General features: G+C 74.9%; 41 protein-coding genes and 1 CRISPR repeat array (1 of these 42 only partly in view). Of the genes, 26 read left to right on the plus strand and 15 right to left on the minus strand.

Annotated elements, in window-relative coordinates:
- The first annotated feature begins 54 nt into the window (after positions 1–54).
- The 5 genes from ACYVGT_RS08010 to ACYVGT_RS08030 all read left to right on the plus strand — a co-directional run bounded on the left by ACYVGT_RS08010 (position 55) and on the right by ACYVGT_RS08030 (position 6,229).
- Complete coding sequence (locus ACYVGT_RS08010) at positions 55–651, plus strand: TetR/AcrR family transcriptional regulator (protein ID WP_460855805.1); 597 nt, start codon at positions 55–57, stop codon at positions 649–651.
- Positions 652–888: 237 nt separating this feature from the next.
- A complete protein-coding gene (locus tag ACYVGT_RS08015; RefSeq protein WP_460855806.1) occupies positions 889–1,875 on the plus strand; it encodes an ATP-binding cassette domain-containing protein in 987 nt (328 codons plus the stop codon).
- A gap of 4 nt (positions 1,876–1,879) precedes the next feature.
- Complete coding sequence (locus tag ACYVGT_RS08020) at positions 1,880–4,405, plus strand: YhgE/Pip family protein (RefSeq protein ID WP_460855807.1); 2,526 nt, start codon at positions 1,880–1,882, stop codon at positions 4,403–4,405.
- Between the two features lie 170 nt (positions 4,406–4,575).
- A complete protein-coding gene (locus ACYVGT_RS08025; protein ID WP_460855808.1) occupies positions 4,576–5,289 on the plus strand; it encodes a PadR family transcriptional regulator in 714 nt (237 codons plus the stop codon).
- 541 nt (positions 5,290–5,830) lie between these two features.
- A complete protein-coding gene (locus tag ACYVGT_RS08030; protein ID WP_460855809.1) occupies positions 5,831–6,229 on the plus strand; it encodes a DUF3592 domain-containing protein in 399 nt (132 codons plus the stop codon).
- A 920-nt stretch (positions 6,230–7,149) separates the two neighbouring features.
- Here ACYVGT_RS08030 and ACYVGT_RS08035 read toward each other — a convergent pair.
- On the minus strand, positions 7,150–8,292 hold the full coding sequence (locus ACYVGT_RS08035; protein WP_460855810.1) for a VanZ family protein: 1,143 nt from the start codon (positions 8,290–8,292) through the stop codon (positions 7,150–7,152).
- Positions 8,293–8,754: 462 nt separating this feature from the next.
- On the opposite strand from ACYVGT_RS08035, the gene ACYVGT_RS08040 reads away from it, so the two are divergent.
- From ACYVGT_RS08040 to ACYVGT_RS08060, 5 genes are all read left to right on the plus strand, one after another.
- The gene (locus ACYVGT_RS08040; RefSeq protein ID WP_460855811.1) at positions 8,755–11,484 is read left to right on the plus strand and encodes a sensor histidine kinase; all 2,730 of its coding nucleotides are present in this window, start codon (positions 8,755–8,757) and stop codon (positions 11,482–11,484) included.
- Between the two features lie 2 nt (positions 11,485–11,486).
- A complete protein-coding gene (locus tag ACYVGT_RS08045) occupies positions 11,487–11,906 on the plus strand; it encodes a roadblock/LC7 domain-containing protein (protein WP_460855812.1) in 420 nt (139 codons plus the stop codon).
- A gap of 10 nt (positions 11,907–11,916) precedes the next feature.
- Positions 11,917–12,294 (plus strand): DUF742 domain-containing protein, encoded by a 378-nt coding sequence (locus tag ACYVGT_RS08050; RefSeq protein ID WP_460855813.1) that lies wholly within the window; start codon positions 11,917–11,919, stop codon positions 12,292–12,294.
- Complete coding sequence (locus ACYVGT_RS08055; RefSeq protein WP_460855814.1) at positions 12,275–12,865, plus strand: GTP-binding protein; 591 nt, start codon at positions 12,275–12,277, stop codon at positions 12,863–12,865. Before ACYVGT_RS08050 ends, ACYVGT_RS08055 begins: the two co-directional genes overlap by 20 nt.
- Positions 12,866–13,049: 184 nt before the next feature.
- Positions 13,050–14,030, plus strand: a complete 981-nt coding sequence (locus ACYVGT_RS08060) for an oxygenase MpaB family protein (protein WP_460855815.1) — start codon at positions 13,050–13,052, stop codon at positions 14,028–14,030.
- Positions 14,031–14,259: 229 nt separating this feature from the next.
- Here the strand turns inward: ACYVGT_RS08060 and ACYVGT_RS08065 are convergent, their stop codons facing one another.
- The 4 genes from ACYVGT_RS08065 to ACYVGT_RS08080 all read right to left on the minus strand — a co-directional run bounded on the left by ACYVGT_RS08065 (position 14,260) and on the right by ACYVGT_RS08080 (position 18,468).
- Positions 14,260–15,045, minus strand: coding sequence for a decaprenylphospho-beta-D-erythro-pentofuranosid-2-ulose 2-reductase (locus ACYVGT_RS08065; RefSeq protein ID WP_460855816.1), 786 nt, complete (start codon positions 15,043–15,045; stop codon positions 14,260–14,262).
- A gap of 115 nt (positions 15,046–15,160) precedes the next feature.
- Positions 15,161–16,522, minus strand: a complete 1,362-nt coding sequence (locus ACYVGT_RS08070) for an FAD-binding protein (RefSeq protein ID WP_460855817.1) — start codon at positions 16,520–16,522, stop codon at positions 15,161–15,163.
- An 80-nt stretch (positions 16,523–16,602) separates the two neighbouring features.
- Entirely contained in the window at positions 16,603–17,547 is a 945-nt protein-coding gene (locus ACYVGT_RS08075) for a decaprenyl-phosphate phosphoribosyltransferase (RefSeq protein ID WP_460855818.1), read from the minus strand.
- A gap of 9 nt (positions 17,548–17,556) precedes the next feature.
- Positions 17,557–18,468 (minus strand): PorA family protein, encoded by a 912-nt coding sequence (locus ACYVGT_RS08080; protein ID WP_460855819.1) that lies wholly within the window; start codon positions 18,466–18,468, stop codon positions 17,557–17,559.
- Positions 18,469–18,607: 139 nt separating this feature from the next.
- On the opposite strand from ACYVGT_RS08080, the gene ACYVGT_RS08085 reads away from it, so the two are divergent.
- Positions 18,608–19,966 carry an acyltransferase family protein gene (locus ACYVGT_RS08085; protein WP_460855820.1) on the plus strand — a complete coding sequence of 453 codons (1,359 nt, stop codon included), beginning with the start codon at positions 18,608–18,610 and terminating at the stop codon, positions 19,964–19,966.
- 43 nt (positions 19,967–20,009) lie between these two features.
- Here the strand turns inward: ACYVGT_RS08085 and ACYVGT_RS08090 are convergent, their stop codons facing one another.
- Positions 20,010–22,379, minus strand: a complete 2,370-nt coding sequence (locus tag ACYVGT_RS08090; RefSeq protein WP_460855821.1) for a hypothetical protein — start codon at positions 22,377–22,379, stop codon at positions 20,010–20,012.
- Between the two features lie 133 nt (positions 22,380–22,512).
- On the opposite strand from ACYVGT_RS08090, the gene ACYVGT_RS08095 reads away from it, so the two are divergent.
- The gene (locus ACYVGT_RS08095; protein ID WP_460855822.1) at positions 22,513–23,328 is read left to right on the plus strand and encodes a class I SAM-dependent methyltransferase; all 816 of its coding nucleotides are present in this window, start codon (positions 22,513–22,515) and stop codon (positions 23,326–23,328) included.
- A complete protein-coding gene (locus ACYVGT_RS08100) occupies positions 23,325–24,092 on the plus strand; it encodes a class I SAM-dependent methyltransferase (RefSeq protein ID WP_460855823.1) in 768 nt (255 codons plus the stop codon). The genes ACYVGT_RS08095 and ACYVGT_RS08100 overlap by 4 nt, the downstream gene beginning before the upstream one ends.
- A gap of 766 nt (positions 24,093–24,858) precedes the next feature.
- Here the strand turns inward: ACYVGT_RS08100 and ACYVGT_RS08105 are convergent.
- The 5 genes from ACYVGT_RS08105 to ACYVGT_RS08125 form a co-directional block, all read right to left on the minus strand.
- Positions 24,859–26,160: a PorA family protein gene (locus ACYVGT_RS08105; protein WP_460855824.1), complete on the minus strand. Its 1,302-nt coding sequence runs from the start codon at positions 26,158–26,160 to the stop codon at positions 24,859–24,861.
- The gene (locus ACYVGT_RS08110) at positions 26,157–30,671 is read right to left on the minus strand and encodes an alpha-(1->3)-arabinofuranosyltransferase (RefSeq protein WP_460855825.1); all 4,515 of its coding nucleotides are present in this window, start codon (positions 30,669–30,671) and stop codon (positions 26,157–26,159) included. Before ACYVGT_RS08110 ends, ACYVGT_RS08105 begins: the two co-directional genes overlap by 4 nt.
- Before the next feature lie 127 nt (positions 30,672–30,798).
- The gene (locus ACYVGT_RS08115) at positions 30,799–32,097 is read right to left on the minus strand and encodes a glycosyltransferase family 4 protein (protein ID WP_460855826.1); all 1,299 of its coding nucleotides are present in this window, start codon (positions 32,095–32,097) and stop codon (positions 30,799–30,801) included.
- 240 nt (positions 32,098–32,337) lie between these two features.
- Positions 32,338–32,478, minus strand: a complete 141-nt coding sequence (locus ACYVGT_RS08120) for a hypothetical protein (protein WP_460855827.1) — start codon at positions 32,476–32,478, stop codon at positions 32,338–32,340.
- 30 nt (positions 32,479–32,508) lie between these two features.
- On the minus strand, positions 32,509–34,401 hold the full coding sequence (locus ACYVGT_RS08125; protein WP_460855828.1) for a hypothetical protein: 1,893 nt from the start codon (positions 34,399–34,401) through the stop codon (positions 32,509–32,511).
- Positions 34,402–34,995: 594 nt separating this feature from the next.
- Here ACYVGT_RS08125 and ACYVGT_RS08130 point away from each other — a divergent pair.
- Entirely contained in the window at positions 34,996–36,357 is a 1,362-nt protein-coding gene (locus ACYVGT_RS08130) for an MFS transporter (protein ID WP_460855829.1), read from the plus strand.
- Positions 36,358–36,469: 112 nt separating this feature from the next.
- Positions 36,470–36,982: a flavoprotein gene (locus ACYVGT_RS08135; RefSeq protein ID WP_460855830.1), complete on the plus strand. Its 513-nt coding sequence runs from the start codon at positions 36,470–36,472 to the stop codon at positions 36,980–36,982.
- Between the two features lie 55 nt (positions 36,983–37,037).
- Here the strand turns inward: ACYVGT_RS08135 and ACYVGT_RS08140 are convergent, their stop codons facing one another.
- Positions 37,038–37,715, minus strand: coding sequence for a hypothetical protein (locus ACYVGT_RS08140; protein ID WP_460855831.1), 678 nt, complete (start codon positions 37,713–37,715; stop codon positions 37,038–37,040).
- A 98-nt stretch (positions 37,716–37,813) separates the two neighbouring features.
- On the opposite strand from ACYVGT_RS08140, the gene ACYVGT_RS08145 reads away from it, so the two are divergent.
- From ACYVGT_RS08145 to ACYVGT_RS08170, 6 genes are all read left to right on the plus strand, one after another.
- Positions 37,814–38,458, plus strand: coding sequence for a TetR/AcrR family transcriptional regulator (locus ACYVGT_RS08145; RefSeq protein ID WP_460855832.1), 645 nt, complete (start codon positions 37,814–37,816; stop codon positions 38,456–38,458).
- Between the two features lie 184 nt (positions 38,459–38,642).
- Entirely contained in the window at positions 38,643–39,185 is a 543-nt protein-coding gene (locus tag ACYVGT_RS08150) for a hypothetical protein (RefSeq protein WP_460855833.1), read from the plus strand.
- 157 nt (positions 39,186–39,342) lie between these two features.
- Complete coding sequence (locus ACYVGT_RS08155; RefSeq protein WP_460855834.1) at positions 39,343–40,278, plus strand: ABC transporter ATP-binding protein; 936 nt, start codon at positions 39,343–39,345, stop codon at positions 40,276–40,278.
- Complete coding sequence (locus ACYVGT_RS08160) at positions 40,275–41,108, plus strand: ABC transporter permease (protein ID WP_460855835.1); 834 nt, start codon at positions 40,275–40,277, stop codon at positions 41,106–41,108. The genes ACYVGT_RS08155 and ACYVGT_RS08160 overlap by 4 nt, the downstream gene beginning before the upstream one ends.
- Complete coding sequence (locus tag ACYVGT_RS08165) at positions 41,066–42,430, plus strand: sensor histidine kinase (protein WP_460855836.1); 1,365 nt, start codon at positions 41,066–41,068, stop codon at positions 42,428–42,430. The genes ACYVGT_RS08160 and ACYVGT_RS08165 overlap by 43 nt, the downstream gene beginning before the upstream one ends.
- Positions 42,427–43,053, plus strand: coding sequence for a response regulator transcription factor (locus ACYVGT_RS08170; protein WP_460855837.1), 627 nt, complete (start codon positions 42,427–42,429; stop codon positions 43,051–43,053). The genes ACYVGT_RS08165 and ACYVGT_RS08170 overlap by 4 nt, the downstream gene beginning before the upstream one ends.
- Positions 43,054–44,201: 1,148 nt before the next feature.
- Here ACYVGT_RS08170 and ACYVGT_RS08175 read toward each other — a convergent pair.
- Both ACYVGT_RS08175 and ACYVGT_RS08180 read right to left on the minus strand, forming a co-directional pair.
- Positions 44,202–45,233 carry a GNAT family N-acetyltransferase gene (locus ACYVGT_RS08175; protein WP_460855838.1) on the minus strand — a complete coding sequence of 344 codons (1,032 nt, stop codon included), beginning with the start codon at positions 45,231–45,233 and terminating at the stop codon, positions 44,202–44,204.
- A gap of 1,135 nt (positions 45,234–46,368) precedes the next feature.
- Complete coding sequence (locus ACYVGT_RS08180) at positions 46,369–47,931, minus strand: GDSL-type esterase/lipase family protein (RefSeq protein WP_460855839.1); 1,563 nt, start codon at positions 47,929–47,931, stop codon at positions 46,369–46,371.
- A gap of 100 nt (positions 47,932–48,031) precedes the next feature.
- On the opposite strand from ACYVGT_RS08180, the gene ACYVGT_RS08185 reads away from it, so the two are divergent.
- Both ACYVGT_RS08185 and ACYVGT_RS08190 read left to right on the plus strand, forming a co-directional pair.
- The gene (locus tag ACYVGT_RS08185; protein WP_460855840.1) at positions 48,032–48,937 is read left to right on the plus strand and encodes a hypothetical protein; all 906 of its coding nucleotides are present in this window, start codon (positions 48,032–48,034) and stop codon (positions 48,935–48,937) included.
- Between the two features lie 212 nt (positions 48,938–49,149).
- Entirely contained in the window at positions 49,150–51,849 is a 2,700-nt protein-coding gene (locus ACYVGT_RS08190; protein ID WP_460855841.1) for a glycosyltransferase family 4 protein, read from the plus strand.
- Between the two features lie 69 nt (positions 51,850–51,918).
- Here the strand turns inward: ACYVGT_RS08190 and ACYVGT_RS08195 are convergent, their stop codons facing one another.
- Entirely contained in the window at positions 51,919–52,437 is a 519-nt protein-coding gene (locus ACYVGT_RS08195; RefSeq protein WP_460855842.1) for an NADPH-dependent FMN reductase, read from the minus strand.
- 625 nt (positions 52,438–53,062) lie between these two features.
- Here ACYVGT_RS08195 and nagA point away from each other — a divergent pair.
- The 3 genes from nagA to ACYVGT_RS08210 form a co-directional block, all read left to right on the plus strand.
- A complete protein-coding gene (gene nagA / locus ACYVGT_RS08200) occupies positions 53,063–54,223 on the plus strand; it encodes an N-acetylglucosamine-6-phosphate deacetylase (protein WP_460855843.1) in 1,161 nt (386 codons plus the stop codon).
- A gap of 342 nt (positions 54,224–54,565) precedes the next feature.
- A CRISPR array of direct repeats spans positions 54,566–54,835; the repeat unit is 25 nt; unit sequence GCAGCTCCCGCGCATGCGGGAATGG.
- 824 nt (positions 54,836–55,659) lie between these two features.
- Positions 55,660–57,060, plus strand: coding sequence for an MFS transporter (locus ACYVGT_RS08205; protein WP_460855844.1), 1,401 nt, complete (start codon positions 55,660–55,662; stop codon positions 57,058–57,060).
- 123 nt (positions 57,061–57,183) lie between these two features.
- A protein-coding gene (locus tag ACYVGT_RS08210; RefSeq protein WP_460855845.1) for a glycosyltransferase family 4 protein crosses the window boundary here: on the plus strand, positions 57,184–57,671 show its beginning. The gene runs 2,050 nt beyond the window's last position; 488 of the gene's 2,538 nt are visible here — the first part of the coding sequence; it begins with the start codon at positions 57,184–57,186; the stop codon falls past the right edge of the window.

Consider the following 57,671-nt stretch of genomic DNA (forward strand, 5'->3'; position numbering starts at 1 on the left):
ACGCGCAGCCCGTACAGACCGGTCCGCGCCCCACCCGACGCACTGGGAGCAGCAGTGAGCAGCCGACGCGAGGCCACCCGGCAGCGGCTCTTCGAGGCGACGCTGGAGCTCGTCGTCCAGCGCGGCTTCGACGCCGTCACCGTCGACCAGATCGCCGAGCGGGCCGGACTGGCCAAGGGCACGGTCTACTACAACTTCAGCGGAAAGACCGAGCTGTTCACGGCCTTCATGGAGTGGGGCGTCGACCGGTTCGGGGCAGTGCTGGCCGAAGGCGCCCAGGGAAGTGGCCGGGAGGCGCTCAGCGGGGTGCTCCTGGCGGAGCTGCGCTTCATCCGCGACCGCGAAGGGCTGGCCCGCCTGCTGCTCTCCGAGGCGTGGCGTTCCAACCAGGCGTGGCAGGCGACCGCGCTGCGCATCCGCCGCCAGGCCATCGACATCCTGACCGGGCTGCTGGACGCGATGGTCGGCGAAGGCGCGCTCCGGTCCGACCTCGACACCGGCCTCACCGGCTCGGCGCTGTTCGGGATGGGGGTGACGACGGCCCTGGAGTGGCGCACCCTCTCCCCCGGCCGGCCGATCGAGGAGGTCCACGCCGCGGTGATGCGGCTGGTCGACGCCGTGCTGCTGGCCGAGCGCCCGGACCAGCGCTGACCTGCCGGACGGGCACTCCATAGCGCGGTGCCGCGCCGCGCCACCGCTGAACTCCCCCGGCCGCGGCCGCGCCCCCGCACGCCCGCACGTCGCCGGCGGCCCCGGTCTGCGGACGGCCAAGTCCGAGCGTGGCGCGTTGCCCTGCGCGGATCCACCGCCGAAGCTCAGACAGAACGGGCGGATCACGCCCTACCGAGTCCAGGCATCGGAGACCGGGGCGAACCGGAGGGAGGCGGCATGCGCCGCGCCACGGGGGCGATCGTCCACGCGGACGAGCTGGAGCTGCGCACCGGAGAGGGCACGGTCTTCACCGGCGTCTCCTTCACCGCCATGCCCGGCACTCTCACCGTGTTCGAGGGCGACGCCGGCAGCGGCCGGACCGCGCTGCTGCTGACCCTGGGCGGGCGGATGCGCCCGAGCTCCGGGGCGCTCCGGGTGGACGGCCACGTGCTGCCCAGGCATGCCCGGAAGGTGCGCCGCATCGCGGCCCCGGCGCTGCTGTCCGGCGTGAACGACCTCGACGAGCGGCTGCGGGTGCGCGAGCACCTCGCCGAGCGGATGCTGCTGCGGTTCCGGCCGGCGCCCGAGGGGGTGGTCGCGCCGGCGCTCTCCGCGGCGGGGCTGAGCGACCTGGACCGCACCCGGCTGGTCCGCGACCTGTCTGCGGTGGAGCGGGCGCGGCTGGGGGTGGCGCTCGCGCTGCTGGAGGAGCCGCGGCTGCTGCTGGCCGACGGGGTGGGCGCCGGGCTGGGGGCCGGGCACCGCGCGGCGATGTGGGCGCTGCTGCACGAGCTGGCCGAGGGCGGCCTCACCGCCATCGCCACCTGTGCCGACGCCTCCGGATCCGGCGCGGACGTGCACCCGCTGCGCCCGGTCCCCGATGCAGCCGGGGGCGCCGGTACCGAAGCGGCTTCGGCCGGTGCCGCCCGCGGGCGCCTCCGGCTCGCCGACCTGTTCTCCGGCAGGGCACGCGGCCGGGCTGCCGGTACGGGCGAAGGCGGCGGCGCGGAGGTCGCGGGCACCGGGGCACCGGCCGGCCCGTTCAGCGACGCCGGCGGCAGCAGCCCGAGCAGCGGCGGAGCCGCCGGGGACGGCACCGCGGTCAGCGGTTCGGGCAGCGGAGCGCTCGGAGGCGGGCCGGACGGCGCACCAGCCGGCGCGGAAGACCGCCCGCCCGGCGCGCCGGGCGGCCCGGAGGGGACAGCGGAAGCGGAGGAGGGGTGAGCGTATGGCGCCTCGGGGGCGGCCGCGGATTCTGGGCGTCGGGCGGGTGGCGTGGCTGTCGGTCCGGTCGTGGTTCCGGCACCCGCTGCTCATCGCGGCGCTGGCCGCACTCGCCGTCATCCCCCTGCTCTACACCGGCATGTACCTGTGGGCGTTCTGGGACCCGTTCGGCCGCATCGACCACCTGCCCGTGGCACTCGTGGACGAGGACGAGCCCGCCGAAGCCGAGGGCGAGACCGTCGACGCAGGGCGGCAGCTGACCGACCGGCTCACCGAGCGCGGGGACCTCGCCTGGAAGGTCACCGGCGCCGAGGACGCGTCCGAGGGCGTCGCCGACGGGCGCTACTACGCCGCGATCACCATCCCCGAGGACTTCAGCGCCGACCTGGTCTCCCCCGCCGACACCGGCCGCGACCCCACGCCGGCCACCCTGCAGGTGCACTTCAACGATGCCACCAACTACATCGCGACCGAGCTGCTGTCGATGGGGTTCCGCGAGATCGAGCAGGCGGTCGCCGAGACGGCCGCCGCCAAGTACTTCGACACCCTCTTCATCGGCTTCGACGAGATCCACTCCGAGACGGAGGAGGCCGCCGAGGGCGCCGGGGAGCTGGCCGACGGCGCCGGTTCCGCCAAGGACGGCTCCAGCGAGCTCGCCGGCGGCCTCGGCGACGCGGAAGACGGGGCCGACGAGCTCTCCTCCGGGGTGGACAGCGCCGCTGAAGGAGCGGACGAACTGGCCGGCGGCGCCGCATCCGCGCACGGCGGTGCGGGCGAGCTGGCCGGCGGGCTCTCCGGGGCCGAGGAGGGTGCCGCGGAGCTCTCCGGCGGCGCCGGGAGCGCCCACGACGGCGCGGGCGCGCTGCTGTCCGGCCTGGAAGACGCCGAGGCGGGCGCGGACTCCCTGGAGAGCGGGCTCAGTTCGCTGGCCACCGGCTCGCAGACGCTGGCTTCCGGAGCGGGCAGCGCCTCCGAGCAGGTCGCGGCGAAGACCGACGAACTCAACGCGCTCGCCGACGAGTGGATCCCGCTGCTGCGCGAGCGCGGCCCCGGAATCGCCGACGGCGCACACACCGTTGCCGAGGCGTCCGGCGGGCTCGCCGACGCCCTCGACACGCTGCCGGAGCTCGGCGCCGAGGAGGCGGCCGTGCTCTCCGGGCTGTCGGCGCGGCTCGCCGCCTACCAGGAGGCCCGTCCGGGGCTGGCAGCGGAGGACCCCGAGCTGTACGCGCTGGTGCGCGACGCGCAGTGGGCGGCGGACCGCGCCGTCGCGCTGGACTCCTATGTGCAGCAGCACCGCGGCACGCTGCGCGGCATGGCCGCGGATGCGCGGTCCGTACGCGACCTCGCCAACGAGCTGTCCGAGGCAGCGCCGCACCTCGCCGACGACGCCGAGGACGCCCGCAGCCAGGTCAATGAACTGAACGACGGGCTCGCGGAGCTGGCCGAGGGCTCCGCCGAGCTGCGGGACGGCATCGATACCGCGCACGGCGGCGCCGCGGACCTGGACAGCGGCCTCGACGCACTGGTCAACGGCGCCGAGGAGCTCGACACCGGGCTCGGCACTCTGGCCGGCGGCGCAAACGAGCTGGAGTCCGGGCTGGCCGAGCTGCACGGCGGCGCGGTGGAACTGGACAGCGGACTGGGCACGCTGTCCGAAGGCGCCGACGAGCTGGACACCGGCCTCGGTACGCTCTCCGGCGGCGCCGGGGCGCTCGACGAGGGCGTCGCACAGCTGCGGATCGGCGCCGACGACCTGGACGACGGGGTGGGCAAGCTGCAGAGCGGCTCCGACGAGCTGGCCGGCGCGCTGTCGGACGGCGCCGACCGGATCCCCGTGTTCGACCCGGACCAGCGCGCCGCGCGCGCGGACATGATGAGCAGCCCGGCGCAGCTCGCCGAAGAGCACGACAACAGGGTGCCCGACTACGGCACCGGCTTCGCTCCGTTCTTCCTCGGGCTGTCGCTGTGGGTGGGCGCGATGGTGGCCTACATGGTGCTGCCGCCGGCATCCGGCCGGGCGCTGGCCTCCAGCGCCGCGTCCTGGCGGGTGGCGGCTGCGGGGTGGCTGCCGGTGGCGGTGCTGGGCGCGGTACAGGCCGCGGTGATGGCCGGAGCGCTGCACCTGCTGCTCGGACTGGAGTCCGTGAACTGGCCGGGGCTGATCGGCTTCCTCGCGCTGGGGGCGGCCGCCTATACGGCGATCGTCCACTGGGTGGACCTGCAGTTCGGTGCGCCGGGCAAGGTGATCGTGCTGGTGCTGCTGATCCTGCAGATCACCTCGGCCGGCGGCACCTATCCCCTGCAGACCAGCCCGGGCTTCTTCCAGGCGATCGCCCCGTTCGCGCCCATGTACTGGGTGGTGACCGGCGCCCGGCACCTGATCAGCGGCGGCAACACCGGCGTCGTCCTGCTGGGCTGCCTGGTGCTGGCCGCGTTCACGGCCGGTGCTCTGCTGCTGTCCTGGGCGGCCTGCGCCGGCAAGCGGACCTGGACGATGGGCCGCCTGCACCCGGTGCTGAACCTCTGACCGGGCGCTTTCCCGTCGGCGCACCGCCTGGTCCGCGCGGTCGCCGAACGGCAGATCCTCATGCCCTCTCGGCCACACCTGTCGCCGGATGGAATATCTCGATATATCGTTGAGTTATCGAGAACAGCGAACCGAACACGTCGGTCGCACGATCCGATGGAGGCAGGACCATGTATGCACAGCACGAGATGTCCTTCCCGCCGTTCGGGCCGCACGGCCCCGGCGCGCAGGGCGCACGCGAAGCGATGATGGGGCCGAAGGCGGGGTACCGGATGCGCGGCGGCCCGGGAGGACCGGGCGGGCCGGGCGGAATCCGGGGGCGCTGGGGCGGCCCGCCCTGGGGCGGCCCCGGCGGCCGGGGGCCCGGCGGCGGCCGCGGCGGTTTCGGCCGGGGGCCGCGGGCCCGCCGCGGCGACGTCCGCGCCTCGGCGCTGGCGCTGCTCGCCGAGGAGCCCCGGAACGGCTACCAGCTGATCCGGGAGATCGAGCGGCGCAGCGACGGCGTCTGGCGGCCCAGTGCCGGCTCGGTCTACCCGGCGCTCCAGCAGCTGCAGGACGAAGGGCTCGTCCGGGCCGCCGAGGAGGGCGGCGGCCGGATCTTCGAGCTGACCGGCGAGGGCCGGGACGCCGTCGAGGCCGACCCGGACACCTATGCCGAACCGTGGAACGCGGTGGCGGACGGGGTCAGTAAGAGCGAGCGGGAGCTGCACCAGCTCACTCGGGAAGTCGGTATGGCCGTCATGCAGGTGTCGCACGCCGGCACCCCGGCGCAGCAGGCCGAAGCACGCCGGCTCCTGGAGTCCACCCGCCGCAGCCTGTACCGGATCCTGGCCGAGGACCCGCCGGCCGGGCAGGACGGGGGCGGTGCCGCCGACGAGCGGTAACCCCCGCACCGCGCGCCCCTCTACGCGAGAAGGCCGGGACTGCGGGGGGACACCCCCCGGTCCCGGCCGTCTGCGTCCGGGGTCCGAGCGCGCCCGTCCGGGCCCCGTGCGGCGGATCGCGGCCCCGTATTCCGCGCCGCCATGACCCCAACGCTACGGCCGCACCGCCGCGGGCACATCGCCCACGTTGCGTATCTGCGCCTACGACGAAAGGCGGCAGCCGCAGTGCCTCGGTCTCCCTCCCGAGAGGGAGGGGCCTCATGGGACACCGATGACATTTCTCCACCGGCAGCCCGGCCGCCGCACGGGACGCATTCCCCAGCGGACTGCGGGATTTCGCGGCACCCGGGCTGGGCCCGGTCCGCACCCGGACCGGCGCGCCTGCGCCGTGCAGATGCGGACCGGGGCCGACGACGGCATAGTGAGGGGTCGGGCGGACGCCGAGCGGCGCCGCGGCCGCCCGATCCCCACCCGTCCGGCCCTTCCCGCACGGCCGCACCGGGAGCGACCGCGGGGCGCCGCCGCGCAGGAAGGCCCACCGATGGCCGACATCTATCCGCTCCTCCCGATCCTGGCGGGGATCGGAGTGCTCTACGGATACTTCCGCCACGCGATGTGGACCGGCCTCCTGCTGCGGAACGGCTTCCGCGCCCAGGGCACCATCGTCGGCTACGAGGAATCCAGCACCACCGCCCGCATGGTCGTGCGCTTCACCACGCACGAGGGCGACGAGGTGGACGCCCTGCACGAGAGCACCGGGTGGACCGCCTCCAAGCACGGCGAAGAGGTCACCGTCACCTACCACCCGAACGCGCCGCAGCACGCGCGCATCATCGACGCCCCCTGGCTCAGCCAGTGGGTGCACGGCATGTTCGCCGTGGTCGGCGTCGCCCTGATCGGCATCGGCTGCTACCTCGCCTACCTGCACTGGTGGGCCTGACCCGGCCGGCCCCGGCGCCGCGGGCACCAACCCGCCGGACCGGCGCCGACACACCCGCCGCAGCGGCACGCCGCTGCGGACCAGCGCGGCAGCCGAACCGCACAGGCCACGTCCCGGTGAGCGGCCCGCGTTCCCGGGGCCAGGATCGCGGAAACGGCGCCCGATGGGAGACCGGCGCCGGACCGCCACGGCACACCGGCCCCCGCGCGACCGCGATGGCCGGCGTCGACTGCCCTCCCGTCTACCTGCACCGATGGGCCTGCCCCGCCGGCCCCGGCGCCGCGGCCGGACCGCGATGGCCCACATCGCCCCGGGCAGCATCGGCCGCTCCCTTGCCCCCCTCTCCGCCGGAGACGTGCCCGAGTCGGCCGCGACGGCGACGGCCCCGACGCGAAGACCCCGGGCCGCGGGAGCGGCGGAGCAGCGCCGAAGGCCGCGGAAAAGGCCCCGCCGCTGCAGACCGGAACGGGCTCAACAGCGGCGCGCGCAGCGCCCCGCTCTCCCGCGGCTGCGACCGCGACGGCCGGCCCCGGCTGCACATCCCGCCTACCTGCACCGGTGGGCGCAGCCCGGCACCACCCGCCGACCCGGCAGCGGGGGCGGCGCATCCGGCGCTGCGGCAGCACCGGACTGTTCGCGGCACAGGGGCGGCCCGGACCGCGGTTGCCGGCACCGCCCGACCGGCAGCGGCCGCTACCCCGCCCGTCCCTCCGCCGCGGGGCATGCCCGGGCCGGCCGCGGCGGCAGCTGCCCCGGCACGGACACACGGGACCGCCGGACCGCGGGGCCGGCGCCGGACTCAAGCGGGGCACGAGGCTCGGCTCGCGCCCCGCGGTCGCGATGGGCGGCCTCGGATGCCGGTTCGCCCCCGGGTCGGCTGAGGGGCGTGCCGGGGCGGCGAGCGCGGATACCCCTCGGCGTCAGCCGACCGGCTCCCCCTCGCGCTGGGCCGGTACGGGAGGCGGCGGGGGCGGCAGCGGCACGTCGCTGCGGACCAGGAGCGACGGCAGCACCGGACTGATCGCGGCACGGGTGGCGATCCGCGTTCCGGCGATCAGGTCGGCCAGCCCGGCGCCGTCCCGGCGGAAGAGGGCCGGGGCGCCGTGCACCGCCGCGACGGCCGCAATCCACCACGGCTGTCCGACCGCGACGAGCAGCGCCGCGGGGCCGTAGAGGAGCGCGCTGCGTAGCAGCACCCGCAGGCGCGGCGCGGGGCCGCCGGCGCGGGCGGTGACGGCGAGCATCAGCGCCGCGCGGCACGGCGTGCAGCGGTCGTCCCGCAGCAGCGGCAGGAGCACGCCGAGGACGGCAGCCCCGGCCGCGACCAGCTCGTCGCGGGCGGCGCCGGCGCCGGTGCCGCGCTGCGGGGCCGCCACGGGCGCGGCGAGCACCGGCAGCGCCCACAGCAGGGCGCCGTCGAAGAGGTGTCCGGCGGCGCGGCGGGACAGGCCGGGGGGCAGGAGGTCGACGGAGGCGCCGGGCCAGCCGCGCGGCAGGAGGCGCACCGCGGCGCAGCCGAGCAGCCAGCCGGCCAGGGTCCCGGCAGCGCCGAGCAGGGCGTCGTCGACGGAAGCCGTGCGCATCGCGCACGGCAGCGCGCCGAGGCCGCCGGACGCCTGGACCGCCTCGACCGCGCACGCGGCTGCGGCGCCGGCGAGCACGGCAGACACGGCCCCCGCGCGGTACCGGTAGCGCGCCAGCACACCGAACGGCAGGAATACCGCGAACGCCGCCGCGGCTCCCCGCAGCCCTCCTCCGGCACCCTCGCCGAGCCGGGTGAACGGCTCGGCCAGCACCGGCGCACCGCCCGCGACGCACCACGCCCCCGGCGCGGCGGACGCACCGCCCGGCAGCAGCGCCGTCAGCGCCGGCGGCGCCGGCCAGAAGGCGAAGGCCGCCAGCCCCAGCCCGGTGGCGAGCACCGCGAGGTCGACCTGGCCCTGCCAGCCCGCGAACCGGCCGTGGCGGCGCAGCCGGACCGCACCGAAGAGCAGGGCGGTTGCGACGACCGCGGCGACGGCGGCTGCCGCCGCGGAGTCGGCAGATCCTGAGAACGCTCCCATATCGCAGAAAGGCTAGCGGCGGACCCGGCGGCCCGGCGGAAGAACCGGGGAATCGCGGCACTCTCCGTTACGGCCGCGACCAATCCGTAACTTTTTGATAATTCTTCCCGGCTCCCCGGGTGCTCTCACCGCGCAGGAGAACCGGCATTTCGCACTCGGTGACCGCGGAAGTCCTGTTCAGGACGAAAGCCCATCCCCCGCCCAACGCCCCCACGAGGCCGACAACCCCGCCCACCCGGGGATTCCGCCCGTTCCAAGCCAAGATACGATCCCTGGGCCGATTCCCCCGCGTTCCGTCGCCCGCAGCCCACCGTGCCGCAATCGGCATACGGATCTCGGCGCCCGGCCCGAGCGGCGTCCGTTCCGCGCGGGCCGCACCGGCCTGTCCCCGACGACAGCAGCAGCCGGCCTTACCGCCGCAGTGCCCACCGGCGTGCACAGACTCGGTCCCCTAGGAGAGCAGTGCAGGAAGCGAAGCAACGACGGACGCCGACCATCCGCGCGCGACTCCGCCGGATCGTCCTCGCACCGACCGGCGCACTGATCGCCGTCTGGCTCGTGGTGAGCGGCGTGCTGTCCTACAACGCGTTCATCGACGTGGCCCTCGCCGACGGCAATGAGAAGTACCTGACGCCTTCGGCCATCGGCCTCGCCACGGTCATGGAGGAGCGCAGCGTCACCATCTCCTACCTCGAGGGGCCCGGCGAGAACGCCGCCGCGCTCAGCGACGCCCAGGCAGCGTCGGACGAGCAGATGGGCGACGTGATCGACTCCTACGACGAGCTGAAGCCGATCCTGCCGGAGGCGACCGCGGACCGGGTCACCACGCTGCAGGAGCGCTACTCCGGAATCGAGGCGATGCGGGCCGACGTCAAGGCCGGCAACGCCAGCCGGGACGACGTCTTCGACTTCTACGGCGGCGTCACCGGCGCCGCCGCCGACCTCTTCGACGACCTGGCGCGCAACGGCAACGCCACTGCCGCGATGGGCTCCGGCCTGACCGCGACCTCGGCCTTCCGCGCCGTCGACGAGCTCGGCATGGCCGACGCCCAGCTGGTCCGCTCCTTCACCGAGGACGAGCTCAGCCATCCGGACCTGCACGCGTTCATCGCGTCGTTCAGCTCGTTCGAGTCGCGGATGGAGAACCTGGCGCCGTTCCTCGGGCCGGATCAGCGGGCCGCCTACGCTGAGCTCACCGAGAGCCAGGCCTGGGACGACCTGCACGGGCAGGTCCACCAGATCGTGGAGCGGCACCCGGTCACCGAGACCGACCCGGTCACCGGCGAGACCATCGAGCGCTTCCCGATGCCGATGGAGAAGAGCGAGTGGGACGCCGCGTTCGGCCCGGTCTTCGAGACCCTCACCCAGCTCGGCGCCGACGAGGCCGCCCACGCCGGTGATCTGCAGGCGGACGCCGCCTGGCGGTCGGTCGGCTTCGCGGTCGCGGGCAGCGCGCTGGTCGCCGGCCTCTCGGTGGTCGCGTTCGTCGCGGCCAACCGGTCGGCGCTGCGGCTCGTCCGGCGCCTGCACCGGCTGCGCGACGACGCCGTGGAGCGCACCGAGACCCGGCTGCCCGCCATCATGGAGCGGCTGCAGCGCAACGAGACGGTCGACGTCAACGCCGAATTCGCCCGCTCCGACCTGGAGGCCAACCAGGAGCCGGACGAGATCGGCGAGGTCGCGCACGCCTTCGACACCGCCCAGCACACCGCGGTGGACGCCGCGGTCCGCCAGGCCGAGCTGCGCGGCGGCATCAACCGCGTCTTCCTGAACATCGCGCACCGCAGCCAGACGCTCATCCACCGCCAGCTGCGGCTGCTCGACCAGATGGAGCGCGACCAGGAGGATCCGGCGCAGCTCACCGAGCTGTTCAAGCTCGACCACCTCGCCACCCGGTCCCGCCGCAACGCCGAGAACCTGCTGATCCTCGGCGGGGAGAACCCGGGCCGGAGCTGGCACAAGCCGCTGCCGCTGGTGGACGTGCTGCGCGGCGCGATCTCGGAGTCCGGCGACTACACGCGCGTGCAGCGCAACCACATCGCCCGCGTCTCGCTGCGCGGGCCGGCGGTGGCCGACGTCATCCACCTGGTCGCCGAGCTGGTGGACAACGCGACGACGTTCTCACCGCCGCACACCCGGGTGCTGCTCTCCGGCGAGCAGGTGCCCAACGGGGTCACGATCGAGATCGAGGACCGCGGCCTGGGCATGCAGGACGACGAGTTCGAGGCGGCCAACCAGCTGCTGGCCGACCCGCCCGAGTTCGACGTCATGCGGCTCAACGAGAAGATGCGCCTCGGCCTGTTCGTGGTGTCGCGGCTGGCCCGCCGGCACGACATCAAGGTGTGGCTGCGCTCCTCGCCCTACGGCGGCGTCCAGGCGATCGTGCTGCTCCCGCCCTCGGTGATCGCCGACGCGCCGCAGCCGGCGCCCCCCGCCCCGGCGGTCACCTCCGCCGAGGAGTCCGGCGGCGACCTGCTCGGCTCGGGCCCGGGCCGCGTCCGCCAGACCGGCGCGTTCGCACTGCCCGCGTCGCCCTCCGACAGCGGTGCGCCCACGGGCGGCGCAGGCAGCACCGACACCGGCAGCGGCGACGGCTCCGTCGGCGCTGACAGCACCGGCGGCACCGACGGCTCCGGCTCCGGCAGCACGGGCGGCAGCAGCGCTGCGGGCGTCGGTGCCGCCGACGGCACCGCCGACACCGACGGCGGCACCGGGGACAGCGGCTCCGGCGCCGCCGCGGACGGCGCGGGTGCGAACGGCTCCGCCGTGCCCGGGCCGGCGGAGGCCGGCGGCGAGCGCCCCGCGCTGCCGCGGCGCGGCCCCCGGCGCACCGGGCAGGCGGGGGCCGAGGGCACGGCCGGCTCCACCGGGAGCAGCGACGACACCAAGGGCGGCGGGCTCTTCAGCCCGAAGTCCCGGTTGGCCGCGGCGCCCGAACCCGACGGCGCCGACGGCGCAGCAGACGGCGGTCGGCCCGACCTGCCCAAGCGCACGCCGCAGACGTCCCTTGCGCCGCAGCTCGCGGCCGACCCCGTCGAGGACGAGCGGGCCTCGGCGCCGCCCGCCGGCGACGCCGAGCGGTCGGAGCGGCTCCGCCGCAACATGGCGGCCTTCCAGCAGGGGACGCAGCGGGGCCGTGCGGCCGGCCGCACGAAGCAGACCGAAACCGAGGACACGGAGAAGGACTCCTGATCGTGACGAACAACGCTGCGAAGGACTTGAACTGGCTCCTCGACGGCCTCGTCGAGAGAGCCGTGGGAGCCCGCTACGCCATCGTCCTGTCCGCGGACGGCCTGCTCCTGGGCAACTCCTCGGAACTGGAGAAGGACGACGCCGAGCAGCTCTCCGCGATCGCCTCGGCCTTCCAGAGCCTGGCCCGCGGCACCGGCAAGCAGTTCGACGGCGGGCGGGTGCTGCAGACCGTGGTCGAGATGGAGCGCGCCTACCTCTTCGTCACCGGCGCCGGATCGGGCGCCTGCCTTGCCGTGGTGGCCGAGGAGAGCTCCGATGTCGGCCTGATCGCCTACGAGATGAATGTCCTGGTCGAGCAGGTGGGGCGGTCCCTGGACGCCGCGCCGAGGGCTGCCGAGTCAGCCTCCGACCAGCCCGGATAGGGGGAGTTCCATGTCCGAACCCGGCAGCGGCGGGCTCGACGCCGACGACGACGGCGGCTCGGTCGTCCGCCCCTACATCCTCACGCAGGGCCGCGACCGCGGCGACACCGTCCGGCTCGACCTGGTCAGCGTGGTCATCGCGGCCCGCGCCGATGTCGACGAGATGGCCCTTGAGCCGGAGCAGGTCCGCATCCTGGAACTGTGCCGCCGCGCCCAGTCGGTCGCCGAGGTGGCGTCGCGCCTCGACATGCCCGTCGCCGTGGTGAAGGTGCTGCTCGGCGACCTCATCGGCCGGGGCTACGTCCTGGCCCGCGCTCCCTACACGTCCGAGAGCCCGGTCAACCGGGACGTACTGCAGGCGGTACTCGATGGCATCCAACGACTCTGACCCCGCGGCGGAGCACATCCCGGCCGCGATCAAGATCCTTGTCGCCGGCGGCTTCGGCGCGGGCAAGACCACCCTGGTGGGCTCCATCAGCGAGGTCGCGCCGCTGCGCACCGAGGAGCTGATGACCGAGGCGAGCCTGGGCGTGGACGACCTGTCCGGTGTCGAGGCGAAGGACACCACGACGGTGGCGCTCGACTTCGGCCGCATCACCATCAGCGACGACCTCGTGCTCTACCTGTTCGGCACGCCCGGCCAGCAGCGATTCTGGTTCATGTGGGAGGAGCTGGCGCTGGGCGCGCTGGGCGCGGTGGTCATCGCCGACACCCGCCGGCTGGAGACCTGCTTCCCGTCGGTGGACTTCTTCGAGCGGCGCGGACTGCCCTTCGTGGTGGCGGTGAACTGCTTCGACGGCGCCCACTCCTACAGCGCCGACGAGGTGCGCTCGGCTCTGAGCATCCCGGACGACGTGCCGGTGATGCTCGGCGACGCGCGCCGCCGCGAGTCGAGCAAGGAGGTGCTGCTGGCACTGGTGCGCCAGGTGGCCGACCGGGTGGCGGCCCCGACCCGGTAGCCGGCCGCCGGGCACCTCTCGACACCCCGGCCCCGGACACCGGACGGCGCTGGATCGCCTGCCGCGCCGGCGTTCTCGCCGATCCCGCCGAGGGGTATCGTCACTACCGACCGGTAAACCCCCGCCGGTATCCGTGCGCGCATCCCCCGCGCCGATCCCCACGACCGCCGATCCGGAGAGGGCCATGAAGCGGTTCGACTGGTACGAGGAGACGCACCGTCTCGACGCCGAGGCCGACGCCCGGCGCATCACGTTCATCCTCACCGCACACGAATTCCCCTGGGACATGGGCCAGGCGCTGGGCCTGGCGCTGTACCGCACCTACGCGGTGCCGAGCGTCGGGGGCCTGCTCGGCGACACCGAGGAGTTCACCGACCGGACGCAGCACCGCTACGACGACACCGCCCTCATCCTCGGCGCGATGATGGAGCACGGGTTCGAGCCGGGCCGCGGCCGGGACGCCCTGCGCCGCATGAACCAGATGCACCGCAGCTACGACATCAGCAACGAGGACTACCTCTACGTGCTGAGCACGTTCGTCGTGATGCCGGTGCGCTGGCTGAACGACTGGGGCTTCGGGTGGCGGCGGCTCAGCGCCCACGAGGTGCGCGCCAACACCAACTACTACCGGTCCCTCGGCCGGCACATGGGCATCAAGGAGATCCCGGAGACCTACGAGGCGTTCCTGAAGTACTTCGAGGACTACGAGGCCGAGCACTTCGACTTCACCCAGGGCGGCCGGGACGTCTCCGACGCCACCCTGGAGCTCATGCTGTCGTTCTCGCCGAACTGGCAGCGGCCGCTGATGCGCAAGTTCACGATGGCCCTGATGGACGACCACCTCGCCGAGGCGTTCCGCTACACGCCGGCGTCGGGGTTCTGGAAGGGCGCGGCGAAGTTCGCGCTCAAGTCCCGCGCCCGGGTGGTGCGGCTGATGCCGCCGCGGGTCGAGCCGCGTACCGAGGCCGACAACCCCAACATCAAGAGCTACCCGGACGGGTTCGAGCCGAGCCGGATCGGCACCTTCCCGCAGGCGTGCCCGGTTCCGCACGACCTGACGACGGTCGACGTGTCCGGCAGCCGCGACCGCGTCCCGGCGCCCGGCCAGGCGCTGCCCCCGCAGGGCGGCCCCGCGAGCAGCCCGGAGCCGGCCGACCAGGTATAGACGTGTCGGGTGGGCGTGCCGGGTGGACAACCGTCCTGCCGCGCGGAGCCCTTGCCCGCACCGACTCCTCGACCGTGCAACGGGTGCACCCGGGCACCGCTCGCGGTGAACGCCACTCGCCATACACACCTCAGCGGCAGGGTCCTGCTCCGCCGGCAGCCGCTGCTCCTGTGCTGCGGCGCCCCGGCGGGGCGCCGCAGCACGGGCTCTCCCCTGCGTCCGCCCGCGGTCAGCGGGGCATGCGGCGCCAGATCGGGCGGGGAACGAACCGCATCGCCGTGAACACGTAGCGCAGCACCCCCGGCACCCACACCGTGCCCGCCCCGGTGCGCAGGCCGCGGGCGACCGCCGTGGCGACCTGCCGGGCGGTCGCGGGGAACGGCGCCGCGGGCACGTCCGCCGACATCTGGGTCGGAACGTATCCCGGGCGCACCACCATCACCCGCGCGCCGCTGCCGTGCAGCGCGTCGGCGAGGCCCTGCGCCAGGCCGTCCAGGCCCGCCTTCGCGGCGCCGTAGACGAAGTTCGCGCGGCGCACGCGGACCCCCGCCACCGAGGAGAGCACGACGAGTGTGCCGTGCCCCTGTTCGCGCAGCCGCGCGGCGACCGCCAGATCGGCCGAGACGTGCCCGGTGAAGGTGGCCGCGGCGGCGTCCGCCGCGGCGGCCGGATCGGCTTCCAGCGCGGCCTGGTCGCCGAGCACGCCGAACGCGTCGATGACGACGTCGAGGTCGCCCAGGAGGGCCGTTGCGCGCTCCACCACGGCCGGATGGGCGGCGGTGTCTGCGGCGTCGAAGTCCAGCGGGTGGACCTCGTCCGCGCCGGCCCCGCGCAGCCGCTCCGCCTGCGCCGCCACTCCGGAGCCGGCGCCTCCGGAGTCCGCCTCCGCACCGCGGGCGGCCAGCACCACCCGGCGAGCGCCGCCGAGTACCAGGCGCTCGGCGACGGTCACCCCGATCTCGCTCCTGCCGCCCAGCACGAGCACCGTGCCTACGCCGCCGACTGCGTCGCGCATCCGTCTCCCTCCATGCGGCCGCCCTGCGCGGCCGTCCCGGTCGGTCCCGGCGGGCCCGGGAGCACAGTGCCGTGCTGCACGGCGCCGCACCGCGCTGCCCCGCCCGCCGCGATGGTCATAGTTCCAGCCGCCGCGCCAGGTCGGAGGTGAGCACCCGGTCGGGATCGACGCGGTCGCGCACGGCGCGCCACCGGTTCAGCCCGGGGTACATCGCGTGCACCGCAGCGGGCGCGGCGCGGGAGTCTTTGGCCAGGTAGAGGGCGCCGCCTGCGGCGAGCACCCGGTCGTCGAAGCCGTCCAGCAGCCGGCCGAGGCCGGGCAGGTCGGCGGGCAGGTCCAGGGCGAGCGTCCAGCCGGGCCGCGGGAACGACAGCGGGGCCGGCGTGCCCGCACCGAAGCGCTTGAGCACCGCCAGGAACGACGGCGCTCCAGTCCGCGCCAGCTGCTCCACGATGCCGCGCAGCACGCCCGTCCCCTCCGCGCCGAAGGGCACGGCGAACTGGTACTGGACCAGGCCGGCCGGCCCGTACAGCCGGTTCCAGCCGCGGACGGCGTCCAGCGGGTGGAAGAAGGAGCCGATGGGGGTGATCCGGCCGCGCTCGGCGCGGGGCGCCTTGGCGTGGTAGGCGGCGTTGAAGGCGCGCACGGTGAGCGTGTTGAGCAGGCCGGGGGGCACCGCGGGCGGCGCGGCGAGCAGGGTGCGGTCGGCGAAGCGCAGCGGATCGCGGCGGCGCCGGGCGGGCAGCTCGCCGAGGCCGGCGTGGTGGGCGCGGGTGAGCACACCGCGGCCCAGCGACCGGCCGGTGGCGAGCAGGTCGATCCAGCAGACGCTGTACGGGTAGTCGGCGTCGGTGGCCTCCATCGCGGCGAGCGCGGCGTCGAGGTCCGGCAGCCGGTCGGTGTCGACGCGCATCGACGACGTCTCCACCGGGCGCAGCGCGAACTCGGCCTCGGTCACGATGCCGGTCAGGCCCATCCCGCCGACGGTGGCCCAGAAGAGCTCGGCGTCCGGGCCTGCGGGCCCGATACGGTGCACGCCGTCCGGCGCGGCCAGCGTGAGCGAGCGGACGTGCGCCCCGAATGAGGAGTCGGCGTGGTGGTTCTTGCCGTGCACGTCGGCGCCGATCGCGCCGCCCACCGTGACCTGCCGGGTACCGGGGCTGACCGGTAGGAAGAACCCGTGCGGCAGCAGCGCCTCCATCAGCGCGCCGAGCGTCATCCCGGCGGAGGCGGTGACGGTCCCGGAACCGGGGGCGAGCCGGAAGCCGGGCGCGAGTGCGGCGGTGTCGAGGACGAGGCCGCCGGCGTTCTGCGCGGCGTCGCCGTAGGACCGGCCGAGGCCGCGGGCGACCGCGCCGCGGCCCGCCGCCGCCTCCGCGAGCGCGGCGGCGGCCTCCTCGGCGGTGCGCGGACGGACGACCGTCGCAGCGGTCGGCGCGGTGCGCCCCCAGCCGGTGAGCAGGCGCCGTTCCGGCACCGTCCCCACCCCTCTCTGTCATCGGTGGTGCGCGCCAGCGGCGCGCGGGCGGCGGCTGCGGTGCAGCAGCGGCCGGCGGCTCAGGCGAAGTGGGCGCCGAGCCCGATGAGCGCGCCGACCGCCAGCAGGCAGAGCTGGAGCGGGCGGTCGCGCAGTGCGATCTCCTCGGGCTCCTCGCCGCCGCCGCGGTCGACCAGCAGGTGGTAGCGGAGCACGAAGACGATGAACGGCACGATACTCGCCGCGTGGAACGGGGAGGCGGCGCCGTGGTCGGCGCCTTCCAGCGCCCACAGGCAGAAGGTGACGATCATGGCCGCCGACACCATGGTGCGCACCTGGACCAGGTAGCCGACGGTGTAGCCGCGCAGCGCGGTGCGCCCGCCGCCCGCCTCCGGGTTGCGCAGCTCGGCCTCGCGCTTGCCGGCGACCACCAGCAGCGCGCCGAGCGAGACCACCACCAGGAACCAGGCGGTGAACGGGACGCCGACGGCGATTCCGCCGGCCAGCGCGCGCAGCACATGGCAGCCGGCGACGGCGACGATGTCGCAGATGATGACCTGCTTGAGGTAGAGCGTGTACGCGCCGGTGAGCGCCAGGTACGCCGCCAGCACCGCGATCAGCGTCCAGTGCCCGGTCGGGACCAGGGCCAGCACGGAGCCGGCCACCAGGACCGAGCCCGCGGCGAGCGCGGTACCGCGCGGCAGGGCGCCGGAGGCGACCGGCCGGTGCCGCTTGCGCTCGTGCGCCCGGTCGGCTTCGGCGTCGCGCACGTCGTTGAGCAGGTAGGTACCGCTCGCGGCCGCGCAGAACGCCGCGAACGCCGCCGCCGACCAGGCCAGGGCGGCCGGGTCGGCGAGCACGCCGGCCGCCGCGGGGGCGGCGAAGACCAGCAGGTTCTTCAGCCACTGCTTCGGGCGGCAGGCGCGCAGCAGCGCGCGGGCCCGGGAGCCGGGGGTACCGGGCTCCCGGGCCGGGACCTGCGCCCCCGGCGCCTCTTCAGCGCCGGGGGCGGAAGCCGTGCCCATCGGGCGGGCTCAGGTCCGCCGCGCGGTGGCGAACAGGACTCCGCCGCCGACCGCGAGGACGGCGCCGGCGCCGATGAGCACCAGCGGGCCGGTGACGCGCAGCAGCGGCAGCGCGGTGAGCGCCGTCTGGGCGTTCTCCACGTTGTTGTCGATCGTCTCCTGGTCGGAGCGCAGGTCGCCGTCGAACAGCACGAGGACCTCCTCGCCGTCGACCTCGGCACCGCGGTGCTGGTCCTCGCTCAGCTGGATCGGCGAGCCGCTGTTCGGCTCGATCCAGTAGGTGCGGGTGACGCTGTACATCTCGTCGGCCACCACGTCGCCGTCGCCCTCCATGTCGACCAGGGAGCGCGGCAGTTCGCGCTCGCCGATCTTGGTGGGCTCGACTTCCTGGACGAACTTGTAGGTCTCCACCCCGTCGATCGTCTCTTCGCCGTCGAACTCGATCGGGTAGGTCTCCTTGGCGGTGGTGTCGAAGAACTCGTAGTCCTTCTGCTCCACGTCGAAGGGGAACTTCCACGCCTGGCCGCTCTGCGGCGTCGGCTCCTCGTTGATCGCGGCGTCGCAGCAGTCGACGGCCTCGCCGGTCACCCGGTCGTGGCCGGCGCGGCGGCTGGAGGACTGGATCGCGAAGTCGCGCTCGGTGTCCTCGATCCAGGTGAACTGGTCCCAGACGACCACGTCGTCGTCACTGGCCGCGACGTCGGCGCGCACGGTGCTGTACGCCTCGACGGTGGCGTCCTCGACGAGCTCCAGCTCTTCGATGCTGAAGTAAGTGACGTTCTCGCCCCGATTCACCTGCTCGCTGTAGTAGTCCATCGGGGTTTTCATCAGGGCACCGGCCAGCCAGAATCGCATCAGGGGGGCCAGAACGAGACAGAACACCCCCAACGCGATGCAGACGGCTGCAACGGTTCGGCGCATGAGCCCTCCCGGGCAATGGGACACAACCAGACCACGCTGGAACTTGCTTCAATCTGAGGTAGAGTACTCCCCAGTAGAGACCAACGTCACCAGGGCGTGTCCGAATGTTTATAACGGGTTCTAGTCTGCGGTCGCCCCGATGACCGCTCCGCACGGAGCGCCCCCCTCTTCGGCGCCGGACGACCGCCGCGGCCTCCCCCAGGTCCGCGGCCACCTCCCCGCACTCGACGGCATCCGCGCCCTCGCCGCGCTGATGGTCCTCGTCTTCCACGTCGCCGTGGAGACGGGCGCCGCGCTCGCGCCGGGGGTGCCCGGCGCCCTGCTCTCCGCGGCCGAACTCGCGGTCCCGCTGTTCTTCGCCCTGTCCGGGCTGCTGCTCTTCCGCCCGTGGGTGCGCGCGTTCCTGGACGGCACCGCCGGCCCGCCGGTCCGCGTCTACCTGTGGCGGCGCGCGCTGCGTGTGCTCCCGGCCTACTGGCTGGTCGCCGCTGCCGCCCTGCTGATCTGGAACGACGACACCCCCGGCACCTTCACCGCGTGGCTGGAGGTGATGACGCTCACCTTCACCTATAACACCGATCCGTGGTGGGTCGGTACGGGTCCGTACGGTCTGGGCCAGATGTGGAGCCTCTGCGTGGAGGTGAGCTTCTACGCGCTGCTGCCCGTCTTCGCGTGGTTCCTGGGACGGCACGCCACCCGCACGGCGCGGCGGGCGCGGTCCGGCCCGGGGCGGGAGGGCGCCGGCACCGCCGGCCCCGCGGAGGTCAGCGTGGACCGCCGCGCGCGCCGCCTCCTCGGCGGTCTCGGCGTGCTGAGCGTCCTGGGGCTGCTGGCGTTCGTGCCGCAGTTCTATCCCGAGCCCAACGCCTACATGCACGCCTGGCTGCCGCGCTGCCTCGGCCTGTTCGCGGTGGGCATGGCGCTGGCGGTGCTCACCGAGTGGGCGTGGCGGGAGGAGCACGGCGGCCCGGTGCAGCGGTTCTGCGCCACACTGCGCCGGCACACGGCGCTGTGCTGGGGGCTCGCGGCGATCCTCTACGCGCTCAACGCGACCCCGGCGGCCGGTCCGCGGTTCGTCGGCGTCGACGGCATCTGGATCTCCGGATTCTCCACGGTCACCTCGATGCTGTTCGCGTTCTTCCTCATCGCGCCGGTCGCGATGCTTCCCGCGCTGCCGGAGGACGACGGCCGCGGCCTGCGTGGCGGCAACTGGCTGCGGGCGGCGCTCGCCCACCCGGTCGCGCTCTACCTCGGAAAGATCTCCTACGGCATCTTCCTGTGGCAGTTCGTGGTGCTGTACCTGTGGCGGGCGTTCACCGGCCAGGAGATCTTCACCGGTTCGTTCTGGCTGGACATGGTCCCGGTGACCGCGGGGACGGTGCTGCTGGCGGCGGCCACCTACCGGTGGGTCGAGCAGCCCCTGCAGCGGTTCGCCGGGCTGGTCCGGCCGGCCGGTGCGCCGCGGCCGGAGAAGGCACCGCTGACCGGCAAGGACTGACCCGCCCGGCGGCACCCGCGGGGCGCGGCGCCGGCGGTAAGTCTCAGCCGCTCTCCTCTGCGCCCCCGCTGGACTCCTTCTCCCCGTCCCCGCCCTCTTCTCCGCCGTCGCCGCCGGCGTCTTCCTCGTCTTCGGACCACGGGTCGCCCTCGGCGGCGGGCACCAGCTCGCCGTAGGTCACCCAGGTCATGCAGAGCTCCTCCTCGCTGGTCGCCAGCGCCAGCTCGGTGCCCGCGCCGTCCAGCGGCAGGTACCAGGATCCTCCGTCGGGCGCGGCAGGAAGGACCGTGGCCTCCCATGCGTCGCCGAGCACCGCGTGCACCTCGGTGTCGGTCTCGGAGGTGTAGTTGATGCCGAGCACCATGGAGGCACCGCCGAAGGAGTTGACCTCCCACCTCGTGTCGCCGCCGAAGGTGGCGATGCACTCCTCGTCCTCGGGCGGGCCGAAGAACGCGCTCTCCTCCGCCGCCTGGGCGGGCACCAGGTAGCCGGAGTCGTTGAAGACGAGCGCGGTGTCGGAGGGCTGCGGATAGCGGATCCGCTCCTCCAGGCCCGCCGGGGCCATCGGGCTGAGGACGTGCGAGCTGAGCCGGCGCGGCCCGTTCCAGGGCAGCACGATGTCGTCGGGCACCGGGCGGCTGTAGATCCCCGCCTCGGACGGCACCCCCTGCATCGACGCGCGCACGGTGTCGACGTACCAGCGCACCCGGTCGCCGGAGAGCGTGTCGGCGAACGCGGCGGTGGAGTAGCCGCCGACCAGCGACGCGGCGAGGGCTGCCGCCATTGAGCCGGCGGCGACGGTCCGCCGGCCGGCCGAGCGGCGGCGGACGGACGCGTCGGCCCGCCGCTCCTCCTTCGTGGGCAGGAACGCGCACGCGAGGACGATGGCGAAGATCAGGGCCGCGTCGGCAACGTAGCGCGGGTCGTAGCCGACCGCCTCCTCGTAGCGGCCGCGGGCGATGATCGTCGGCAGCACGTCGACGACGATGAGGTGGCCGGCGAGCAGCGCCCACGCGCGCCAGGCGCGGCGGCGCACCAGGATGCTCGCGGCGACGAGGACCACGAGGACGCCCCAGGCGACGCCGACCAGCCAGGCGTCGGGGTTGAGGAGTCCGCCGGACGGGGTGACCGGGCCCCATTCGGGCGGGCCGGCGACGGCGCCGACGGGGAACGTCTCGCCGAGCATGCGGCGCACCATGCCGAAGGCGGTGTCGCCGTCCGGCCGGCCCGCGCCCTCGCCGCCCGCGGTGTCCTGCAGGGACAGGTAGACCAGGCCGTGCAGGACGCTGAGCGCGGCCATGCCGATCCAGAACGGCAGGTCGCGGTCGAGGGTCCGCCAGAAGACGCGCGGCATCCGGCCCTGCACCACGAACGCGGCGGCGAACGCGAACAGCAGCGGGGGCAGGAACATCGCCTTGACGGAGAAGGCCATGCCCAGCACGACGGCGCCGGCGGTCATCCAGCCGTACCGGGGCTCGCCGGTGCGCAGGTACTGGACCGTCCACAGCAGCGCCAGCACGATCGCGAGCTGGAACGGTACGGCGTTGAGCGCGGCCGACCACCAGGCCAGGACGGGCATGGTGAGCGGCGCGAAGCAGAACACGGCGAGCGGCGGCAGGATCGCCCACCGGCGGCCGAACAGGACCCACAGCAGCCGGAACAGGCCGGCCATGGCACCCGCCTGGAAGAGCAGCATGACGCCGGCGGTGAGGCCCCAGTGGTAGGGGGCGATGGCGTTCTGCACGAAGGCGAGGAGCTTCGCCCCGGGCATGAAGTGGCCCTTGTGCAGCGAGGCCAGGTAGTCGGCGTCGAGCGTGGAGGCGGCTGCGTCGCCGAAGAAGAGGAAGTCGTCCTCGATGAAGTAGGCGGACCGGAGCACCCACCCCTTGAGCAGCACCGCAGCGGCGATGAGGAGGACGCCGGCGACCAGGACGGGGTCGCGCATCGCAGCGGCGATCCAGCCCTGCGCCTGCCGCCCGGGGGCACCCGCGCCTCCGGCGCTGCCCCGGCGTGCAGCCGGAGTGCCGGGCTTCGCGTCTTCGCGGGTCTTCTTCGGACTGCCGTCGCTCCGCTGCCGCGTGCGAGCGGACGGCCGGCGCGCCCCCGCGGTCGCGGCCGCCGCCTTCGGATCGGAGCCGTTCTTCTTCGCCGCCGCAGCCCGCTCTCCCCCGTCGGCTGCACCGCCGGACGGGGCCTCGGCGCCCGCGCTGCCGGAACCGGCCGCGCCGGGTTCCGGGTCGGCGGCGCTGGAGCCGCTGGCCTTCTCGGACGCCCCCGGCGCGTCGGCCGGGTCCGCGCCACCGGGCTGCGGTGCGGAGTCCCCTGGATGCTGCGGACCGGATCCGGCGGCGCCGCCGTCGGAGTCCCGGCCGCCGGCCGCCGCGTCTCCGTCGCCCGCTTCGGATGCGCTCATGCCGCTCTCTTCCCGAACGCCGCGGCCGCCCGGTTGGCACGGCCCCATGAGAGGGTGACACAATACAACATGTTTCACATGTCTCTGCGGTGGTCATCGCAGGTGCAGCAGTGATATCGGACGGTGGCCCGGCATGAGTGAGAACGCGATTCAGTCGACCGGCGGACTCGCCGAAGTGCGGCGCGATTGGACCCGGCTGGGGTCCGAGGCTCCGCTGTGGGCGGTCTGCGTCGACCCGGACAAGCGCAACGGCGGCTGGGACGACGACGAATTCCTCGCCTCCGGTGCCACCGAGGTCGATGCGGCGCTCGACCGGCTCGGCGCGCTCGGCCTGCACCCGGGCCGGGACCGCGCCCTGGACTTCGGCTGCGGTGCCGGCCGGCTCTCCAACGCGCTCGCGCGGCACTTCTCCCGGGTCGACGGCGTCGACGTCTCAGCGCCCATGCTGGCAGAGGCCCGCCGGCTCGACCGGAGCGGGGGCCGGATCACCTTCCACCTGAACGAGACGCCTGACCTGGCCGCGTTCGGCGACGCCGCGTTCGACCTCGTCTACACCGATCTGGTGCTCCAGCACCTGCCGCCCGATCTGGCAGCCGGCTACCTCGCCGAGTTCGCCCGCGTGGTCAAGCCCGGCGGGGCGATGGTGCTGGGCGTGCCGGCCCGGGAGCGGGCGACGCTGAAGGGCCTGGTGTTCCGCTGGGCCCCGTGGCCGCTGATCCGGTTCGCCCAGCGGCGGCTGCTCGGCTACCCGGCGCCGATGCGGATGCACACCTGGTCGGCCGGGCGCATCGCGGCCGCACTGTCCGCCGGCGGCGCTGCCGATGGCGCCGGCGCCCCGCGGATCGCCGCCTCCGACGAGTACTGGGGCGGCGACCACTGGGTGCACCTGCGGCACAGCGTCGCGGTTCCCACGGCAGGCGCGGACGGCACCCGGCGGGCCGGCCGGTGAGCGCGCCGGAGCGGGCCGACTCGCCCGGCGCACCCCCGTTCCGCGCCACCGCGGGCCGCTCGGTGCGGCTGTTCTCGGCCTTCACCAAGGAGCAGTCCGATCCGGACCACTTCTACGGCACGCTGGCCCGCGACACCGTCGCCCAGCTGCGCCGCTACGCCGGGCTCGACGGCGCTTCGGTGGTCGACGTGGGCGGCGGGCCCGGCTACTTCGCCGACGAGCTGCGGGCCGCGGGCGCGCGCTGCGTCTGCGTGGACGCCGACGACAGCGAGCTGCGGCTGCGTGACGGCGCCCTGCCGGACACGGCCCTGCTCGGCAGCGCGCTGGACCTTCCGCTGCTGGACGGCTCGGTCGACGTGTGCTTCTCCTCCAACGTGCTGGAGCACGTGCCCGACCCGCGGCGGATGGCCGACGAGATGGTGCGGGTGACGCGGCCGGGCGGCACGGTCTACCTCTCGTACACGCTGTGGCTGTCGCCGTGGGGCGGCCACGAGACGTCGCCGTGGCACTTCTTCGGCGGGACCTACGCCGCCGACCGCTTCGCCCGCCGCAACGGCCGCCGCCCCAAGAACGACTTCGGCCGCACCATGTTCGCCGTCTCGGCCGCCGAGATGATCCGCTGGGCCCGCACGCGCTCCCAGGTCGAGATCGTCGACATCACCCCCCGCTACCTCCCCGGGTGGATCAGCCCCGTCGTGCACATCCCGCTGCTGCGTGAATTCATCACCTGGAACCTGCTGATCGTCCTGCGCCGCACGGGCTGATCCGGGCGGGGCGGCTGGCGCACCCCGGCGGTCCGGGCAACCCGCTCCCCAGCGGAGCACCCGGCTCCTTCTGCCGTCCCGAGCCGGCACGGAAGCGGGACGCTGCGGTTGCGGCCGCAGTCGTCGCGGCCGCTCTCGCCCCTCACCCCCCGCTCTTCCCCGGTCCTCGCGGCTCTCGCTGGGCTGCAGCACCGGGACTCCCTCTCTCCCGGCTCGTAGCGCCTGCTGGGCCGGTGCGCCGGTCGGCTCGGCGGTCCTGCTCGCTGCGGGGCCAAGCCCGGGCACGCCTCGGCCGGGATGTCGGCCGCTCCCCCGCGCACCCGGTCTGGCCAGCCCAGAGCGGACCCGCAGCCGCCGACTGCGATCCGGCCCCTGCAGCGCTCCGTCGGCCGGAAGGCGGCCAGCAGGTTGGCCCGAGGCGCCCGCGGATACGGCTCTGGCGCACGGGCAGTTCGCGCCGGACCAGGTCGCCACTGGTCTGACGGCGGCACCTGGCAGCACATCGGCGACCGGTCCAGGATCGACGGCCGCCACCGGCGAAGGGCTGGCCGCCAGCATCGGCTCCGCCACCCTGCGCGCCCGCTCCCCCACCGCCGGCGCGGCGGCGACAGGGACACCGCATGGGACGGATCGGACGGCGCTGAAGCACTCGGCGGCTCCCGGGAGGCCGCCGCCCGCGGCAAGCGGGCAGCGGTCTTCGACGGAGCAGTGCGGGCCGCCGCGTCCGGATCCGGCTGCGCGGCCCCACCCGAACTGAAGGCACGCCCTAGCGGGTCGGGCGCAGCCAGCGGCGGGGCGACGGGCGCTTCGCGGCGGCGGGGCCGCCCGGCGGCTCGGTCAAGCCGTCTGCCGAGCTGTCCGCCGGGCCGGTGCCGGGGCCGCTCTCCCGCGCTGCGGGGCGGTCCGGAAGGTGCCGTCCGGTCGCCGCCCCAGGCTCCGCTGCTCCCCCGCTCCTCCGCTCCGGCCGATCCAGGTCGGGCGGGCCGGGCAGGGCATGCCGCGGCTCGGCGGGGCCGGCCGCCGATCCGCCGCCGGCGGCGGGAGCGCCGGAGCGGTCCCCCGCGGCTCCCTGGTCGCCGCGGTCTGCGCCGTCTGCTCTGTCTTCGCTGCCCTCCCCTAGCACGCCGTCCCCGCCGTCCCCGCCGTCGTCTTCGGGGCGGCGCAGCGCGAGGAGCGGGGCGGCGGCGAGGACGAGGCCGCCGAGGGCGCCCGCGCCCATGGGGATCCAGGTGCGCACTGCCGTCAGCAGGGTCCGCTGGGTCGCCGCTGCCTCGGCGTAGGCGGCGACGCTGGCCTCGGTCAGTTCCAGGTCCGCACTGAGCAGGGTGCGCTCCCCGCCGCTGCTGCCGCGCAGCGTCTCCACCCGGTGCTCCGCCGCGTCGACCAGGCGGCCGGAGACCGGCTCCACCCAGTGCACCCGCTCGATCTCGACCCAGCGGGTTGCGGCCACCGCGCCCCGCTGCTCCAGTCCGAGCGCCGACGCCGGCACCTTGCGCGCGGAGCCGGGCACCTGGGCGGCGTCCACCTTCTGCACGTAGCGCTGGACGGGAACCCCGGCCACCTCGTCGCTGCCCTCCAGCCGCATCGGCGGTGCGGAGCGCGTGTCGGCGTCGTAGAAGGGGTGGTCGCCGCCGGAGGCGCCGGCCGGCCAGTGCAGGACGAGGCCAGCCTGGCGGACGGCCCGGTCGCCGCCCACGTGCTCGCCGCAGCAGTTCACCGCGCGGCCGGTGGTCCGGTCGACGATGACCCGCCGGTCCAGGTGTCCGAGCGTGGTGGACCCGCTGACGGTGCCCGTCGTCATCTGCCACGTCGACCAGTCGGGGTTGCCGGCGGCGGGCCGCCCGCTGATCTCCGTCGTCTGCTCCACCTCCACACCGCGGACCGAGGTCCAGGTCGAGGTGTCGAGGTAGGCGGCGTCCTCGTCGGCCATCTGCAGCTGCAGGTCGGTCTCCGGGGGCAGCATGGCCATCCCCTCGTAGACGTAGAACCGCAGCAGCACGGCCGAGGTGAGGAGGAAGGCGCCGAGCGCGACGGCGATCGGCACCGCGTTGCGGCGGATGGTCTTCACGCCGTCACCTCCTCCGACCGGCCGCCGCCCGGGACGCGCGGCGCTCGGTCCGGCGGCCCACCGCCGTCCGGATCGTCCGGGCCGGGCGGCTCGGGCCCGGATCCGCCGTCCGCGGGGCGGCCGCCGTCACCGGTCCCGCCGGAGCCGGCCGCATCCGCCGGAGGCTCCGCGCCTTCGGCGTACTCCGCGTCGGCGCCGGCGTCGCCGGAGGTGCGGGGCGCCTCGCCGAGCGCGAGCACCAGCCGGACCAGCGCGGGCACGCACAATAGCTGCGGCACCGCGCCGCGGAGCGGATCGGCGAGCAGCCCGCTGACGTCGTGGAACGGCATCGACATCGCCAGGTAGGTGCCGGCCGCCGTACTGGCGCCGGCGAGCGTGAGCGCCGCCAGGATGGTCCACGGCCCCGCGACCCAGCGAAGCACGCGGCCGCCGAGGGCCGGCCGGCCCGGCTTGGCGTGCCGGAGCTTGGCCGACGGCCGCCGGCTCAGCCACCACAGCGCACCCGTCGATGCCGCGGCAACGGCCACGCCGGCCGCCCCGGCCACCCACAGGCCGTACAGCGGGGCCGCGATGAGGAGCGGCGCCCGCCCGAGCCGTCCGGGGACCGCTTCGGGGAACCGTGCAGCGGCGGCACCGCGGCGGCGCGGCAGCAGGGGGCGGGCGCGCAGGGCGAGGAACGCCAGGACCGCGGCCAGCACTCCCCCGATGCCGAGCGCCGCGTGGTAGGGCGCATCCGGCGTGTAGGAGAGGGTGACCGTGCCCGCCGAGCCGGCCGGCAGGCGCCACGCCTGCTTCCAGCCGTCGATGCGGACCGGTTCGAGCTCCCCGCCTCCGTCGAGGGTGGCCTGCCAGCCTTCGTTGTAGTTCTCGTCGACGACGAGCAGGCTGGCGTCGTCCACGGCGACGTCGACGCTGCGCTCGCTGCGGCCCCACCCGTTCACGGCGGCGACCGCGGCCCGCTCGACCTCGCCGGCGCCCCCGCCGGCCTCGGCTGCGGGCTGGTCAGCGCGCTCCACCAGCGCCGAGCGGACCAGGTACTGCCGGCCCGGCTCCACCTGGATCCGGTTGCCGCCCTGTTCCAGACCGAACGTGCCGCACGCCTCGAACCCGACCGGGCGCCCGTTGACCTGGTCTTCCAGCGTGCCCGAGCTGATCCTGGTGTCGACCCGCTCGCCGTTGACGCGCAGCACCGGGCCCAGGCCGCAGGCGGTCTCCGCGCTGCCGCCCTCCACCTCTTCGAGCGGCTCGGTGTCGGGCAGTGCGATCCGGGAGACCTCCAGCGGCTGGCCCTCCGGCGGGTCGAAGGTGAGGGTGAGCTCGTCGGTGGTGACCGGGTCGAAGCCGACCCAGCCGTCGCCGTCGATCCACGCCTCGCGCACCGTCGACCCGGTGTCCACGGTCACCCGGATCGGGCTGGTGACGCCGCCGGGGCGGGGGAACTCCACGCGCATGCCGCCGATCTCGGTGCGCTTGCCGAGGTCGACCTCGAGCGAGGGCTCCTCCTCGTCGGGGTCCGGGAACCAGACGGTGCCGTCGTCGGAGTCGAAGGCGTTGCGGCCCATCGCCGCGGGGTGCCGGACCGACGTCGAGGACGAGGTCACCTTCGGGTACCCGCCGGCGCGGTTGGCCGCGTTCTCGGCATCGCTGGGGTCGGCCAGCACGACCTGGCCGGACACGGTGCGGCGCCCTTCAGCGGCCGCCGCGTCGAGCTCGACCGTGCGGTCGAGTCCCATGGCGTCCTCGCCCTGCACCTCCAGCTCCGGGGAGCAGACCCAGCTGCGGGAGCCCTCCATGCAGCCGGGCACGGTCCCGGTGGAGCCGGTGAACAGCAGCGAGCCCGCGCCGTCCGGCACCGGTACGTCCAGTGTGCGGCCGATGTCGAGGCCGGGGATGTCGATGGAAGTAATGCCGACACGGGTGCCGAACCGGTACTCCGGCTCGTAGGCCAGGTCGTCGACACGGATCCGCAGCCGCTCGGTCTCGCCCTCCGGCGCGGTGAACTCCTGCGGCTCGGTGGTGTCGGAGACGGCGGCGGTGGCGGTGCCCTCGTCGGTGCCGATGGTGATCTCCGAGGGCGGCGGCTCGCCGGGCAGCTCCTCGAAGGCGGCGGTGAACGTGCCGACCTCGCGCGGCTCGTCGAAGGCGATCTCCAGCCACTCCCCCTCGGCACCGGTGAAGCCGCTGGACCGCCAGGAGGTGGCCGGCGTGGAGTCCAGCGCGGCGTAGGGGGTGCGGCCGGGGTCGCGGACTTCGGGCGAGGCGTCGGCGCCGGCTTCGCTGGAGGACGCGGTCACTCCGGCGATGCCGGTGTCCCGGGCCGCCGCGGTGAAGCCGTCCCAGGCGGGGTCGGCGATGTCGGGGGCGGGCGCGTCGCGTTCGAGCTCGTCCTCGGCGGTCAGCGTGCCGCTGACGTTGTTGCGCACGTCGGAGTAGACGATCTCGCGCCGCCGTGCGGTGTCGGTGGCGACGGTGTCCTCGCCGGCGATGGCCGCGGCTCCGGGGTCGTCGCCGAGGAGCACGGGCCGGTCGTCGCTGAGCGCCCCCTGCTCTGCCATGCGCAGCAGGGCTTCGGGGCCGCCGGTGACGCGCAGGGCGGCGTCCTCGGGCACGGTCCCCACGCGCGGGCCGGCGCCGCGCACCTCATACACCTCCAGCGCCGGATAGGGCTGGTCGTAGTCGCCTGCCGCCGAGGCGGCGCCGTCGGCCCCCTGCCCGGGACCGAACTCCGCTGCGCGCTCGATCCCCGGCGAGTCGGCCAGGGCCTGGTGCACGCGGGCCGGCCAGGCCCCGTTGTTGCCGCTGCGCTGCAGGTCGTTGCGGACGAGCAGGTGGGTGACGCCCATCCGGGACAGCGTCGCGCTCAGTCCCGCCGAGCCCTGGCCGGAGGAGATGCGCTGGTCGATCTCGTGGTTGAGGCGGGAGGCGCCGGCCGAGCCCCAGGGGATGATCTGGTGGTTGGTCCAGGCCCCGTCCATCAGCGGCTGAAGGGGCTCGTCCATCGGTCGGCCCCACTCGTACTCGCCGCGCGCCGATCCGGGCACGGCCATGGTCATGCCGTCGCCCGCCGACTCGTTGAGCCAGTTCGCGGCCTCGTACCAGTAGCCGGGGATGCGCTCGAAGCCGCCGCGGGTGGCGATACCGACGGTGGCCACCGGGGTGAGCGTGGCGAGGAACGCGACGGCGCACACGGCGGAGGTGGCCCGGTAGGCCACGCGCGGCCCGGGCAGCAGCGCCGCGAGCCGGCCGGGGCGGCGGCCCTCGGCGTCGGAGCCGACGGCCACCGGCAGGTGGGCCAGCCCGAGCACGATCGGCAGCCGGATGAGCGCGTCGAACTTGTGGATGTTGCGGAACGGGCTGAGCGGCCCGTCGAGCAGCGACTCCATGGTGGCGCCGAACGGCCCGCCGAGCGCGCCGGTGTAGCCCGCGGTGACGATCGCGGTGCCGGCCAGCACCGACGCGATCAGGAACGGCCGCTCGGGGGTGCGCCGGTTGATCAGCCCGGCCAGGCCGAGGCCGGCGACGGCCGCGGTGACCAGGACCAGCAGCGGGCCGCTCGACACCTCCGCGCCCGCCGGAAGCGCGGGCTGGCCGGCCGAGGGCACGTAGCCCATCCAGTTGGACGCGCCGCGCAGGGAGTTGATCAGCGAGGTGATGCCGGTGGTGGTGGCCGCGTCCTCGGTGTAGGGCATGAAGGACCACACGTAGCGGCCCATGATCAGCAGCGGCACCAGCCACCAGAACGACGCCAGGAACAGCGCCAGGAACCACCAGCCGAGCAGGCGCCGCTTGCGCGGGCCGCCGGCCCGGGTCAGCAGGTAGATCAGCGGCACCACCAGGACGGCCAGCTCGGAGGCGGCGTTGGTGCCGCCGCAGAACAGGAACGCCAGACCGGACAGCATCGCCGCCCGCCGCGGGTCGGTGCCGCCGCGCGCCCCGTGCACGAGCGGCAGCAGGACCAGCGGCAGCAGCATCATCGGCTGCAGCTCGGCGGAGTTGTAGGAGATCAGCGTCAGCACCCGCGGGGCGAGCGCATATGCAGCTCCGGCCAGCATCCGGGTGTGCAGGGTGCCGATGCCCAGTGCTTCGGCCAGCTTCACCGTGCCGAGGAACGCGGCGCACAGCAGCACCGCCATCCACACCCGCTGCACCAGCCACTCGGGCATGTCGAGGGCGATGAGCAGGGCGTGGAAGGGGCCGTTGGGGAAGAAGTAGCCGTAGGCCTGGTTCTGCAGCTGGCCGAAGTAGGAGGGGTCCCACAGGTACAGCGCCCGGTCGAGGAAGCCCAGCGGGTTGACCGTCAGGTCGATCTTGGTGTCGCCGACGATCATCGGCGGGTCCAGGCTCAGCGCGACGCCGGTGAGCAGCAGGCAGCCGGCCAGCAGTTTGAGCCGGCGGACGAGCGCGCCGTCCTCGGGCGGGGCGCCGCCGGTCCGGCGGCCGGGGGCGCGGCCGTCCGGCGGTCCGGCGGGGTCGCCGGGCCGGGCACCGCCGGTCGCGGATGTGGTCACCATGCGTCTCCGAGCTGTCTCTCGGCGTGGGGCGGTCGCGCGCCCGCGGGGATCGTGCCGGGGGATGTCGGGTCGGACGGCGGCGGACTGGACGGAGGCGGCCCGGTTCGGGCCGGTGCGATGCGGGCGGTCACGACCCGGTGCCGCGCCCCAGCTCGCCGGCTGCCAGCCGGGTCAGTGCAGCCCCGCTCGCCTCCCAGGTGAACCGCGCCGCCCACGCCCGGCAGTCGGCGCGGACCTGCTCGGCGCGGGCCGGGTCGGACAGCTCGGTGAGGGCGCTGCCGACGGCCTTCGCGAAGTCCTCGCCCTCGCGCACCAGCCAGCCGGTCACCCCGTCGCGGACCGAGTCCCGCAGGCCGTCGACATCGTAGGCCACCGTGGGAACGCCCAGTGCGGCGGCCTCGACCACAGTGAGGCCCCAGCCCTCGAACTCCGAGGCGGTGACGTGCAGCAGAGAGCCGGCCAGCACGGCACGCTTGTCGGATTCGGGGAGGAAGCCGTGCAGCCGCACCAGGCCGGCGAGGCCCTCGCGGTCGATCCGCTCGGCGATCGGGTCGGCCTCGGGGCCGCGGCCGATGATATGCACGCGCAGGCCGGGGAATTCGGGGCGCAGTGCAACGGCGGCGTCGACGACGTGCGCCACCCGCTTCTGCACGACGAGCCGGCCCAGGCTGACGATGGCGGGCGCGCCGGTGGCCGCCGCGCGGGCGGGCGCTCCGCTGCGCTGGTCGGCGGCAGCGGCCGGGTCGGGGACCGCCTCGGGCATCGGGTCGGGCCGGCCGTTGTGGACCACGGTGATCGGCGCGCGCCAGCCGAGCTTCTCCCGCAGCGCGCGGCGGGAGGACTCCGACACGGTGACCGTGGTGCAGGAGCGGTAGACGCGGCTGGCGACGGGACCCTCGATGAACCGGCCCAGCCAGGCGAGCGGCCGGCTGAAGTAGGCGTTGAACTGCAGGTCGTGCACGTGGTGGACGACGCTGACGACCGGGGTGCGGCGCGGGAGCACGAGCCGGCTGAAGAAGGGGATGCCGTTCATGCAGTCGAAGGCCAGGTGGAACTCGCGCCGCCACAGCAGCATCCAGAGCATCACCAGCGGATAGACGGTGAACCGGCCGCCCATGCGGCGCACGACGATGCCGTCGCGGGTCTCCATCCGGGCCTGCCCCGGCTCGCGGCTGGTGAGGTAGGTGAGCACGGCGCCGCGTTCGGCCAGGTGGCGCGCCATCCGCCAGGCGTACTCCTCGGCTCCGCCGGCCGCCTGCTGCCAGGGGCACCGCCAGTTGACCATGGCGATGCGCGCACCGTCGAGGCGCGGGCCGCGGGCCGCGGTGTCGTCCGCGGCGGATCCGGCCGCGGCGTCCGCGACGAGGGACAGGGGTGGGGGCGCCGGCCAGGCGGCCGTCTGCCGGGGTGCCTTCTGAAGGGCCACATGCTCTCCTGGTTCCGCCCGCCGCCCCGGAGCAGCGATCGGTCACCCTCTGCCGCCCCGCGGTCGCGGTGCGGAAGGGGGCGAGGGGTCGGTCGGGAGCGGGAGCGCGCCGGTGGCGCCGCCCTCCGGCCGGCGCCTCCGGGCTCCGGCCCGTACCCCTGGACCGGCGGCGCGGGGACCGCCGTCAGCGGGAGGGGCGGGCGGCGCCTGCAGCCCCGGGGGCGGGGCCGCAGGCGGCGATCAGCGGTCGCCGTAGTTGTACAGGGACTCGTTGACCGGCTCCGCGGTCGTCGAGGCGTTGGTGGCAATGGTGGTGCCGACGAGAGCGAGCCCGCCCGCCAGCGCCGCGCCGATCACGCAGGCGGCCACGACCTTGATCATGAGGGGATCTCCTTCCGGGGCCCTGCTCCGTCACTGTCGGAGCGGCCGCCGTGGGATGAGATGAGAACGTGATACAGCCAAGCACAATGTGATGGAGCCAACTGTAACCAACCAACCAGTAACTTCCAACCCTGACAGCCGCTCATTAACGGCGGCCACGTGGGGGTCCGGCACGCGGAGCAGGGCAATCGCGGGGCCGTTGCGGACAACTTCGAGCCCGGCCGCCTCGACCGAGAACGTGTTATCGCCATAGGTGTCCGGACCGCTACTGGCGCCGGGAGCGAGGGCGTCGCGCTCGACGAGGACGTAGCGGATCCCGAGTGCGCCGAGTTCGTGCGCGCCCAGGGGGCCGCCTGCGGCGCGGGCGGCGGCGCGGCGGGCGAGGGGGTCTTCGCCGGCGACGGTGGTGACGCGGCCTCCGGCGGCGCTGTCGGCGACGCGGAGTTCATCATTCCAGACGGTCCGGCGCTCGAACATCTTGGCGGCGGGGTCGAGCACGACACGGCGCTGCCCGTCGCCGGCCCAGTCGAGGCCCCGGTGGGCGCTCCACGGGAGCACCAGCACGGCGCCCGGTGCGGGGTCGCCGTCCACCGCTTCTTGGACGCCGCTCCAGGCCGGCGGATAGTCGGACGGCGCGAGCCGCCCGCCCGCGCCCCACACCAGTCCGGGCACCGACACCAGCGGCACCGCCAGCAGGAGCACCGCGGCGAATCCGCCTGCTGCGGCGCCGCCGCCGCGCGCTGCCGTACCGGGCGCGGATGCGGCGCCGCCGGCGAGGAGGAGGGCGAGGGCGCCCGCGCCGACGGACTGCAGCAGGGCGAGCGGGGCGATGTAGAGCTGGCCGTCTCGCAGCGGGCCGAAGCCGGGCCAGAGGCCGATGAGCGCCGCCAGGAGGGAGCGGCCGGCCTCGGTGGTGCCGGCGAGGGCGACGAGCAGCCCGATCGCGGCCGAGGCGCCGAGCCCGGTGCCGGCGGGACCCGCCTGGCGGGACCGGGCCAGGGCGCACCAGCCGGCGATGGCCGCGACTGCGAGGACCAGCCGTGCTGCGGCCAGGTAGGGGTGGCCGTGCAGCGGCGGGACGGCCTGGGCGTTCCAGATGCCGCCCAGGGCGAGGAGGGACGCGGCGGCGCCGAAGGGGGTGTCGGCACGGGGCGCGAAGGCGCCGACGGCGGCGGGGTCGGTGGCCGTGCCGGAGCCGGCGCCGCTCAGCGCGGGAATCAGCCAGGGCAGCGAGACGAGCGCGATCGCCGCGGGGACGAGGACGGCCGTGCGGACGCGCCGGGCCGTGTGGATCGCGGCGGCCGGCAGCGCGACCAGTCCGGACAGGATCGCGGACGAGAACCCGCCGACGGCCGCGGGAACCAATGCCACGACAAACCGCGCGAATCCGCGCCGCCGGTCGATTTCCGCGGCGGCCGCCAGCACCCACGGCAGCCCGGCATACCCCACCAGCACGGCCCACTGCCCCAGCAGCAGCCGCTCGGCCACGAACGGGTTCCACACGTAGAAGACGGCGGCGGCGCACCGGGCGGCGAGGAGCGCGGGGCCCGTGGCTCGGAACCGCCCTCCGGCACGCCATCGCCCTTCGGCGGCGCTCTCAGCGGGTTCCGCGGAACCGCCACTGGGGATGAGCCGCGCGGCGCCGGCGGCAGCGATGGCAAAGGCGCCCACGACGACGAGTGTCTGCACCAGGTCGGCCGGTATGAGCTTCGCCAGGACGGCGAACACCGCATCGCTGGGCACAGCCCGCGGAAACCCGTCGCCGGCCCCCAGCTGAACCGGCCCCAGCGGCGGCTCGGGCACGGCCACCATGTCGTACCGCAGCACGAACCCGCGCCCCGCCGCAGGGCCGAGCGCCACCAGCCCCAGCCCGGCCCCCAGCAGCCACGGCACCGCCGCCCGAACCCGCCCTGACCACGACATAGTCCGGCGAATCTAGCAACCGACCAGCAGGTCGATTCGCCCCGCCCCGCATTCGCGGACGGTCCGCCCGCCGCTGCAGCATCCGTCTGCGCCCGCCTGCACGGGAGAATCCGTGAACTCCGCGGCAATCTCCGCTGCGGCCGGAAGCACGGTTGCCCTCGCCGCTGTGGGCGCACCACGTGCTCTGGCCGGAGTGCGCGCGTTCGCCCGGCCCGCGGTCGGCGGGCTGCTTCCTGCAGACCGCCCCGCGCCGCGGTCCGGCCGCCGAGGCTGCCCGCCCGGACCACCCCTGCGACGTGCCCGTCATGGACGCCCTGCCCGGGTGGCCCTTCCCGGAAATGCAGGTGACAGCGCGAGGGCGGGCTCGGATACGGTGCGGGCATGTCTGCTTCGTGCGCGGCGTGTGCCGCGGTGACGAGGGCGCTCCGCTAGCGGCGGGGCGCCAGCGCTCGTTTGGGCGTCCAGCCGCTTCGCGATTATCCGGAGCGGCGCTTCTGTGCTGCTCAGAATCTGCTGAGCGGAGTATCTGTGTTCCCAAGCGTTTCAAACGGGCACGCGCCCTCGCCGGTCCGGGCATGGCTCGTGCTGTGTGCGATGGCGATGCTGCAGTTCTTTATCGCGGTCGACGTGACGGTCGTGAACATCGCGCTGCCGTCGATCGGGGCGGACTTCGGCGTCGGTGGCCACGCGCTGACCTGGGTGGTCATCGGCTACACGATCACCGGCGGCGGGCTGCTGATGCTCGGCGGGCGGCTCGGCGACCTGCTGGGGCGGCGCCGGGTGCTGCTGGTCGGCACCGCCCTGTTCGGGGCGGCGTCGCTGCTGGCGGGGCTGGCGCCGACGTTCGAACTGCTGGTCGCCGCGCGGCTGCTGCAAGGTGCGGGCGAGGCGGTCGCACTGCCGGCAGCGATGGCCACGATCGTGCTGCTGTTCCCGGAAGGTCCGCGCAGGTCGCGGGCGCTGAGTGTGTGGGCGGCCGTGGCGAGCTGCGGGCTGGTGCTCGGGTTCGTGCTGTCCGGCGTGATCACGGCGCACCTGGGGTGGCGGTGGATCTTCCTGGTCTCGGTGCCGTTCATCCTGGCGGTGCTGGTCGCCGCGGTCGTGCTCGTCGACGCAGACAGGCCGGTCGAGCGCGGGTCTGCATCGCTCGACCTCCCTGGGGCGGCGCTGCTGACGGCGTGCCCGCTGCTGTTCACGTTCGGCGTGGTGGAAGCCGGCGAGCCCGGCGCGCGGGCCTGGGCGGTTGCGGCGGCGCTGCTGGGGGCGGCGGCCTCCGGTGCCGCGTTCTTCCGGGTGGAGGCGCGGTCGCGCAATCCGCTGCTGCCGCCCGGGTTCCTCAGCCGCCAGACGCGCGCCAGCCGGTCCCGGGTGGCGGCGAACCTGACGACGATGCTGCTCAGCGGCGCGCTGTCGACGTCGTTCCTGCTGTTCACGTTCTATCTGCAGGACGTGCTGGGCTTCGGGCCGCTGGCGGCCGGGGCCACGATGGTGCCGCTGGCACTCGGGCTGATCGGGGCATCGGTGCTCGTTCCCCGCCTGCTGGAGGCATGGGGTGCGCGGGCGTGCGTGCTCGCCGGCCTCTGCTGCGCCGGGGGCGCGATGGCGGCGATTGCGCTGGCCTCGGCCGTGCAGGCCGGTGCCCCGTGGCTGCTCCCCGCGATGCTGCTGATCGCGGCGGGGATGGGCTTCGGGATCGTCGGCCTGCAGTACATCGCGGTGAGCGGCACGACCGACGGTGACGCGGGGATCGCTTCGGGCGTGCAGCGCGCGGCCGACCAGCTGGGCGGCGCCGCCGGCGTCGCGGTCTACGTCGGCCTGGGCTTCGCCCCGGCGCTCCACTCCGCCGACCCGTTTCTCGTCGCCGCGGCGCTGTCGGCGGGCGGGCTGGCGCTGGGAGCAGTGGTCATCCGCAGCTCCCCCGCCGCCGAGTCCGCGGACGTCCCCGACCCCGCCTAGAAGGCGGAGCTGAAAGGCCGTCCCGCCGCCGCATCCGGCGGCGGGACGCAGCCGCCGCCGGCGGCCCGGGCCGCACTCCACCGCAGCGGCGGAGGATCCCTACACTGGCCGGATGAGCGCTCCCCGTGCCGTGTACCTGGTCGTCTCCGGCGCTGCGGGCTCCGAGGACACTTCCGACCTGGTCCGGCTACTGCAGGGCGAGGGGGACTCGGTCACCGTGCTGTCGACCCCGATGGGCACGCGCTTCCACGATCCCGACGAGCTCGCCGCGCTCACCGGCGCGCCGGTCCGCGTCGAATACCGCATGCCCGGCACCGGGACCCCGCTGCCGCCCGCCGAGGTCGTCCTGGCCTGCCCGCTGACGTTCGCCTCGACCAACAAGTTCGCCCAGGGCATCGCGGACAACTTCGCCATCGGCCTGCTGTGCGAGATGGCCGGCTACCGCGTCCCCACCGTCGTGGTCCCGCACTGCAAACCCGAGCTCGCCGACCACCCTGCGTTCCAGCGCTCACTCGAAACCCTCCGCTCGATGCCCTCGGTCACCGTCCTGCACGACGCCGGGCGCCTCCCCGCCTGGTCCGAGGTCATCGCCGCCGTGCGCGCGGCCCCACCCCACCGCGAATGAGCGGCCCGCAGCACACCGATCCGGGTGGCCCCGGCCCGCGGCCGGCCCCGGGCCCTCACACCGGTGCGGGGGCACGCCGGCCGTTGGCGGGAATGCGCAGAAGCACAGCGCCGTAGGCCGCGATCCACACCACCCAGAGGATCCATCCGGCGAGCCCGATGAGGTCGATGGCGCCCGGATCGGCGAAGACCAGCGGCAGCAGCAGGGCCGACAGCAGCTGGAGCCCGCCGGCGGTGAGCCCCAGGACGGCATGCCAGAGCCGGATCAGACCGGAGCGCAGACCGGCGACGGACAGGCCGAGCATCGCCGTGGCCAGGAACGCGCCGTTGAAGGCGAAGAGCGCCTCGTTCAGCCGCCACAGGGCGGTCACCGCCGACGGGTCGTCTGCGGCTCCGGTCAGCGCCAGCCGGGTCGCGGTGAAGACGGTGAACGTCGCGTTCTGGAGCAGCAGTCCGCCGAACCCGACCAGGGACCAGGCTTCGCCGCGCGCCCGCTCCGAGGGCCGCACCGCCGCGACCACTGCGGCGCCGAACACGACCGCAAGGATCCAGATCCCGACGGCGAGCGTTCCGCTGGCCCCGATGACGGTGCCGTGCGCTGCGTAGTACCCGGCGACCTCGCCCACCGGGTCGCCGATCAGCGGCAGGCCAGTGGGCGCCAGAGCCAGGTTGGCGCCGGCCAGCAGCGCGGCGAATCCGAGTGCGGCCCAGCCGCCGATGCGCGAGAAGGACATGTCGGGCTCCCTTCGGGAGAGTGGGGCGCATCCGCCCGCACTCTACTTACGACCTCTATATTGATTACAAGCCACGTAAAGTCAAGAGGAGACGACCGATGCCCGACGATCCTGCGAAGCGCAGCTACGACTCGCTCCGACGCCAGACACAGGCACTGGAGACGCGTGCCGAGATCGCGCGCGCGGCGCTGCGGCTCTTCACCGCCCAGGGGTGGGCCGCCACAACGGTGCGCGACGTCGCCCGCGAGGCCGGCGTCTCAGCGCCCACGGTCTACGCCGCCTACAAGAACAAGGCCGGCCTGACCCGCGCGCTTGCCGACGCCGCCGACCTCTCCGCCGAACCCGGCCGCATGCTGGGCGAACTCGAAGACCCCGCCGCCGATCCCGCCGACCAGCTCGGCGCCATGGCCGCCTTCGACCGCCGCCTCTTCGAGCGCGCCGGCGACGTCATCGCGCTGGTCCGCGACGCCGGCCGCACCGATCCCGAGCTCGCCGCCCTCTACGCGGACGGCCGCCGCGCTGCCGACCGGACCCGCCGCCAGGTCTTCGCCACCTGGCCGCCCGGCACCTTGCGCGACGGCCTCGACGTGCCCGCCGCTGTCGACATCTACGCCGCGCTCTGCACGGTCGACACTTTCGCCGTCTTCACCACCGAGCGCGGCTGGACCCCCGATCGGACCGAGCAGTGGTGGCGCGAGGCCCTCCCCCGCGAACTGCTCAACCCCGACCGCCCGCACCGGTAGCCGCCGCCGGAGCCCGGTCGCGCTGCGCGGGTGCGCACCCCTGAAGGGGTACGCGGAACAGGCCGCCTGGCCGGGTCCGGCCGCGGGGCGGGCGGGGCGTGCGGGGCAGGAACCGGTGCCCGGGAAGACGCGTCGTAGGCGGGCCCCGCGGGAGTGGGGCATCCCCTTGAGCAGAGAGACCGACATGTTCCGTTCCATCCGCAACCTGCTGATCTTCATCGTGGGCGGCGTCGGGATGACCATCGGGTCCATCACGACGATGTCCAGCGCCGAAGTGATGTGCGGCTCCGAGGCGATGAGCCCCGGAGACATCTGCGAGACCACCCGCCGCGGCAACACGACCACCACGACCTATGAGGAGGAGGCCGCCTCGGACCAGACCGGGGCCAAGGTCATGATCGTCCTCGGCCCGCTGCTCGCCGTGGGAGGCAGCGGTTACGAGATCTGGCGGATCCGCAGGATGCGGGCGGCCAGGAACGGCGCGCAGCAGCAGCCGGCCGCCCCGCCCCACGGCGGGCCGCCCCACCCGCAGCAGCCGCACCCCCAGCAGTACGGCGCTCCGCAGCCGCACCCTCAGCCGCACGGCGCACCGCAGCAGGGCGGGTACCCGCCGCAGTACCCGCCGCACCCCCAGCAGTACCCGCAGCAGTACGGCGGCGGGCCGCAGCCGCCCCACCCGCCGCAGCCGCACCAGTACGGCGGCCCCCAGCCCCCTCCCCGCCGCTGAACCCCGCTCCCCGCGGCTTCCCGATGGCCCGGCGCCCTCCGCCGTCGGGCCATCGGCGCCTGGTCCGCCGCCGGCAGGACTGTCCTCCGTACGGAGGACACCGGGTCGGTCCGCTTCTGCGACGCGGCGCGGGGAACCGCGGGCCCAGACTCCGGGTATGGATGCAGACGAAGCGATCCGGGCCGAAGGGCTCCGGAAGACCTACCGGGGCCGCACTGCGGTCGGCGGCATCGACCTGAAGGTCGCCCGCGGCGAGGTGTTCGCGCTGCTCGGGCCGAACGGCGCCGGGAAGAGCACCACCGTCGAGATCCTTGAGGGGTTCCGCCGCCGCGACTCCGGTGAGGTCCGCGTGCTCGGCGCCGACCCGGCCCGCGCCGGCCGGCCCTGGCGCGCGCGCATCGGCATCGTGTGGCAGAACCAGGTCGAAGCGTCACCGCTGAGCGCGGGCGCGCTGGTCCGCCACTTCGCCGGCTACTACCCCGACCCCATGGACCCCGGCGAAGCGCTCGCCCTCGTCGGCCTGTCCGACGACGCAGGCCGCTCCGCGCGCACCCTCTCCGGCGGACAGCGCCGCCGCCTCGACGTGGCGCTCGGCATCATCGGCCGCCCGGAGCTCCTCTTCCTCGACGAGCCCACGACCGGCTTCGACCCGGCGGCGCGCCGGCGCTTCTGGGAGATGGTGCGCGGCCTGGCCCGCCAGGGCACCACCATCCTCCTCACCACGCACTACCTCGACGAGGCCGAAGCTCTCGCCGACCGGGTGTCGGTCATCGCCGGCGGCCGCATCGCCGCCACCGGCGACCCGGCCACGCTCGGCGGCCGCCGCACCGGCGGCGCCACCGTCAGCTGGACCAGCGGCGGTGAGCGGCGCACCCTGCGCACCGCGGAGCCCACCCGCGCCGTCGCCGAGCTCGCCGAACGGTTCGGCGGCGAGGTCCCGGGGCTGGCCGTGCACCGGCCCACGCTGGAGGACACCTACCTCGCGCTCATCGCCGAAGCCGCCGGCACCCGGCCGGAGAGCAGCGGCGCACCGGGCCCCCGGACCCCCGCCGCCGTGCCCGCCCGCACGGCTGAGCCGGAGCAGGCCCGATGAGCGCCGCCGCGCCGGCTCCGGCTGCCCTCCCCGGCCGCCTGCCCAGTGCGCTGCGCCTCGGCCTGTCCCGCGGCGGCCTGGAGATCCGCGAGTTCTCCCGGGAGTGGGAGCAGCTGGTCTTCACGTTCTCGCTGCCCGCCATCCTGCTGGTGCTGCTCAGCGCCGCCTTCTCCAGCGACACCGCCGCCGGCCACTCCGTCGCCGCCTACTACACCGCCTCACTCACCGCGATGGGGCTGATGTCGGTCAGCTTCCAGAACCTCGCCATCGCCATCGCCGCCGAGCGGGACAGCGGCACCCTGCGGCGGCTGCGCGGCCTGCCCATGCCCCGCAGCGCGTATTTCATCGGCAAGATCCTGCTGGTCCTGGTGCTGGCAGTCGGCCAGGTGGCGGTGCTGACCGCCATCGGGGCGCTGGTCTTCGGCGTCGTTCTGCCGCCGGCCGGCCGGTGGCTCCACCTGGCCTGGATCCTGCTGCTCGGCACCGCCGCCTGCACGCTGCTGGGCATCGCGATGAGCAGCGCGGCCCGCTCCGCCCGATCGGCCCAGGCCGCGGTGACCGTGCCGTTCCTGGCGCTCCAGCTGGTCTCGGGTGTCTTCGTGCCCGTGCACCAGTTGCCGGGCTGGCTGGTCGACATCGCCTCGCTGTTCCCGCTGAAGTGGATGGCGCAGGGGATGCGCGCGGTCTTCCTGCCCGGCGAGGCGGCGGCCCTGGAGGCAGGGGGGTCGTGGCAGCTCGGCACGGTGGCACTCGTGCTCGCCGCGTGGTGCGTGGTGGGATTGGTGCTGTGCCTGACAACGTTCCGGTGGAAGACGGCGAAGGACGGGTGAGCGCCGTGCCCGCACCTTCTCCGCAGCCGCACGCCTGGACGGCGATCCCGTACTGGGACGCCTATGTGGTGGCGGTCCTGGCCCTGATGGCCGTCCTGGCGCTGCTGGACGGCTCCGGGTGGCCGCACTGGGCCTCGGCCGGGCTGCTCGCGGCGATCGCCGCCGCCTATCTGGTCCGCGGTCGGCGGCTGATCGCCGCGGACGACGATTCGGGCGCCGCGAAACGCTGGACCGCGGGCTATGCCGCGCTGTTCATCCCCGCCGCGGTGCTGGTCCCGATGACCAGTACCGCCCTGTTCGCGCTGACCCCGCTGGCCTACATGACCGCCGTCCCCCGCTGGGCGTCCGCGGCGGTGACCGCGATGCTCCTGGCGCCGCCGCTGCTCGGGCAGGCCGTCGATCCGGGGCCGCTGCGCAACCTTGCAGTGCAGCTCACCGTGAACACCGCGATCCTGCTGTTCGCCATGTGGTTCGGCGGGTGGATCAACCGGATCATCGCCCAGAGCGCGGAGCGGGCCGCCCTCATCCGGGAGTTGGAGGCCGGTCGGGAGCAGATCGCGGCGCTGTCCGCGCGCACCGGCGCCCAGGCCGAGCGGGAGCGGATGGCCCGCGAGATCCACGACACCCTGGCCCAGGGCTTCACCAGTGTCATCACGCTCGCCCAAGCCGTGCAGTCCGAGTTCGAGACCGACCCCGCCGCGGCCCGCCGGCACCTGTCGCTGCTGCTGGAGACGGGGCGGGAGAACCTTGCCGAGGCCCGCGCCCTCGTGGCGGGCGCGCCGGACGGCCGCTCGGATGGCGCAGCAGGCGGCGGGGCTGCTGCGGACAGCGGCTCCACCGACGCCGCCGGCGCACTGGAGGAAGCGCTGCACCGGGTGGCCGGCCGGTTGTCCGCCGAGACCGGCGCCGAGGTGGACGTCGCGGTCCGCGGCGACCGGCCCGGCCGGATGCCCGCCGGCGCGCAGGTCGACCTGCTCCGCGCGGCACAGGAGTCGCTGGCCAATGCGCGGCGGCACTCCGGCGCCGGCGCGGTCCGGATGGTGCTGGAGTACACCGCAGACACGGCCTCGGTCACCGTCTCCGACGACGGCTGCGGCTTCACCCCCGGCGAGGCCCCCGGATGGGCGCCCGCCCAGGACAGCTGCAGCGGCTACGGCCTGCGCGGACTGGCACGCCGCGCCGAGGCGGCCGGCGGGAGCTTCACGGTCCAGTCCGCGCCCGGAGCCGGTACCGACGTGGAGTTCCGCCTCCCTCTCGACCCGGCCGGCGCCGCAGCCCGCGACGGCCGCGGCACCGGACCTGTGAACGGAGCCCCGCAATGATCCGCGTCGTGCTGGCCGACGACCACCCCATCGTGCGGGAGGGCATCCGCGGCATGCTCGCTGCGGAGGGCGGTATCGAGGTCGTCGGCGAGGCCGGGTCCGGCGACGAGGCGCTCGCCGTGGTGCGCGCCCGCCGCCCCGACGTCGTCCTGATGGACCTGCGCATGCCCGGCGGCGACGGCGTGCAGACCACCGAGCGCGTGCTGGCGGAGGCCCCCGGCTGCAGGGTGCTGATCCTGACCACCTACGACACCGACGCCGACATCCTGCGCGCGGTGGAGGCCGGTGCGACCGGCTACCTGCTCAAAGACGCACCGCTCGCCGACCTCTCCGCCGCGGTCCGCGCGGCAGCGCGCGGCGAGACGGCCCTGTCCCCCGCGGTCGCCACCCGCCTCGTGTCCGGAATCCGCGGACGCACGGACTCCCCCGCCCTGTCGGCCCGCGAGGCCGAGGTGCTCCGCCTCGCCTCGAAGGGCCTGACCAACGCCGACATCGGCGCGCAGCTCTACATCAGCGCCACCACGGTCAAGACCCACCTGATGCGCGCCTACGGCAAGCTCGGCGTCTCCGACCGGACCGCGGCCGTCACCACCGCCATCCAGCTGGGCCTGCTGCCGCCCTGACCGGCATCCGGGCGGCGTTGCCTGCGCGGGCACCGGGAGCGGCGCAGCGACGGACGCCCGGTGCGGTGCGGGCGCGGCAGCCGCACAAGGGCGCCGCAGCCCGGCGGCGGAGCGCCTCCGCGATCCGGCCCGCCGGGGAGGCGGGTCCGGCACGCGGGCATCCGCGGACGGGGCCCGCGCCCCTCGTGCCCGGCCGGCGGGGGCCACTGCTCGCGGAGCCGCTCGGCCAACCGCTTCACTCCGTCCCTGATGAGCTTGGCGTGCGCGTCACCGCTGCGCGCGCCGAGCAGGGACCGCGCCTGCCGGCCGTGCCCATGGGCACGGCCGGGATCACCGAGCCGGAGGCAGTACTCGCCGGCGTTGCGGTGCTGCGACGGATCCGCCCCAGCCGCCGGCGGCGGGACTCCGGCGCCGCCGGTGCGCTCGCCGGTGATCAGATCGGCGGCGGCGAGTGCCCGCACGTCCCATGCCCCCTCGTCCCGGACCTCGTCCGGAACCTCGGCCATCGAGCGGGCAAGGACGCACACGTGCAGCGGATGCCGCCGGCTCCCCCGGTCCCGTCCCCGATCTGCCTGCGCAGCTCGCGGACGGCACCGCGCCGCCCTCGACGGTGATGCAGCTACACCGGCGCGCCGAGCCGCGCCGGTCTCAGGTCATTGACCATCGGCGGCTCCTTCGCCCGGTCGAGAGGAGCGCCCCTCCGCGGCGTCGCGGTAGCGGGCGCCGGCGCGGCAGGCCCCGGCCGGGCCCCGACGGCCCCATGCCCCGCCGAACGCGACCGGTCCCATCCGCGGCGCGGAATGCCCGCCGTGCGAGCAGGGACGCCCGGACGACCACCGAGCTGCCGCGCCGGTTCCGGCCGTCCGGCCCCGGCCAGCGGCGAACACCCGGCTCTCTCGGCCCGGCGCAGGCAGGGCCCGCAGACCGGTGCCTGCTGCACACCGGCTCCGCGCGCTCCGCCGCAGCACGGGCGGGCACCTCGGGGCGCCGCGGCGGCGCGCAGCCGCCGCCCGGCCGGCTTCCGGAGCGTGCGCAGCCAGAGGCGGACGCGCCCGCGCGGCGGGAGGTGCAGCGCTGCGGCGCGAGGGGCTCCGGCCGAACGGATGCGCGGGTGAACGGGGTCGGCGGCCGCGGGCCGACCGCCCGGATCAGCCCCGTTCGGGGCCGCGGCAGAGGCGGTGGTCGACTTCGACCGGCTGGAAGCCGAAGCCGCGGTTGATGTGCTGCATGGGGGTGTTGCCGCGGGCGGTCCACGTGTGCACGCGGCGCCGCTGCGGGTGGTCCACCCAGAGGCGGGCGAGGTTGACGGCCTTCAGCGCCGCGCCCAGACCCCGCCCGCGGTGGGCGTCCAGCACCAATGTGCCGCCCTGGTAGACGTCGGTGACGCTGTGCTCGGGCACGAACAGCTCGCTGAACGCCACCGCCGCGCCCTCCGCGGTCCGCGCCAGCGCGGTGATGGCCGTGACCCGGCGGCGCGCCATCCGCTCCTCCACCGCGCGCACGGTCGCCTCGTCCCAGGCGCGCGGCTCCAGCCCCGGCTCGGTGCCGGGCACGGTGCGGTCGGTCGCGGTGCGCATCATCGCCAGCGCCGCCGCCTGGCCGTCCGGGCACGGGCCCGACCAGGCGTCGACCCGGTAGCCGGCGCGCAGCGGCGCCCGCTCGCCGGCGGTACGCGCGACTGCGGTCGGATCGGCCGGCAGCTCCAGGACGAGCCGGTCCTCCCGGTGCACGCCGCGGAACCCGTGCGCAGCGGCGAACCGCACCCCGGGATGGGCCTCGGCGCCGCCCGAGAGCGGCACGTGCGCCTCGGCGAGCAGGGTGGTGCGGCCGGAGTCCGCGGCGACCTTGTCCGCGTGCGCCAGCAGCGCCGACCCGTGGCCGCGCCGCCGGTGCTCGGCGGGGACGCTGACCTCGACCTCGGCGGCCCCGGTCGGGCCGGACACCCCGCCGGAGCGGCCGACCAGGCCCACCATCAGCGCGCCGACGGCCTCGCCGCACTCCTTCGCCACCCAGGCCTCGCGCGGCTCCTCCGAGCCGGTGTCCCGCAGCGCCGCCCGCAGCTCCGGAAAGGCGGCCAGCCCGGGCCGGTCCCGCCCTTCGGCGGCGCCTGCCCGCCACACCCGGTACCAGGAGCGGACCGCGGCATCGTCGAACGGGTCGACGCGCTCGATGCTCGGCATGGCACTCCCCCGTGTGCTCCCGCTTGCGCTGCCCCCGTTATCCCGCACCCCGCCCCGCCCCGGCAACCGCGGCACGGCCCTGTACAGAACCCCGGATCCGGCAGACCGGAACCCTCGGTGCGGTGCGGCGCGCCCCGGCCGCGCTTCGCAGCGGTACGCGGTCCGTCGCGCCGGCGGGGGATGCTCCCGCGCAGGTCCGCAGGCGCGCGGTCCCCTCTCCGGCGCCGCGCACGCGGGTCCACGCACAGGGGCGCCGCGGTGAGCGCATACGCGGACGGCCACCGCGGCGCCCGCCGGGACTCCCGGGTTCTTCGCCGCGCCGGTGCGCGTGGTGAACGGGGCCATCCCCCGCATCCGCGCGGCGCACGGACCACCATCCTCGCCCACCCGGACCGGCCCGGTCCACTCACTGCTCGCCGGCCGCTGCCCCCCCCCCCCCCCCCCGCGGGACTCTCTGACGGCGGTCGCGGAGGCCGCGCCCCGCCGGTCGCTCCGCCTCCGCGGGGCACACGCCCGAACGGCGCCGGGCCGGCCGCTTCACGGTCCACTCGCGCGCTCGCGGGGCGCACGCGCCCTGTTCGCGAGAGGAAGGCGACAGAACCGGCCCATCCCGCGCCGCCGGGCTCACTCGATGCCTGGGCGGGCCGATCGCCGGTGCACGGTCCATCTCCGCTCGCTGGCTCATGCGCCGGCCGGCGCGCCGACCGGGGTCCTGCGCGGTCCGCTTCCGCGCACACGGGGCACGGTTCGCCGGTACAGGTGGGCGCGAACGGCCACGTTCCATCGCTCCGATCGGCGTGCGAGGCCCGAGCGGTTCATCCCCGCCGCTTCCGGGGCTCGCCCGCTCCGGTACGCGGAGTACGCGCCATGGGTGGGTCCATCACCACGCACACGGGCCACTCGTTCACCTCGCGCCGACCATGAAGGGTCCGCGGTCCATCTCATCCGCGCCGGTCAGCGCGCGAGGCGCCGTCCCCTTCCGCCGGACGCCCCGCCGGTTGCGGCGGCCGTGCTCCTGACGCCGCTGCCGGTGTCGGGCTGCACGGCCGAGCCTGCCGGCGGCGAGAGACGCGGCGGATCCGCTCCACGCGCTTCCCCGGGCCCGCAGCGAGGGTGCCGGGCCCGGTCGCCCCGGTCAGCTGTCCGGGATGAACTCCACCGTCTCCGAATAGTCGCCCTGGATGTAGTCGTGGTGGGCGCGGACGGCGTACTCGGCCGGGCGGGTGGTGGAGATCGGCCAGGAGGTGCCGTCGACGATCTCGGCGGTGGACCAGCCGGTGCCGTCGGCGGGGCCGTCGGAGTCGGCGGGGCGGCAGTCCTGCTGCCCCTCGGCGCACTCCAGGGGCCGCCACAGGACCTCGTAGTGACCGGCGCCGTCGGCCTTGTCCCAGGTGAGGGCGGGGCGCCCGCCCTCGGTGCCGACCTCCAGGCCCTCGGGGGCCGGCGGCGGGCCGGCGTCGACGGTGATCCGCACCTTCTCCGACGCCTTGCCGGCCGCGCGGTCCTTGTACGGGCGCACCGCGAACTCGTAGGTGGCGCCGCTGAGCAGCTGTTCGGCCGACGCCGTGCGCCGCTCGGAGCCTTCGCCCGCCACTTCGGCGGGCAGCGCGACCTGCTCGTCGGGGTCGGGGTCGATGCGCTGCTGCAGCACCTCGTAGCGCGTCGCGCCGGACACCGGGTCCCAGCTCAGTTCGACTTCGCCGCCGCCGGCGTCCTCGGCGCGCACCTCCGGCGCGCTGCGCGGGCCGGCCAGCACCTCGGGCAGCGGGCGCGGGTACCGCTCGCCGAGCGCGAGCTGGTCGGCGAGCGTGTCGGCGAACGCGGCCGCGATCTTCAGCTCGCCGCGCGCGTTGGGGTGCGTGCTGTCCCAGTTGTCCTCGGCCGGCGCGTAGTCGGCCGCGGTGTTCGCGACGACGACCGGCGCGCCGCCCTCGCTTAGCCCGGCAGCCAGCTCCGGCAGCATCTCGTTGAAGGACATCGCCTCGCCGTTGACGAACTCGTCGCGGCCGGTCCCCCAGGACGGCGTCACCTCGCCGAGCACGATCTGCATGTCGCCGTCGGCGACCCGGGCGGCGTCCACCGCGTCGCGGAGCGACTCCAGCGCCTCGGCGGCGGTGTGGTCGTTCGCGAAGTCGTTGGCGCCGACCATCAGCAGCAGGTAGTGCGGCTGATACTCGGCGACGTGCGCCCCGATGCCGTCGGCCACGTTGCCGGCCGTGGACCCCCACACCCCCGCGTGGTCGGTGTCGAAGTCGGGGTCGGCGTAGTCGGTGTCGCCGAACTCACCGCTGTGCACGTCGAGCATCTCGTCGTAGGGGCCCACGAAGTCCACGTCGGCCCCGGTGTCGAGCAGGTGCTGGTAGAGCCGGTAGCGCCAGGTGTAGTCGCCGGTGCTGCCCTGCACGATGGAGTCGCCGGCGATCATGATCCGCGCCGTGCCCTCCGGCGGCGTGCCGGACGCCGAGGGCGGCGCGGTGCCGTCGCCGCCGGGCTCGGCGGTCCGGAAGGTGCCGCCGAAGGCCTGGATCAGGACGAGGGTGACGCACATGGCGGCGATCGCGATGCCGGTGAGGCCCAGGGCTCCGGGCTGGAAGCGCCCGCCGGCGGTGCCCGCGGTGCGGCGGGGCGGTCGGGGAAGGCGCCGCTGAAGCTGCTTCAGCCGCTGCAGGAGCCTCTGGAGGGGCGGGCGGATGTCCACGTCGGGGGTCGCGCTCTTTCGTCCGGGCCGGGTCGTCGGTCCAGACTAGAACTCGTTATATATACAGAGTCAACCGCTCACCGCTGGAAAGGCGGTCCCCGTGACCGGACTGATCGTGGCCCTCCTCGCCGCGGCCGTCTACTCGATCGGCCTCGCCATCGAGCAGCGCGCGCTGCACCGGGCCCCCGCGATCGGCGTGCGCCGCCCGCTCCATCTCGCCCGCACCCTGCTGGGCAACCGGCGGTGGCTGGCCGGGTGCGGCCTCGCCGCGGCCGGCAGCCTCGGCCTGGTGATCGCGCTCGGCCTCGCGCCGGTCTCGGTGGTGCAGCCGGCCTACGCGGGCGGCATCGCGGTCATGCTGCTCGGCACGGCGCTCGTGCTCGGCGATCCGATCTCGCGCGGGGAGAAGGCCGCCCTCACCCTGATGCCCGCGGCGCTCCTGCTGCTCAGCCTCTCCCTCGGCGACGGCGGCTCCACCGGCACCGTGCCCGACCTGCCGTGGCTGCTCGGGGTGAGCGCCGGAACCGTGGTGCTGTGCGTCGCGGCCGTGACTCTGGGGTCCGGCGGCGGCCGCACTCTGGGCGCCGCCGCGCTCGGCGCGGCGGCCGGGCTGTCCCAGGGCGTCGCCGGACTGCAGGGCAAGGCACTGGGCGGGCTCCTCGCCGACGAAGGGCTCCCCGCCGCGATCCCGGCCGCCCTCGCCTCGCCCTACCCCTACCTCTACGCGGCCGGGTGGGCGGTCGGCATCGTGCTCTTCCAGACCTCGATGCAGCGCGCCCGCGCGTCGATCACGGCGCCGGTCGCCAACGTCACCGGCAACGTGTTCACCGTGGTGCTGGGGACGCTGATCTTCAGCGAGCCGCTGCCCGACGACCCGGTCCGGCTCGCCCTGCGCATTGCCGGGTTCGCGCTGACCCTGCTGGTCGTGGTCCTGGTCCGCGGCACCACCGCCCAGGCCGAGGCCGACACCGCCCGGCTGCGCTCCGCGGACTCGTCCGCCTCCTGAACAGCGGCCGGCAGTCCTTTCCCAGCACCGGTATGCGCCCGATCTCCGGAAAGTGCCTCTCGGCCGCCTCCGCACGGGTTCGCGGAGATCCGGGCGGACACGCCGCCGCAGCAGGGTGGCCGCCCGCCTCCATCCCGGCCGGTGAAGATCGTCAGGACCGGGCGCCTGCCGGCGGCCCAGAGGTGCAACCGGGAAACGGGATGGAGCGGCGAGTGGCTGACAAACCGCGCCTCGCGGTGATTGTCGCGAACGGCATCACCGGTGATTCACGCGTGCAGAAGGTCGCGATTGCGGCCGCTCGGGACGGCTGGGACGTCACGCTGATCGGCCGGGCGTCCGGGAAGCACCGCGAAGAGAGCCGGATCGGCGACGTCCGCGTACTGCGCGTCCCCGTCCCCCGCGGATGCGGCGCCGAGAGCGCGCCGGCCCGCCGGCGGCGGTGGTCGGCCGTCCTGGCCCGGGCCGCCCTGCGCGGGCGCACCGACCGCGCGGCCCTCCGGCGCGGCCTGGACCGGCACCGGGCGTGGATGCGCGAGCAGTCGGTCCAGCTGGGCTGGACCTACGGCGCCGGGCTGTCCGGCACCGCCAGGAGGAGCGCCATCCGAGCCCGCACCCACGTCGTGAAACGGCTGCACCGGATCGACCGCAGGATGTGGGAGTGGGGCGCCGGGCAGCTCGGGGACTTCGGCGACTGGCGCCGCGACATGCCCGTCGTGCTCGACTTCGACGCCGCGTTCGGGGCCGTCCTGGACGACGTGGCGCCGGACGTGATCCACGCCAACGACGTGCTGATGATCGGCGTCGGCGCGCGGTCGGCGGCCCGGCTCCGCGCGCGCGGACGCCCGTGCGCCTCGGTGTACGACGCCCACGAGTACGTCAGCCGGGTCGCCTGGGGCACTCCGGCCAAAGGGCGTGCGCTGCGTGCCCTGGAACGGGAGTTCATCGGGCGGTCCGACGCCGTTGCAACGGTCTCCCCGGAGCTCGCGGAGCTGATCCGCGCCGAGTCCGGACTGGCCCGGCAGCCGCTGGCCGTACGGAACACGCCCGTCGCCGAAGCCGTGGCGGGCGGAGCGGCGGACGGCGGAGTCCGCGCGGCCTGCGGAGTCGGCCCCCGCACACCGCTGATCGTCTACAGCGGCTGGCTCGACCCCTGCAAGGGGGTCGCCACCGCAGTCGAGGCGCTTCCGCTCCTGCCCGGGGTCCGCCTCGCCCTGGTGACCGCCGACGCCTCTCCCGGGCTGGCCGGCCTGCTGCAGCGGGCCAGGGAGCTGGAGGTCGACGACCGGGTGCACGTGACCGGCTACGTCCCGGTCCCGCAGGTGCCCGACCACCTGTCAACGGCCGACCTCGGCATCATCTGCTCCCGCCCCGAGCCGAACTGCGAGATCTCCCTTCCGACGAAGCTCACCGAGTACCTGCATGCGCGGCTGCCCGTCGTGGCGAGCGACGTGGGCAGCCTGGGACGGTTCGTCGGCGAGCACGGCGTCGGCGAGGTGTTCCGGCCGCAGGACCCGGTTTCGTTCGCGGCGGCGGTGCGCCGGGCCCTGCAGGCGCGGGACCCGCTGCGGAGCGCGATCGGAGAGCCGCTTCTCAAGGAGCTCTCCTGGGAGCACCAGAGCACCGGGCTGCTCGCGCTGTACCGGGAGCTGTCCGGCCGGACCCCGCCGGTCCCCCAGCGGCCCTGTCCGTGGGACAGCTCCGAAGAGGGGCTGTCCTCGGACCGTGCTGCCGCGCCCGTACCGGGAGGGCCGGCGGCTTCCGCTGCGGGCCAGGAGGGACCGCAGGCGCCTCCGCCGCCGTGGCCGCCGCTGGGCGGCACCCCGGTGCGGCTGGGCCTGGGCCCGGTGAACAGCGCGGGCCAGCTCTCCGCGGTTGCCGCGGCCGCGGCGCAGCGGCTGGCCGGCGTCTCGGTGGAGGTGTTCGCGGAGACCAGCCCCGGCCGCCCGGCCGTCCACCCGGTGGACGTGACGGTCGACGCCCGGCAGCTGGGCGACCCGGCCGTGCAGCTGGAGTGCATCCGACGCGCCCTGGGCCGCTACAGCCACCTGCTCGCCGACTCGTTCCGCCCGGTCTTCGGCCTGGCCTGGGGCGACTCGATCGAGACCGACCTGCCGGTCCTGCGCGACGCCGGGATCTCGGTGGGCCTGCTGGCGCACGGCAGCGATCTCCGCGACCCGGTCCGGCACCTGGACCGCTTCCCGCACTCGCACTACCGCGACGCACCGCCAGAGGCCTTGGACGCCCTGACCCGCGCCTCCCAGCGCAACCGAAGGATCGCGGAGCGCTCCGGGCTGCCGCTCTACGTGACGACGCCCGACCTGCTCGACGAGGTACCGGGCGCCCGCTGGCTCCCACTCGCGGTCGACGTCGACGCCTGGCGCTGCGCCCTGCCGCTGATGGAGCGCCGCCGCCCGGTGGTGCTGCACGCACCCTCCCGCCAGTGGACGAAGGGCACCGCTCGGGTACTGCCCGTCCTGGAGGAGCTGCACCGCCGCGGCGCCATCGAGTTCCGGCTGGTCGAAGGGGCCGCGCGGGAGACGATGCGCCGTGAAGTGCACGATGCCGACGTCGTGGTCGACCAGTTCGGCATCGGCTCCTACGGGGTACTCGCCTGCGAGGCCATGGCGGCGGGCAAGCCGGTCGCCTGCTTCGTCAGCGGCGCAGTGCGGGACGCGCTTCCCGAACCGCCGCCGCTGGTCTTCGCCACCTCCGACACGCTCGGCTCCGCGCTGGAAGAGCTGGTGTCCGATCGCGAGCGGGCCCGCAGAATCGGCGCCGAGGCGGAGCGGTACGCGCGGACCTATCACGACGGCACCGCCTCGGCCGCAGCTCTCGCGCCGTTCCTCGGCGTCGAACCGCCCGCCCCCGCCCATACCGCCGGACCGCGCGAGTACGTGCTTGCAGCGGAATAGCCGGACATACGCCGGGCCGCGCCGGGCTGGCGGAGCGCTCCGCCGGCCCGGCGCGGCCCGGTTCGGAACTCAGGCGGAGACGGCGACCGCCTGGCCGAGGGCAGCGGCGGCGATCTCGGCCCACGCGTCGACGACGGGCTCCGGCGCGGACAGCTCGGTGTCGGCGAGCAGCAGCGCCGGCTCGACCACCCAGGCGCCGAGGTCGGAGAGCAGCACGCGCAGGTCCTCCTCGATGTTGCGGCCGTTGCGCAGGTCGGGGACCGCGGCGACCGGCACGGCCACGGCGCGGCCCAGCCCCAGCTCGGGCAGCCGGTCGAGGAAGACCTTGAGCAGGCCGGTGTAGGAGCCGTGCACCTGCGGCGTAGCGACGACGAGGACATCGGAGGCGGCAGCGCCCTCGACGGCATCGGCAACGTCGCGGCCGGTGTCGGCGGCCAGCAGCGCCGGGCCGAGGCGCGCCAGGTCGATGGCAGTGGCGTCGCCGTCGAGGCCGGCCCGCTCGGTCAGGGCGCGGGCGGCGGAGACGGCGGCGGCGGCGAGCGCGGAGTCGGGGCGGAGGTCGGCGACGAGCACGGTGATACGGGTCATGTGAGTCTCCAGTGCGGGGCGGCCGGGCAGCCGCAGTTCGCTGAGGATCGGCGCGGCGCGGTCGGTGCGCGCGGTCCGGCGTGGGTCGGGGACCGGTCGGACGTCGCGCTCGCCTGGACTGGCGACGAGCACAGCCCGTCTGGGGAGACGCAGCGGAAGGACGACCGGTGGCGGGCGCGGGAGCGCGGAAACGGCACTCCGCGGGGCGCGGGGAGGGATTCCCCCTACGACACCTCTAGCGAGGACACAGGGCGCTGGCCTGCTGCCGGAGATCGACATGCAGGCGCTGGACAAGCAGCTCACCGGCGGTCATGCACCCCATCATGAGACGGCGGGGCGCTATGGTCAATGCGTGGCGGGAGGAAATGTCGCGGGCCGGCCGGTCGGCGGCGGCCTCCCGCTGCGGCCGATCATCCCCCGTCGGCGCGCGTCCCGATCCAGCCGCTCACTGGCCTCCGTGCGGGGCTGCCTGCAGCGGCGGGGTTCGCACACCGCTCAGACGGGGACCATCCGGGCGGCACCGCGGGAATGACCGCGGCCGCGGCCCTCGGCCGCGGACAGCGGTGTGGCATCGGGCACAGCCCCCCGCCCGGGGCGGGGGCCGGACGAGAGGACGCGCGCGCACATGGCCGGCGAGACGACCACCCTGACCAACGCACGGCTGCTCACCGAGACGGGTTTCCGCACCGGCTGGCTGCGTACCGAGGGGACGCGGATCCGCGCACTGGGCACCGGGGAGCCGCCGGAGAGCGCCGCGGCGGGCACCGCCGTCGACGCCGGCGGCCGCACGGTCCTGCCGGGGGCGGTCGACATCCACGTGCACGGCGGCGCGGGAGCCTCGTTCAGCGACGCCGACCCGGAGCGGCTCCGCGCCGTTGCCGAGTTCGGCCGCTCCCAGGGCACCACCACGATGGTCGCCGGGCTCGTCACGGCGGCGCCGGAGTCCCTGCTGCAGCAGGTGGCGGCCGTCGCCGACCTTGCCGACGCGGGTGAGGTGGCCGGCGCCTTCCTCGAGGGGCCGTGGATCTCCCCGGCCAAGCACGGCGCCCACGACCCGGCGCTGCTGCGCGAGCCGGACACGGCGGAGTTCGCGGCGCTGCTGAAGGCCGCACGCGGCCACCTCCGGATGATCACCGTGGCGCCGGAGCTGCCGGGCGCGCTCGAACTGGTGCGGGCCGCCGTCTCCGAGGGCGTCACCGTGGCCGTGGGCCACACCGAGGCGACCTACGACGAGGCGCGCGCCGCCTTCGATGCGGGAGCGACCGTCGCCACCCACCTGTACAACGCGATGCGCCCGTTCAACCACCGCGAGCCGGGCCCGATCGGTGCGGCGCTGACCGATGAGCGGGTCACCGTGGAGCTCATCAACGACGGCGTGCACGTCCACGCCGGTGCGGTGCGGCTCGCCGTAGACGCCGCCGGCGCCGACCGGATCGCCCTGGTCACCGACGCCATGTCGGCCACCGGCCTCGGCGACGGCCGGTACACGCTCGGCGACCTGCCCGTCACGGTGCAGGACGGCCGGGCGCTGCTCGACGACGGCACCATCGCCAGCAGCACCATCGTCCTCGCCGACGCGATCCGCCGCACCACCCGCCTCCTCGGACCCGACGCCCTGGCGGCCGCCGCTCGCTCCGCCTCCGCTGTCCCCGCCCGCGCCCTCGGCCTCTCCGGCATCGGCACCCTCACCCCGGGCCACCGCGCCGACCTGCTGATCCTCGACGACGACCTCACCACCGCCGGCGTCCTCCACCGCGGCCACTGGGCCCGCCCGCTCCCCGCCTGACCGTTGGCAGCCGCAACCCGGCCGCCCCGGACCGTGCGCAGCACGCCGCGCGCCATCCCTGGCCGAATCGGCCCGTCTCCGTATCCGCGGAGCCGGGCCGCAGCCCCATCGCATTCGCGGCCGCCAACCCGTCAGCCGGTGCCGCGCCGGAGTGGGCCCGGTGCACAGAACGGACGAGACCCGCGCCGGCGCCGGCCCCGCGGATTGCCACACGTCCCGCGCCGGGCGGAAGAACGGACGCCGGAGAGACCGAGAGCTGTCAGCTCCAGCGCGATGTGGCCACATTCCGGCGGTACGCAATACCATCCAGATAACGCCACACGTTCCCACAGGTCAGCGCTTGCAGCTCCCGCGCATGCGGGAATGGACCGTCATGCGGCCTCCTGCGTCGCGAGCCACGCGCGCAGCTCCCGCGCATGCGGGAATGGACCGGCTTGCCGTCAGCAGTCGACGCCGGTCCTCCTGCAGCTCCCGCGCATGCGGGAATGGACCGCAGCCCGTCCGCGTGGACCCACCACAGGCGGGGCAGCTCCCGCGCATGCGGGAATGGGCCTCGCTCGGCCGGTTCCTAAACTCCCGGCGCGCGGCAGCTCCCGCGCATGCGGGAATGGCCCGGCAAGGATGTTGTTGCGGGAATGGACCGCCCGGTGCCCGCCGGGCTTTCGTCACGTCTGGACAGCTCCGCGCATGCGGGAATGGGGCGCCATAGCGCTCGGCGAGGTCGGCCAGCGGGCGGCAACTCCCGCGTGTGCGCAATGGGCCGAAGTCAATGTCCCCCAACCGCATTCGGGGAGACCAGCAGCCCCAGTGGCCAGCAGCCCGAGGGCATTGTCAACCCTTCACGCGCAGGGAACCTCGCACGAAGGGCGTCGGTGCCACACTCGAGGAACGAGCCCAGTGCGGGGCACGTCTCGCGTAGACGGAAGAGCGGGCGCCGGATAGGCCAAGACCTACCGGACCTGAGCGCGATGTGGCCACAATCCGGCGGTACGCAATATCATCCAGATAACGCCACACGTTCCCACAGGTCAGCGCTTGCAGCTCCCGCGAATGCGGGAATGGCCTGTCGTTCTCACCGAACCACTCCCACGCCTCCTGGCAGCTCCCGCGCATGCGGGAATGGGCCGGGTGGGGAACGCGTCGGGACCCGCGTCGACGCGCAGCTCCCGCGCATGCGGGAATGGACCGTCGCGCTGAGGGCGCTTCTCGATGCCGGTCACGCAGCTCCCGCGGATGCGGGAATGGGCCGGTGCCCGGTGCGGCAGCCAGTGGGTCGATGGCGCAGGGCGCGAGCGGGGGCCTCCGGGCGCGTGCCGGGCACCGGGACGGGGGCTCGACACACCGCCCATCGTTACGGAACGTCGTTTTTCGGACACTATCGGCGATAATGTCTGATGGCGCCGTGTCTGGCGGCGCGGTGGACGAGAGGCGGCACCGTGAGCGCGAGCGACGGATCCCCGAAGGGGCACGTTCCCCAGCCCCGGCGGCCGGTCAATCTGACCGACCGGTCGAAGGTGCGCAAGGCGGTGTTCGCCTCGGCGCTGGGGAACGCGACCGAGTGGTACGACTTCGGCGTCTACAGCTACCTCGCCGCCACGATCGGCGCGCTGTTCTATCCGTCGGCGTCGGCCGGCGGGCAGCTCATCGCCACGTTCACCACGTTCGCGGCGGCGTTCCTGATCCGGCCGATCGGCGGGCTGTTCTTCGGTCCGCTGGGCGACCGGATCGGGCGCAAGCGCGTGCTGGCGACCACGATGCTGATGATGTCGGTCGGCACGGCGGCCATCGGCGTCCTGCCGGTGTACGAGAGCATCGGCATCTTTGCGCCGATCCTGCTGCTGCTCTCCCGCATGGTGCAGGGGTTCTCCACGGGCGGCGAGTACGGCGGTGCCACCACCTTCATCGGCGAGTACGCGCCCGACCGCCGCCGCGGCTTCCTCGCCTCCTGGCTGGAGTTCGGCACCGTGTGCGGCTACGTCGGCGGCGCGACCGTCGTCACAGTGCTCACCGTGGCGCTGAGCGACAGCCAGATGGCCGACTGGGGCTGGCGAATCCCGTTCCTGCTGGCGCTGCCGCTCGGCCTGATCGGCCTCTACATCCGGCTCCGCCTGGAGGAGACGCCGGCGTTCGCCACCGCCACCGACACCTTCCAGGAGCAGAAGCCGGGGCCGCTCGCCCAGCTCAAGCAGACCTTCCAGGGCCACCTGGCCGCCGTCGCGCTCTGCGTCGGCCTGGTGCTGGTGTTCAACGTCAACAACTACACGCTGACCGCCTACATGCCGACCTACCTCACCGAGAACCTCGGCTTCACCAGCACCCACGGCCTGCTCATCACGCTGGCCGCAATGGGAGCGATGCTGCTGCTGGTCACCGTCATGGGCCGGATCAGCGACCACGTCGGCCGCAGACCGGTCCTGATGTCGGGCTGCCTGCTCACCGTGCTCGGCGCGGTACCGGCGTTCTGGCTGCTGCAGCAGGGCGTGGCGGGCGCCGTCGCCGGCTGCCTCCTGCTGGCCCTGATCCTGGTGCACTTCTCCGGTGTGGTGCCGTCGTCGCTGCCGGCGCTGTTCCCGACGAAGGTCCGCTACGGCGCGCTGGCGATCTCGTTCAACGTGTCGGTGTCGCTGTTCGGCGGCACCACGCCGCTGATGGCGGAGTCGCTGGTGCAGGCGACCGGCAGTCTGTACGCCCCGGCGGCGCTGCTCATCGTCGCCGGCCTGATCGGCGGCATCGCGGTCACCCGGATGCCCGAATCGGCGGGCCGCCCGCTCCCGGGCGCGCACCCGCACGCGACCGACGCCGAGGAAGCGCGCCGCCTCGCCGCCAACTCCGCCTAACCCGGACGAACCGGTACGCACCCGGGCAGCGCAGGCGCGGCGGCGTGTCAAAGGCTGCCGCCGCGCGCCGGGTGCAACCCTGGTCAGCGGCTGGTCCGAGCGCTGCCGGGGGGATGCGCCACCATGAAGATCGCCTATCTCGCGCACGACATCTACGGAATCGGCGGCACCGTCCGCACGGTCCTCAACCAGGCCGCCGCACTCGCGGACCGGCACACGGTGGAAGTGGTGTCGGTGTTCCGGCACCGCGACGAGCCGGCGCTGCCCGCCGACCCGCGGATCCGGCTGGTGCCGCTCGTGGACCTGCGCGTCCCGGCACCGGAGGAGACCGGTACGCAAGAACGCCGGCTGCACGAGGGCGAGCCGCGCGCCGGCCTCCCGTCGGCGGTGATGCTGAGCTCGGAGCGGGGCGGGGGCCGCGCCTACAGCCTGCTCACCGACGACCGGCTCGGCGCCTACCTGGCCGGCACCGACGCCGACGTGGTCGTCGCCACCCGGCCCGGCCTCATCGCCGCGCTGGTCGCTCTCGGCCCGGACCGGCTCCTCAAGGTCGGCCAGGAGCACCTCACCTACGACATGCACAGCCCTGAGCTGCGCGCCGCCCTCGCCGA

It is taken from the genome of Nocardiopsis coralliicola, assembly GCF_054779695.1.

Bases quoted from the DNA above. Each gene is read 5' to 3' on its own strand.
- ACYVGT_RS08015 (WP_460855806.1), top strand. From the start codon at position 889: ATGCGCCGCGCCACGGGGGCGATCGTCCACGCGGACGAGCTGGAGCTG.
- ACYVGT_RS08020 (WP_460855807.1), top strand. From the start codon at position 1,880: ATGGCGCCTCGGGGGCGGCCGCGGATTCTGGGCGTCGGGCGGGTGGCG.
- ACYVGT_RS08025 (WP_460855808.1), top strand. From the start codon at position 4,576: ATGTATGCACAGCACGAGATGTCCTTCCCGCCGTTCGGGCCGCACGGC.
- ACYVGT_RS08030 (WP_460855809.1), top strand. From the start codon at position 5,831: ATGGCCGACATCTATCCGCTCCTCCCGATCCTGGCGGGGATCGGAGTG.
- ACYVGT_RS08035 (WP_460855810.1), bottom strand. From the start codon at position 8,292: ATGGGAGCGTTCTCAGGATCTGCCGACTCCGCGGCGGCAGCCGCCGTC.
- ACYVGT_RS08050 (WP_460855813.1), top strand. From the start codon at position 11,917: ATGTCCGAACCCGGCAGCGGCGGGCTCGACGCCGACGACGACGGCGGC.
- ACYVGT_RS08055 (WP_460855814.1), top strand. From the start codon at position 12,275: ATGGCATCCAACGACTCTGACCCCGCGGCGGAGCACATCCCGGCCGCG.
- ACYVGT_RS08060 (WP_460855815.1), top strand. From the start codon at position 13,050: ATGAAGCGGTTCGACTGGTACGAGGAGACGCACCGTCTCGACGCCGAG.
- ACYVGT_RS08065 (WP_460855816.1), bottom strand. From the start codon at position 15,045: ATGCGCGACGCAGTCGGCGGCGTAGGCACGGTGCTCGTGCTGGGCGGC.
- ACYVGT_RS08075 (WP_460855818.1), bottom strand. From the start codon at position 17,547: ATGGGCACGGCTTCCGCCCCCGGCGCTGAAGAGGCGCCGGGGGCGCAG.
- ACYVGT_RS08080 (WP_460855819.1), bottom strand. From the start codon at position 18,468: ATGCGCCGAACCGTTGCAGCCGTCTGCATCGCGTTGGGGGTGTTCTGT.
- ACYVGT_RS08085 (WP_460855820.1), top strand. From the start codon at position 18,608: ATGACCGCTCCGCACGGAGCGCCCCCCTCTTCGGCGCCGGACGACCGC.
- ACYVGT_RS08090 (WP_460855821.1), bottom strand. From the start codon at position 22,379: ATGAGCGCATCCGAAGCGGGCGACGGAGACGCGGCGGCCGGCGGCCGG.
- ACYVGT_RS08095 (WP_460855822.1), top strand. From the start codon at position 22,513: ATGAGTGAGAACGCGATTCAGTCGACCGGCGGACTCGCCGAAGTGCGG.
- ACYVGT_RS08110 (WP_460855825.1), bottom strand. From the start codon at position 30,671: ATGGTGACCACATCCGCGACCGGCGGTGCCCGGCCCGGCGACCCCGCC.
- ACYVGT_RS08120 (WP_460855827.1), bottom strand. From the start codon at position 32,478: ATGATCAAGGTCGTGGCCGCCTGCGTGATCGGCGCGGCGCTGGCGGGC.
- ACYVGT_RS08125 (WP_460855828.1), bottom strand. From the start codon at position 34,401: ATGTCGTGGTCAGGGCGGGTTCGGGCGGCGGTGCCGTGGCTGCTGGGG.
- ACYVGT_RS08130 (WP_460855829.1), top strand. From the start codon at position 34,996: ATGGCGATGCTGCAGTTCTTTATCGCGGTCGACGTGACGGTCGTGAAC.
- ACYVGT_RS08135 (WP_460855830.1), top strand. From the start codon at position 36,470: ATGAGCGCTCCCCGTGCCGTGTACCTGGTCGTCTCCGGCGCTGCGGGC.
- ACYVGT_RS08140 (WP_460855831.1), bottom strand. From the start codon at position 37,715: ATGTCCTTCTCGCGCATCGGCGGCTGGGCCGCACTCGGATTCGCCGCG.
- ACYVGT_RS08145 (WP_460855832.1), top strand. From the start codon at position 37,814: ATGCCCGACGATCCTGCGAAGCGCAGCTACGACTCGCTCCGACGCCAG.
- ACYVGT_RS08150 (WP_460855833.1), top strand. From the start codon at position 38,643: ATGTTCCGTTCCATCCGCAACCTGCTGATCTTCATCGTGGGCGGCGTC.
- ACYVGT_RS08155 (WP_460855834.1), top strand. From the start codon at position 39,343: ATGGATGCAGACGAAGCGATCCGGGCCGAAGGGCTCCGGAAGACCTAC.
- ACYVGT_RS08160 (WP_460855835.1), top strand. From the start codon at position 40,275: ATGAGCGCCGCCGCGCCGGCTCCGGCTGCCCTCCCCGGCCGCCTGCCC.
- ACYVGT_RS08170 (WP_460855837.1), top strand. From the start codon at position 42,427: ATGATCCGCGTCGTGCTGGCCGACGACCACCCCATCGTGCGGGAGGGC.
- ACYVGT_RS08175 (WP_460855838.1), bottom strand. From the start codon at position 45,233: ATGCCGAGCATCGAGCGCGTCGACCCGTTCGACGATGCCGCGGTCCGC.
- ACYVGT_RS08195 (WP_460855842.1), bottom strand. From the start codon at position 52,437: ATGACCCGTATCACCGTGCTCGTCGCCGACCTCCGCCCCGACTCCGCG.
- nagA (WP_460855843.1), top strand. From the start codon at position 53,063: ATGGCCGGCGAGACGACCACCCTGACCAACGCACGGCTGCTCACCGAG.